Source organism: Desulfobacterales bacterium (assembly GCA_028704555.1).
In the GTDB taxonomy this organism is placed as follows: Bacteria; Desulfobacterota; Desulfobacteria; order Desulfobacterales; family JAQWFD01; genus JAQWFD01.
In genome coordinates this window covers 1-44,737 of record JAQWFD010000034.1, presented here as the reverse complement: position 1 = coordinate 44,737, position 44,737 = coordinate 1, and the positions used below count along the sequence as shown (strand labels likewise).

General features: G+C 49.7%; 36 protein-coding genes. 3 read left to right on the top strand and 33 right to left on the bottom strand.

The features are described 5' to 3' along the window. A partial coding sequence (locus tag PHQ97_12345) for a transposase (protein MDD4393523.1) occupies positions 1-989 on the top strand: 989 nt, incomplete at its 5' end. Positions 990-1,595: 606 nt separating this feature from the next. Next, positions 1,596-1,754: a hypothetical protein gene (locus PHQ97_12340; protein ID MDD4393522.1), complete on the top strand. Its 159-nt coding sequence runs from the start codon at positions 1,596-1,598 to the stop codon at positions 1,752-1,754. 47 nt (positions 1,755-1,801) lie between these two features. Here PHQ97_12340 and PHQ97_12335 read toward each other — a convergent pair whose 3' ends face one another. The 29 genes from PHQ97_12335 to PHQ97_12195 form a co-directional block, all read right to left on the bottom strand. Then, positions 1,802-2,026, bottom strand: a complete 225-nt coding sequence (locus tag PHQ97_12335) for a hypothetical protein (GenBank protein MDD4393521.1) — start codon at positions 2,024-2,026, stop codon at positions 1,802-1,804. Beyond that, positions 2,010-2,288 (bottom strand): BrnT family toxin, encoded by a 279-nt coding sequence (locus tag PHQ97_12330; protein MDD4393520.1) that lies wholly within the window; start codon positions 2,286-2,288, stop codon positions 2,010-2,012. Before PHQ97_12330 ends, PHQ97_12335 begins: the two co-directional genes overlap by 17 nt. 161 nt (positions 2,289-2,449) lie before the next feature. Continuing rightward, positions 2,450-3,025 (bottom strand): hypothetical protein, encoded by a 576-nt coding sequence (locus tag PHQ97_12325; GenBank protein ID MDD4393519.1) that lies wholly within the window; start codon positions 3,023-3,025, stop codon positions 2,450-2,452. Between the two features lie 84 nt (positions 3,026-3,109). Further along, the gene (locus PHQ97_12320; protein MDD4393518.1) at positions 3,110-3,766 is read right to left on the bottom strand and encodes a hypothetical protein; all 657 of its coding nucleotides are present in this window, start codon (positions 3,764-3,766) and stop codon (positions 3,110-3,112) included. Between the two features lie 319 nt (positions 3,767-4,085). Further along, a complete protein-coding gene (locus PHQ97_12315; GenBank protein MDD4393517.1) occupies positions 4,086-6,854 on the bottom strand; it encodes a calcium-binding protein in 2,769 nt (922 codons plus the stop codon). A gap of 149 nt (positions 6,855-7,003) precedes the next feature. Then, complete coding sequence (locus PHQ97_12310; protein ID MDD4393516.1) at positions 7,004-8,323, bottom strand: hypothetical protein; 1,320 nt, start codon at positions 8,321-8,323, stop codon at positions 7,004-7,006. A 189-nt stretch (positions 8,324-8,512) separates the two neighbouring features. Beyond that, positions 8,513-10,537 (bottom strand): TonB-dependent receptor plug domain-containing protein, encoded by a 2,025-nt coding sequence (locus PHQ97_12305; protein MDD4393515.1) that lies wholly within the window; start codon positions 10,535-10,537, stop codon positions 8,513-8,515. Between the two features lie 97 nt (positions 10,538-10,634). Beyond that, the gene (locus tag PHQ97_12300) at positions 10,635-12,017 is read right to left on the bottom strand and encodes a sigma-54 dependent transcriptional regulator (GenBank protein ID MDD4393514.1); all 1,383 of its coding nucleotides are present in this window, start codon (positions 12,015-12,017) and stop codon (positions 10,635-10,637) included. An 8-nt stretch (positions 12,018-12,025) separates the two neighbouring features. Beyond that, positions 12,026-13,444: an ATP-binding protein gene (locus PHQ97_12295; GenBank protein ID MDD4393513.1), complete on the bottom strand. Its 1,419-nt coding sequence runs from the start codon at positions 13,442-13,444 to the stop codon at positions 12,026-12,028. Further along, positions 13,441-14,379, bottom strand: a complete 939-nt coding sequence (locus PHQ97_12290; protein ID MDD4393512.1) for an ABC transporter substrate binding protein — start codon at positions 14,377-14,379, stop codon at positions 13,441-13,443. The genes PHQ97_12295 and PHQ97_12290 overlap by 4 nt, the downstream gene beginning before the upstream one ends. A gap of 49 nt (positions 14,380-14,428) precedes the next feature. Beyond that, positions 14,429-15,706 carry a TolC family protein gene (locus PHQ97_12285; GenBank protein ID MDD4393511.1) on the bottom strand — a complete coding sequence of 426 codons (1,278 nt, stop codon included), beginning with the start codon at positions 15,704-15,706 and terminating at the stop codon, positions 14,429-14,431. 65 nt (positions 15,707-15,771) lie between these two features. After that, complete coding sequence (locus tag PHQ97_12280) at positions 15,772-17,034, bottom strand: HlyD family type I secretion periplasmic adaptor subunit (GenBank protein MDD4393510.1); 1,263 nt, start codon at positions 17,032-17,034, stop codon at positions 15,772-15,774. A gap of 246 nt (positions 17,035-17,280) precedes the next feature. Then, positions 17,281-18,948, bottom strand: a complete 1,668-nt coding sequence (locus PHQ97_12275) for a type I secretion system permease/ATPase (GenBank protein ID MDD4393509.1) — start codon at positions 18,946-18,948, stop codon at positions 17,281-17,283. Positions 18,949-19,074: 126 nt separating this feature from the next. Beyond that, a complete protein-coding gene (locus PHQ97_12270; protein ID MDD4393508.1) occupies positions 19,075-20,208 on the bottom strand; it encodes an acyltransferase in 1,134 nt (377 codons plus the stop codon). Then, complete coding sequence (locus tag PHQ97_12265) at positions 20,205-22,061, bottom strand: glycosyltransferase family 2 protein (protein MDD4393507.1); 1,857 nt, start codon at positions 22,059-22,061, stop codon at positions 20,205-20,207. Before PHQ97_12265 ends, PHQ97_12270 begins: the two co-directional genes overlap by 4 nt. Continuing rightward, positions 22,007-25,522 (bottom strand): glycosyltransferase, encoded by a 3,516-nt coding sequence (locus PHQ97_12260; GenBank protein ID MDD4393506.1) that lies wholly within the window; start codon positions 25,520-25,522, stop codon positions 22,007-22,009. The genes PHQ97_12265 and PHQ97_12260 overlap by 55 nt, the downstream gene beginning before the upstream one ends. Before the next feature lie 72 nt (positions 25,523-25,594). After that, a complete protein-coding gene (locus PHQ97_12255) occupies positions 25,595-26,923 on the bottom strand; it encodes an ABC transporter ATP-binding protein (protein MDD4393505.1) in 1,329 nt (442 codons plus the stop codon). Next, positions 26,923-27,732 carry an ABC transporter permease gene (locus PHQ97_12250; GenBank protein MDD4393504.1) on the bottom strand — a complete coding sequence of 270 codons (810 nt, stop codon included), beginning with the start codon at positions 27,730-27,732 and terminating at the stop codon, positions 26,923-26,925. Before PHQ97_12250 ends, PHQ97_12255 begins: the two co-directional genes overlap by 1 nt. Positions 27,733-27,839: 107 nt before the next feature. Continuing rightward, positions 27,840-28,415, bottom strand: a complete 576-nt coding sequence (locus tag PHQ97_12245) for a helix-hairpin-helix domain-containing protein (GenBank protein ID MDD4393503.1) — start codon at positions 28,413-28,415, stop codon at positions 27,840-27,842. 49 nt (positions 28,416-28,464) lie between these two features. Then, positions 28,465-29,049, bottom strand: coding sequence for a winged helix-turn-helix transcriptional regulator (locus PHQ97_12240; GenBank protein ID MDD4393502.1), 585 nt, complete (start codon positions 29,047-29,049; stop codon positions 28,465-28,467). Positions 29,050-29,582: 533 nt separating this feature from the next. Beyond that, a complete protein-coding gene (locus PHQ97_12235; protein ID MDD4393501.1) occupies positions 29,583-29,861 on the bottom strand; it encodes a hypothetical protein in 279 nt (92 codons plus the stop codon). Further along, complete coding sequence (locus PHQ97_12230; GenBank protein MDD4393500.1) at positions 29,851-30,081, bottom strand: hypothetical protein; 231 nt, start codon at positions 30,079-30,081, stop codon at positions 29,851-29,853. Before PHQ97_12230 ends, PHQ97_12235 begins: the two co-directional genes overlap by 11 nt. Positions 30,082-30,265: 184 nt before the next feature. After that, complete coding sequence (gene aroC, locus PHQ97_12225; protein MDD4393499.1) at positions 30,266-31,321, bottom strand: chorismate synthase; 1,056 nt, start codon at positions 31,319-31,321, stop codon at positions 30,266-30,268. A 140-nt stretch (positions 31,322-31,461) separates the two neighbouring features. Beyond that, on the bottom strand, positions 31,462-31,986 hold the full coding sequence (locus PHQ97_12220) for a shikimate kinase (GenBank protein MDD4393498.1): 525 nt from the start codon (positions 31,984-31,986) through the stop codon (positions 31,462-31,464). Between the two features lie 12 nt (positions 31,987-31,998). Beyond that, a complete protein-coding gene (gene aroA / locus PHQ97_12215) occupies positions 31,999-33,255 on the bottom strand; it encodes a 3-phosphoshikimate 1-carboxyvinyltransferase (protein ID MDD4393497.1) in 1,257 nt (418 codons plus the stop codon). Continuing rightward, a complete protein-coding gene (locus PHQ97_12210; protein MDD4393496.1) occupies positions 33,252-34,064 on the bottom strand; it encodes a shikimate dehydrogenase in 813 nt (270 codons plus the stop codon). Before PHQ97_12210 ends, aroA begins: the two co-directional genes overlap by 4 nt. A 272-nt stretch (positions 34,065-34,336) precedes the next feature. Then, a complete protein-coding gene (gene pheA / locus PHQ97_12205) occupies positions 34,337-35,452 on the bottom strand; it encodes a prephenate dehydratase (GenBank protein ID MDD4393495.1) in 1,116 nt (371 codons plus the stop codon). Next, positions 35,449-36,444 carry a 3-dehydroquinate synthase II gene (locus tag PHQ97_12200; protein MDD4393494.1) on the bottom strand — a complete coding sequence of 332 codons (996 nt, stop codon included), beginning with the start codon at positions 36,442-36,444 and terminating at the stop codon, positions 35,449-35,451. The genes pheA and PHQ97_12200 overlap by 4 nt, the downstream gene beginning before the upstream one ends. Positions 36,445-36,693: 249 nt before the next feature. Further along, complete coding sequence (locus PHQ97_12195; GenBank protein ID MDD4393493.1) at positions 36,694-37,491, bottom strand: 2-amino-3,7-dideoxy-D-threo-hept-6-ulosonate synthase; 798 nt, start codon at positions 37,489-37,491, stop codon at positions 36,694-36,696. Between the two features lie 639 nt (positions 37,492-38,130). On the opposite strand from PHQ97_12195, the gene PHQ97_12190 reads away from it, so the two are divergent. Beyond that, on the top strand, positions 38,131-39,123 hold the full coding sequence (locus PHQ97_12190) for a serine/threonine protein kinase (GenBank protein ID MDD4393492.1): 993 nt from the start codon (positions 38,131-38,133) through the stop codon (positions 39,121-39,123). 5 nt (positions 39,124-39,128) lie between these two features. On the opposite strand, the gene PHQ97_12185 is transcribed toward PHQ97_12190, so the two are convergent. From PHQ97_12185 to PHQ97_12170, 4 genes are all read right to left on the bottom strand, one after another. Next, positions 39,129-41,615 (bottom strand): PocR ligand-binding domain-containing protein, encoded by a 2,487-nt coding sequence (locus tag PHQ97_12185; protein MDD4393491.1) that lies wholly within the window; start codon positions 41,613-41,615, stop codon positions 39,129-39,131. 405 nt (positions 41,616-42,020) lie between these two features. Next, positions 42,021-43,166, bottom strand: a complete 1,146-nt coding sequence (locus tag PHQ97_12180) for a histidine kinase (GenBank protein ID MDD4393490.1) — start codon at positions 43,164-43,166, stop codon at positions 42,021-42,023. Positions 43,167-43,698: 532 nt separating this feature from the next. After that, positions 43,699-44,109, bottom strand: a complete 411-nt coding sequence (locus PHQ97_12175) for a hypothetical protein (GenBank protein MDD4393489.1) — start codon at positions 44,107-44,109, stop codon at positions 43,699-43,701. Beyond that, complete coding sequence (locus tag PHQ97_12170) at positions 44,093-44,620, bottom strand: PaaI family thioesterase (protein MDD4393488.1); 528 nt, start codon at positions 44,618-44,620, stop codon at positions 44,093-44,095. The genes PHQ97_12175 and PHQ97_12170 overlap by 17 nt, the downstream gene beginning before the upstream one ends. Positions 44,621-44,737 lie beyond the last annotated feature (117 nt).

Below are 44,737 nucleotides of genomic sequence, written 5' to 3'. Positions count from 1 at the left end.
TGATCCAGAAAGGATACATGGTGGTGCTGGTATCAGGAAAAGCAGTCAGTAACAACCGGGATCTGTTAAATGGCCGATGGGATAAAAACGACACCAAGGACAGCGCCAACGTTGCCGACCTCGTGAGTCGGGGCAAGTGCCAGTTCTATGATGACCCAGGACCTGAAATCATGGCGCTTCGAAATCTGCTTTCATTTCGCAAAAGACTTAAGAAAGAAGAACACAGTATGCGAATGCGTATACGCAACAGTCTATTGGCCAAGTTTTTTCCGGAGATGGATCGCCACTGGGGCAGTGGGCTGGAAGAGAATTTGGCGATCATAAAATGGTATCTGGATCCCAAAAAAATAGCCGCCACTGAATTTGATACATTTGTCAACCATGTCACCACAACCGACAGGGGGTTACGGCAAACCCGTCGCTTGAGGACTATTTATGATGCCGCGGCAAACTCTGTGGGAATGCCGGTTACCGCCTCGGATCAGTTTGAGGCAAAAATGCTTGTGGAGAAACTTGTGAATGTCAGACTTCGAATCAGCAACACCATGGAGCAGATCAAAAAAATCAGCAGCTGTATGCCGGAAGAAAAACCGCTGCAAAGCATACCTGGTTTTGGCCCTTATATTTCCGCTCTGGTTATGGCTGTGATCGGCAATCCATTTCGTTTTAGTAACCGGAAGCAGGTCATCCGCTTGGCCGGGTTGGATTTAAATGCCAACCGTAGCGGGAAAACAAGTAACAGCGCTGTGCCGGTCATTTCAAAGCGGGGAGACGGGGATTTGAGGTATGGTCTTTATCAGGCCGCCCTGATAGCCTCTTACCATAACGAGCACTTTCAACGAATTTATCATCGGATGCTTAAATGTCGCGAGGCTGAGCGAGGTATCAAGACCAAAATGAGAGTAAAACTGGCCGCTAAAATGCTGATCATTGCCTGGACATTAATGAAGAAAAACGACGTATTTGATCCATCATATTTAAGCAGTTGAAGCTGTGTTCTGGACAAGAGCGCTTTCAAGACCGTTAAGATTTATATAATTTCGGGAGGGACAATCCGCGCCTTGTCCATACTTTTATGTCCGGTGAAACAGAGGCAAGCTCTGCTGGGGAGCAACTTGCCAAGGGATAGCCGGATGTGGGGAGCATTGAATAATGCACCTGGGGAAGCTGCTGTCGCGGCTTCCCGCTCCTCATATATTATTCAAGGTTTCCCACCCATGCCTTAAAAAAACCCATAAAATCAGAAAGAGCAAAGCGATACAATTTAATTAGTTTCGGCTTGAGAGCCCGATTAAGGACGTTGAGGCAAAAGACCTCGGGAGGGACAATAATGGGCCTCTCTTCTGAACCCTTGATGCTGGATAAGGAATGATGGGTGGTCATGCACCTGCATGAGATACCGGATAAACGTAACGATCAGCAACGGTGTTCGCCGAGAAGAGAAACTGCCGAAATACTTCTGCTATCTGCAGTCGGTGAGGTACGTCCTAAATTTGAAATGAAATGTAACTATCTGTTTATAAAGAAAATAAAAAAATCTTGACATAAGGGATATAGAATGTCCCTTTGTTCACCATATCGGCGATAACGCAGCAATGACCGCGGCAAGTGACATTGATGTTGTTGTTGAGCTTGGAAAAACGGATTTGTTCTATCTTATCGGGATAAAGCAGGAATTAAAGGAACAGTTACACAGAAAGGTGGATTTTATAAGATACAGGGATGGAATGAATGCCTTTTTGAAAAAAGGATAGATAATCACAAATCAAGGTTTGATCCAAGCTCCTGCTTCCGGCCCATCTCAATGCCCTTGTTCGGCAATTCTTTTTTCTCTTTTCTTAATTATAGGAATCAATGATCGCAAGGCGTCATTTACCGAGTTCTCATCCGGAAAAAATTCAGCTACTTCCGGAGCGATGAATACAACATTTGTTCCTTTTTTATATTCCTTAGCGTATTTACCCCTTACGCCCTTGCTGAAATCATATTCTTCAAGCATATCCGGATCATTAGACATCGTTTTCATAATATTTCCTTTCTTTTTTTGTTGCTTTTCTGGCACTGATAATCCTTATATTGTCTCCTCTTTCAGTATGAACGACAATCAACAGACAATTATCATAGGACATTCCAATAAGAATCAGTCTTTTTTCATCGCTTGAATGTAAAGGGTCATCTATGGTTAAGGATAAAGTATCTTTAAAAGCAGTGCTCGCCTCTTCAAATGACACACCATGTTTTTCCAGATTAGTTTTTGCCTTTTTAAAATCCCATTCAAAGATTAACATTTATTGATTCCCATTCCAATTGAGTGTCACCTTTTTGCGTATAAGTAGAAATTTCAATATTGTTTTATTATAGTCATACCCTTTCGAGATAACAACAGCAAAAAAAATGAACCTGCCCCCTTTTGCACTTGCTTGATCAGCCATTTAATGGGTGACACCAATTACAGAAAATCATCCTTATTGTCTGTCTGAATATGGTATCCAAGCGAACACCACCGGTATTGTTCCGGACGCTTAACAATGCCCGCCCGCAAAGGATTAAGATCGATGTATGCAAGGCAGTTTACCAGGGTCTCCCCTTTATCCACGATAACGCTTTTAAACCGGTCTCCCCAGAAATAGCCCCTGCGGTTATGCCGCTTATTATAAAAACGCGCAAATCCCACCTTGACCTCCCGGATAAATTCCGAAAGGCTGGAATATTTTGCCCGAAAAGCCGGAAGCTGCCCCGTGGCAAACACCCGATCATCTCCGTAAAACGCTTCATACCGCTTCTGAATCTGCTCATCTGAATACTTTGTTTCCGGTATCATCTTCGTCAGCAGGTGAAAATAATGATTGGACATAACGCAAAACCCAAGCACATCCAAAAAATAAAAGCTGCTCAGTTTGCGTATTGAATCCAGAAGATAGTCCTTTTCCGGAACTTCAAGAGGGAATCCGGGCAAGGCTGTACGGGAAATTACGTGGTAGATGGACGGGATATCAGTGCGAATAAATCGGGCTATACGAGGCATGGGGCGGACCTCCAAACAAGAGGATAAAGGACGGAATGGATACGTTGGGGGTGAATAAGGCGAAAATCAAACGGGTGGATTCGCTTAAAAAAACGAATAGCTAAATCGACAAAACATGTCAAGAACAGAGAACCTGTCCCTTAGTTCTCCTTTCATGCCAAAATCAGTAGACAGAAAAGCATCCTTATTATCAGTCTGGATGTGGTAACCCAGCGAGCACCACCGGTATTGCTCCGGTCGTTTTACCATGCCCGCCCGCAGAGGATTCAAATCGATATACGCCAGACAGTTCACCAGCGTCTCCCCCTTATCCACGATCACGCTTTTAAACCGGTCTCCCCAGAAATAGCCCCTGCGGTTATAACGCTTATTGTAATACCGTGCAAATCCAACCTTGATCTCCCGAACAAATTCCGAAAGGCTGCCGTATTTTGCCCGGAAAGCCGGTAGCAGCCCCCTGGCAAACACCCGCTCATCCCCATAAAATGCTTCATACCGCTTCTGGATCTGCTCATCCGAAAACTTGGTTTCCGGTATCATTTTTGTTAGGATATGAAAATGGTTGTCTAAGAGACAAAACCCAATAATTTCGGTAAAATAAAGTTTTGAAAACCGTTTGATCAGTCCCAGCAGAAAATCCTTTTCGACATCCCCTATCGGAAAACCGTCCAGGGCTGTCCGGGACATGACATGATACACGGCGGTTTCGTTGGAAACGATCATTCGTGATGTTCTCGGCATTTCTTATTCCCCTCTTTTATATCGTTTCTTTGAAATCATCTCCCTTTAGACCTAACAAGCGTATCCTTTTATGTCTATCATAATTTACCTGTCCCAGTTTTTCTTTATTTTCCCCCTCTCGATGAGTAAAATCTGTAACGCCTTGATATTAAATATAATAATTTTTTATTAAAAATAATTTGACAGGAGGATTATAGAATGTCCCCATTTTTCCCTTAACAAAAAAAAGACCCCCAACTCCGAAGAGAGTCAGGGGTCTTGAGGCTTTCACCTACATCCCGCACCGAGGCGCGATGGATGTCTTCTCCGGGAAGGGAGATTAGGCGATGTCAGCGTACAGGATGGCGTTCGCAGTAGCGGTGGTAGCAGCACCAACTTCAACCAGCGAACCAGCACCGGTGACACCAATCAGCTGAATCATAACGTCATCAGTGCCGTTCTGGGCATACACATAGGTGTCGCCGTCGAACTCAAAGGCCAGAATCTCGCCGTCAGTAGCAGCAACAGCAGCGGCTTCCGCCACCCACTCAGCCAGCGTATCGACTGCAGCCACGCCAGCACCGGACAGGGTCAGGATACCGTCGTCTACCGTGTAGGTCACACCCGCAGCCACACCAGCACCGGTGGCGTCCACTTCAGCAGCGATAGCTTGGTCAGCGCCAATACCATCAGCCTCCAGATCAAGGCGGAGTACGCTGACATTGTCGCCACCAGCCGTCGCCGACTGGAAATGGCCATCATCCGTCGTCAGGTCGGTTGCCGTCGTGATAGCGGCAGACAGACCAAAGTTAGTGACTGCATCGAATGCGGTCGTGGTGGATTCGCTCAGAGCGGCAGTATCGTAAGAAGTAATCGTCACGATGTCACGACCCGTGCCAACATTGATCAAGTCAGCCTCACCAGCGCCGACGATGACGTCGTTACCAGCGCCGCCGTTGATTTCATCAGCGAAGGCGTTGCCGGTGAAGAAGTCATCACCCGAACCGCCGGTAATCTGAACACCTTGAGTGGCGTTGGTCACGTCGATGGTCACGCCAGCAGTCGAGTCGCTTGCATTAACGATGTTCAGGGCGGTGAAGTTGGTCGTGTCTTCAACGATGGAGGTCGCCACATCAGCATTGACTGTGATGGTATCGATACGGTCGCCGTCTTCTATGGAGATCACGACGTTCTCGCCACCACCGGAGGTGTCGGTATCCGGATCTGTAACGATAATGTTGACCGTTTCAACGAAATCAACCGAAACGTCAGCAGTGAACACGTCAGCAGCCAAGCCATCGAAATCAGCATTCACTTCGATGTTCACCACATCGTCATTTGAGCCAGCAGTCGAGGCACCATCGACAGCGGCAATGATCGCGCCACTTGTGACGTTTGCAGTTACCAGCGCTGCCTGATCGTAAGCGATGGTGTTACCACTTTCGATGTCCACGGTACCGGCAGAAGCAGCACCCACTTCCAGGCTCAGGCGGGTTGCGCCGCCAAAATCAGATAGGGTGAAGTTATTGGCCAAGGCGTTGGTGATTGCCAAAGTCTCAATACCGGACAGGATTGCGTCGGCATCCAGAGCGCCTGCCACAGCAGTTGCGACATTCAGGGTGTCGGTGCCATCACCACCAGCGATGGTTACGCTGTCGATCAGGTCGTCAACCGTGATGCTGTCATCACCCGCACCGCCATCAATGCTGGCTGCATCGCCATTAATCAGACCGATCACGGAGATGGTGTCATCGCCGCCACCCAGAGTGATTGTCGCAGTAGCGGTCGCGTTGAGAGTGACAGCCGTCAGTTCGTCGTCAGCGTCACCCAGTGTCACAGCGCCGTCTTCGTTCAGAGTCAGGGCATTAATCACAACACCACCGGTAGCGGTACTGGTCAGGATATCTAGAGCCAGGCTAGAGGCGGTAATTTCCAGGCTGCCGGTACCGGAGATGACAACATCCGTCAGATCAGTCGACGTGATGTCGTCCAGAGTGTTCTCCCCAGTAGCCACAACATTGATGGCTTCGAAACCGTCAGTCACACCATCGCCAGCTTCAACCGTACCAGCATCGGCGCTGGACAGGTTAAGGGTCACGGCGTCAGCAGCACCGGACACCACGCCGTTGGCGAAATCAACGGTAAAGTCGATGCCAGTGCCAGAGCCTTGATTCACAGCAAGAGCAGTCAAAGCCGCAACGTTGTTCACCGTGACATTACCAACCGGACGCAAGGCAGTAATGGTGGTCACACCAGTCCAGCCAGATGCATCAAGCACAAGCCCGGCAGGCGTTGCGTCAGCATTGCGCAGGGAAACGTTTTCGATGTCGGTCAGGTCGACAACCGGGGTAACACCGTCATTGCCGAAAATAGCGTTCAGGGTGTCAGTACCCGCGCCGCCGTTCAGGTTGTCACCGGTGGTGAAGGTCGTGTCGGTAGCAACGTAAGTGTCGTTACCGGACGTACCGGTGAAGGCAGGGGCGGTATCAAGATCAGCAGTGAGCGTAAAGGTCTCACCCTCAACCGCGGTCGTCGTATCACTCGAGGCTACCTGCTCACTTGCCGGAACTGCCGTTACCGCGATGGCTTCATCTTCGCCGTATGCGATATAATGACCCAGAGCGGTCAAACCGGCAGCTGCAAACGCAGCCTGAACGTCGGCAGCGGTCTTGGCGGCCCATTCGGTCGCGGTCGCCGTATCGGCCTGAAGGGCCGCCAGCTTGGATGCAAGGTAGCTGGATTCATCAAACGCATTGGAAGGGTTGACCCCTTCGGCGGAACCGTACTGCAGGTAATGCTGATACGCATCTCCGGTCCAGGCAGCTTCGAAAGCGGCCTGAGCAGCTTCAACGGTCATGTAATTTCCCGCATCGAACATGGCGGTTGCTTTGGCCAGTTTGTACTCGGCCGCATTAAAATAGGCATTGGGAGCCAGGTTTTCGGCATACCCGTACTGGCTGTAATGCTCTTCAGCGGTAAGCCCGTAGACGTTCTGCAGAACCGTCTCAAGAAAAGCAGCGTCCTTGCCGACCCATTCGGACTCGGTCGCCTGCAGCGCCGTCAGTTTCTCACCAAGGTAATACGCCTTATCAAATCCTTGTAATGCCATCTAAATTCCTCCTGATTATTCATGTTAAAAGCTTTGCGGCCCTGTGCCGCGACCTAATGTGTATAACTTTATAAAATGACAAACAAAATTACAAACAAAATATTTTCAACCGGCAGCAAAACGCCGGCCCGCATCAATTTCATGGTGCCTCATGGCGCGCAGATCAACTTGACAAACTGGTCCGCGCAGACAAAGACTTCCCCGGCCGCGGAAACGGTTTCTGCTTCGGCCCTGAAAATATAATTTCGATTGGTTTCCAGGGTTACCGAAAAATGACCGGCATTATCGGTAGCCGTACTTTTTACAAGGTTCAGGGCCTCGTCATAAACCTGAACCCGTTGATTGGCCATCCCCTCTTCCGGGGAATAAACGGCATTTCCATCCAGATCCTTAAAAAATATCCCGTAGATTCTTGAAACGCCGGTATCCGCCGGCGGATCTGTCCCTGCATCCAGGCAGGCAACGCCGGTATCAAAATCCGTCCCCGAAACAAAGGAGATACCGACCCCTGCCGCCTGATACTCACCGCCAAAGACTATGGCACCTTCCGGATAGCCGGCCAGTTCGTCAAGGATCAGCGATGAGACAAACCGGTTGACGGCAAAAACGGCATCGCCTTTGGGAAGGACCGTGATCTGCATGGATTCAGCTGTATTGGGCCACTCATATCCGTAATATGCCATCCGCTCCACGGGTGTCATCGTAAAAGCCAGCGGTTGGGGGTAATCGCCGTGGAGCATGAAAAACGCGCCGGCCCGGGCCGAAGCGTTGAGATCGGAATTAAAGAAAATCGGCGGGTAATCATTGGCGAACACATCCAGCAGCCCCCAGTTTTCTTCCATGAGCGGTAAAAGGTCCGTTTCAATATAATGCCCTGCGGCCCGGGGTTCTGCCCGGACCTGGTTGATCATGTTCAGCACCTGAACCTCGGAGGTCAGGATCGATGAGCCCAGGCAGATTGTTACAAACCATCCGTTCTGCCCGTTTTCAGTCACCCCGCCCCGGATGGAGATACCGGCGAAGGCATAATCTTGAGAAAGAAGGTGGGCCGGGTTGTTTTCTTCGATCTCTTTTTTCAAAAGGTTGTCAATAATGATCGTGCATGCCGCCCTGACCGGCATGTAATTGAAAAAAGAGAGCACCCCGCCGGTTTGCGCCGTGCGGGCAAAGTCATGGGCCGGTTCCGGAACAGGGAGCTCCTGCGCCGAATTGTTTTCCGCAACCGCCAGGGCGTTGAGATATTCATCCGCCTGCCATGGCGTAAAAGCGGTTTCCGCGAAAATCGATCTTTGTTTCAAAAACTCGCTGTCATACCCCAGATCCTGCGCGCAGGAAAAAGGAGCGGTTCTGATATAGTTGATCCGCTCGAGAAGCCAGGCCTCATCCTCCGAGGTATCGGCCAATACCGGGCTGCAGATCAATGCGGTCAGGCACAGCAGGGTTAAAAATATTTTAAGGGGCTTTGGCATATGAATCACGTCAGGGTTAAGGGTTAATGTTTAAAAGACTTAAAGAAGCAAAAGGTGTGCCAGACGGGCAGGATTGAGTAATTTAAACCGGGAAGGTTGGGTTTAAAGGCTTTCGGGTCACCCGGAGTCAAAACGAAAGTCAAACGCGCTGGTTATTTCCGACCAGTTTTTGTCCGATTGAGCCGACAGCTACCATTTCATTTTTATTGCCACACCCGCATTGAACGCGTTGCCGCTGATCACGGAGTACAGCCCCGGTGTTTCATACCGGGTATCGGCAAGATTTTTTACAAACACATCCACCTCAAACGGAAAGAGGTTTCTGATCCGGGCGTTCAGATCCATGGTCCAGGCCCCGGAACATTTTGTGTGGACATCTTCCACCGGGTTGTAAAAGGCCCTTTCGGAAAAATAGTGAACCTCGGGGATGAGCCGGATATTTCCGGTCACATCCCATTCGGCCCGGGCGTTGAACAGAACATCGGAGCCCGTATTATACCCGTAATCAAGCTGCTGATAATGATCAAAGCGGGATCCGTCCGAATCCACATAGGAGTAGTCATTGTATAAATAGGTTTCATCAGGGCCGGTATTGTCCAGCACCGTCAGGTTGCCGGAAAGGGACAAACCATCCAACAGCTTAAAATCGCATTCCAGTTCGGCACCGTAAATGGTCTGGCGGTTTGCAATGGAAAGGCCGGCGCCGGCGTAGCGGTCTTCGATCACATGATTTTCAATCCGGTTTTGAAAAAGGGTCAGCCCGATATTGCGCTTTTTATCCGGTTTCCACGCGACCTGGAAATTAAGGCTGTCTATCTTTTCAAGCAGGATATCTTCCTGTTCGGCCACCTGCGCGGCAAACGGCGTCCGGTAGGCCGTTCCATATGCGGACTTGACCACCCAGTCGGAATAAAGATCCCAGAGCCCGCCAAAATTGTAACTTATTTTATCTTCAAAGCGGTCGTGCCGGTCGTTTCTCACGCCGGCCCACAGTTCAACATTTTTAAATTTATGCCGGTACTGGCCAAATACGGAAGAAAGGTCATTTTCATAATCCACGGTCTCAACTTCCGGCGTAAAGTAAAGATTATCTTCATCCAGGTAGTCGGGGAAAAATCCCTTCCATACCGGGATATCGGAAAATTTTGTTTTTCTCTGTGAAATGCCGGCGGTTAAAAGCCCGTTTGAGGTAAACATGGACCGGTCATAGATCAATTCGGCATAAACGGAATTTTCCGCCGGGTCAAATTCACGGTCAATGATCTCATGGTGCAGCCGGGTTTGGGTGTAATAGCCGGTCAGGCGTATCTTTGAAGCCAGGTCCACGTCTTTTGAAAGTTCCAGTTTAAACGTTTCCGTGGGGGCGGACAGGCGCTCTTCCCACACAAATTCATCTGCCCCGTCCGAAACGGAAAAATGTTTTGTATTATCCGAAAGCCGTGCAGACAGGGTCAGCCATTGCTTGAATGAAACGCTGGAATAAAGCTCAACATACCGGGAATCTGCCGGCATTTCCTGCCCGAATCTGTCTTCGGGCGCAGCAGGCCCGCCGCCTTCATCCCAGAAGCTGACGACATTATATGCGGTGTCATCCTCCCGGGAAACTCTTCCGGATAAGGAGAAAAACAAATCCCATGGACCCTGATCACAGCCATAATTCAGGTAAGCATCCCGTGCTTCATCATCCGATGAAACCCTGGCGCCGGTCTCAAATCCCTGCAGATCCTTTCCGGTCAGGGGCACGGCATTGACAACCCCGGCAAAGGCATCCGGCCCCCAGAGAACGGAACCGGCCCCCCGGACAATCTCGATTCTTTTAACCGGCGCAAGGGAGGTTTCATGGTCAATCAGGTGAAATGATTTATAGGCGCCGGAGCCCATGGGAACCGTATCGTACAGAAACAGCGCCGAATCCTGAATTCCGCGAAGATACGGCACGCTGCCCTTTTCCGTCTGTTCGACAGAAAAGCCCGCCGATTCGGCAAGCGCCTCGGCAATGGTCGTGACCTGTGTCTGATCCATAGTTTCCCGGGTCATCACGCGCACAATGGCAGGCGCTTTGCTTGCAGCTTCTTCCTTCCTGGAAGCAATGGAAATCACTTCAAGGTCCTCCCCCACAAACATCAACATGGTATCAGAAGCCTGGATAACTGATACGGCAAATATCAGCAGAAACAAAACAGCGCCACACATATGTCTGCAAAATATCTTCATCGTTATATCATAACCATTCCGGGTTTCGGTTCACCCATCAACCTTGAACCTTTGCGGTATTGTTCCTTGAATCTCATTCATCTGACCTTTGGTCCGGTCATTCAGCAGGTCTTTCATCAGGTCCGTCATCAGATTTTTCCTCAAGATTTTTCAAAAACACCCTGAACTTCGCCCGGCTCATTCCCAGCAGTTTTGCCGCCGATGTCTGGTTGTTTCCGGCCACCTCCAGCGCCTGTTTGACAAGGCTCTCCTGCACCTGCTGCAAACTGACGCCCTGAGGCGGAAGCTTTACAATTCTGAAGGTCTGACTGGCCGGTTGCGCCACCTTTAAAAACGAGAACGTATCCGATGTCATCCTGCCGGTCTTCCGGGTCAGGATCACCCCCCGCTCAATGACGTTGGCCAGCTCACGGACATTGCCGGGCCAGGGATATTCCATGAGCTTTTGAACTGCGTCCTGCGTAATTTCATAATCTCGTTCATGGGCGAACTTTTTCAGGAAATGTATTGTCAGAGGCACAATATCCTCTTTTCTCTGGCGCAACGGGGAAAGTTCAATCGGAAACACGTTGATCCTGAAAAAAAGATCCTGACGGAATTTGCCCTGGTTCACCATGGTCTCGAGGTTCCGGTTGGTAGCGCATAAGACCCGGACATCAACCGGAATTTCCCGGTTTCCACCCACCCGGTGAAACTGCCTTTCCTGAAGCGCTCTCAGCAGCTTGCCCTGGGATTCCAGAGGAAAATCTCCAATCTCATCCAGAAACAGGGTGCCTCCGGTGGCAAACTCGAACTTGCCCTTTCTCCTTTCGGAAGCACCGGTAAAGGCGCCCTTTTCATAGCCGAAAAGCTCCGATTCAACCAGATTGGGCGAGATCGCGGCACAGTTGACAGGAACAAACCTGCACCCGTTTCGATGGCTCTTTCTGTGAATATACCTGGCAATCAGCTCTTTGCCGGTGCCGGATTCACCGGTGATGAGAACCGGCGTATTCACCGAAGCCACAGTCTCTGCCAGGTCGAGCGCCTCCTTCATTTTCCGGGATCGCAGGATAATATCATGATCGTTATCCGCTTTTTTAAGCGCCTCTTTCATCTCCTGGTTTTCAGAGATCAGGCGTGAAAGCTTCAGCGTTCTTTCTACAGCGGTAAGAATCTGCTCTTCACTGAAGGGTTTTGTAATATAATCGGCACCCCCGTTCCGCATCATTTCCACTGCTGAATCAATGGTTGCAAAGGCGGTGATAAAAATCACGGGGGTAAGGATATTCTCTTCTTTCATCCGGGCAATCAGCTCTCGTCCATCCATTTCAGGCATTTTTATGTCTGAAATTACCATGTCATAGGTATTGGCATACAGCTTTTCCAGCGCCTGGTTTCCATCTCCTGCCTTATCCGTCGAAAATCCCTTTCTCTCAAGCATCATGGAGAGAAGGTTTCTCATTTTTTCTTCATCATCAACTATGAGTAAGTGCGCCATTTATCTTATCAACCTTCAACTTTGAGCTGATCCACCGGACTGTATAATGGTATCATTATACGAAAACTTGCACCGCCGGCCTCCGAGTTCTTTACGCAAATGCTTCCTTCATGGGCTTTTACCACCTGATCCGCAAAGGCAAGTCCCAGACCCGTACCTTTTGCCTTTCGGGTATAAAACGGCTCAAAAATTCTGCCGGCGCTCTCGCTGTCAATACCGGGGCCCTGGTCCCTGACCGCAACCTCCCAGTGCGTTTTACTGATGTGCACGCAAATAAAAACCTTTCCCGTGTTGGGGCCTGCTTCCAGGGCATTTCTGACCACATTGCTCAATGCCCGGGAAAGACGGTCGGAATCCGCCTCTGCAAAACAAGGTTCGGCAGGGATTGAGGTAATAATTTTTTGTTCATCTGAAGCATATTGAATCTCAAATCCGGTGACCACCTGTTCCACCAGTCGGTTAAGATCCGTTAACGCCAATCGGGGTTTATCCGGCCGGGCATAGATCAAAAAACTCTCGATCAAATCATTGAGCCGGGTCACTTCCTCTTCGGCATACGACATAAACAGGTTATCATCCGGAATCATTAAATCTTTTTTAAGCATCTCCATGGAGCTTTTAATAATTGCCAACGGATTTTTTACTTCATGGGCAATCATCATGGAAAACTTGCCGAGTTCAGCCAGGGCCTCCTGCTTAGCCATTTTTTCATGCGCCCGGATCAGGGCGTTGCGGCCTTCCTCAATGGAATCGAGCATTTCATTAAAGGCACGTGCAAGCTTTCCCGTTTCAGGAATGGAGCCGGGGACCGCCCGCACAGAGTTGTCCCCGCCGGAAACTTTTTTTGCAACGGCGGCCAGGGATATGACCGGAGAGACAAGAGAGCGGGATATAAAAAAAAAGATTACACAGAAGACTGCCGCCAGTACCAGCGCCGTCAGAACGAATCTGAGCTGCATGGCCTTCAGTAGAGAATTAATTCCCTCCCGGGTATATTTAAGCCTCACAAGGCCGATCATCTCTTTTTTTGCAGATGAGCCGACCCCCGGGTTCAGCTCATTGATCTGGCTTAAGACAACCGGTCTTTCCACTGTTTCAAAAGGAGGAGAGAAATTCACCGCCTCCTTTACAAGTGTTTCCCCTGCGCCGTTTTCAATCTCAACCGCTGCAATATCCTTTTCGTTCAGGAGACCTAATGCCAGGCCCTTAAGCAGATCCTTTTCGTCTATGAGAATGCCAAGCTCCGCATTAATGGCAAGATTGGCAGCCATATAATCCATACGCTGCTCAAAGCGTAATGTCACAAACCGGTTGATCATCCCGAGACCAAAATATCCCAGCGCAAACGTAGAGGCGCTGATGAGAAACACCGCAGCCATCAGCAGCCGTTGATGAATCCCCGCATTTTTCAAAAGATTCATATTCATAACGGTTCCGGGTTGATTTCCGAATCCTCCGGGCTTTGAACCCGGATACCCAGTTTTTTTGTTATCTTAAAATTAATCTCTTTACGGAATACGGGCGGCGCATCGATGCAGGAACCTGTCTCTAAATAGGCGGTGACCATTTCAGCCGTCTGGATTCCAATGGTTCTGTAATCAAATTCAAAGGAAAAAAAAGCCCCGGAGTTGATAAAAAAACGATTGTACCCGCTCACCCCTTTATTGTGGTACAAGCCCTGCTTTATAATGTACTGAACAATTTTTTCGGAAATCACGGTCTCATCCGGAATCAGCCAGATACAGTCAATCCGGTCCCAGTTTTTCTGCAGCACCCCGGGAATCATTTGCTTTGAATCAACCCTCATGGGAACAATTTGCTTACCCTGGTGAGTGGCGGCTTCAACCGCCTTTTCATAAAAATCTGCGTTATACCTGCTGTCAAAAAGAAGCCCGATATGTTCAAGTTCGGGAAAAGTCCGGACAATTTCATTGATCTGAACAGGCACCGGTATTCTGAGTGAAACGCCGCACCCGACAGAGTTATCGTTCATAAACTCTTCCGGATTCAGAACAGCCGTGTATATCTTTTCGCCCGCGTACCGGTCCATTGCCCAGACAAGCGCGCCTGCCTCAGGCCCGATGGCCACACACAGGGAATAGCCTTTTTCAAGCAGTTCATTTTTTATATCTTCCGAATTACTCCCGGAATCCGACAAGAAATAAACCGCTGCGATGGCTGTTCCATTCTGCTCAATCCCTTTGACCATGCCTTCAAGGACTTCAACATACGGCCGGATTCTTTTGGACACCACCACGGCGAGCCGGTGCTCAGCGCAAAAAGCGTCATCGGCAACAATCACCAGGGGGCAGAACAGAATAAGCCCGTAACAAACCCAGTATTTGAAATAGTGTCGATTCATATCAGCGGCGCATCAGAAGCAAATGTTTATAACGGAATCGAGGCCTTCTTCAATTCCCGATGGAATAGTCAAGCAGCACCTTCGATAGCTGAAGGGCATGAAGGGTGTCGATCATGTTGATCTCGGCGCGGGAGAGGCGCAGTTCGGCATCGAGCAGGTCATTGAGTGAACTCACGCCCAGTTCCGCCGAACGGCTGGCCAGCTGATAGGCTTCGCGGGCCTCTATAAGACTGTCGTCGGCGTTGGTCAGGCGGGCCTGAGACTCCTTCAGCTGTTGATAGCGGGTCTTTACCTCGGTGCCGATGGCGTGGCGCTGATTGATCTGCTGATTCTCCAGGCGCTGAACCGCCAGGCGCTGACGCCGCCAGGCAAACAGGGTCCGTCCGCCCTGAAAGGGCCTGATGCTGACATTAAACGAAACGCTGTAGTAGTCGCGCTCATCATCGCTATAGCGGGCATCATCATAATCGCGCTGGTAATCGGTCCAGGCGGCATCAAGCTCCACACGGGGCAGATTCCGGGCGGCGATGGTGCGTAAATCCTGACGGGCCATCTCGATGTTCAGCAGCGCCATATTCAGTTCAGGACGCTGGTCAAGGGCTGATTGCACACAGGCATCGATCGGCATGCAGGGCTCGGTGATCTGCTGTTGCAGGCTGCCGGTGATATCGAAGGGTTCGTCGCTGTCCAGAGCGAGCCATTCTTTCAGACGGGCCCGGGCAATGGCCAGACGGGATTCGGCGCTGATAAACTGCTGCCGGGCGTTGGAGAGTTCAACCTCGACCTCGAGCAGGCGCAGGCGCGGCGCCAGTTCCTGCCGGCACCAGGCGGCGGCGATATCCCGCTGAGTTTCCAGGCGCCGGATAGATCCGTCCCATTTTTCGACCTGAGCCGTGGCCTGCAGAATATCGTAAAAGCTGGTCTGGATCTCCCGCACCAGCTGCTTCTGCATGAATTTTAATTCGGATTGTCGATATTGCCTGGACTGGCGCGCTCTTTTTAACCCGGCCACGCCGGAAAGACCGGCAAAAACCGGCTGGGACAGCCGGTAGCTGTAGCTGTTGCTGTCCTGATCCAGATAATCGGAATCGCGCTCATCGCTGCTGCCGTTGCTGAGCTGATTGAAGCCGTAGCTCATGCTGAATGTGGGAAGAAAAGCGCCCCAGGCTTCTTTAATCCCCTCACCCGCTTCATCGACTGCGAGGCGGTAGGCTTTTATTTCCGGATTATCCGAAAGCCCCCGATCGATGCATTCCTGCAGGGTTAACGGGGACGCGAACGCCGGGGCACAAAAAAAGAGCAGAATAATTGTCAGAAATAATCTCATAACATTTCGTTTCACCTTAACACCGATTTTCACAGATTGGATTGATTGCCAAAGAATTCGGGATGTTAATTTTCCCGAAGCGCCCGGTCAAAATTTTCTTTTAACGGTTCCAGTGCGTAATCCAGCACCGTACGCGGTTTGGTACGTATATACACCGCCGCGGGCATGCCGGCGGTCAGGTAAAGGTCGTTGGCTGCCAGTTCTTCTTTATCCAGCTGGATATGCGCCACATACGTGGGTTGCTCACCGTAGGGGGTGCGCTGCATGATTCTGTCCGCGGAGATGTAGACCACGGTTCCGACCACCTTGGGCGTGGTGCGCTGACTGAATGCCAGCAGTTGAACGTCGGCCGGCTGTCCTTTAAAGACATGGGTGATATCCTTGACCATGATCCGGCACTCGATGATCAGCGGGCTGTCTTTGGGAACGATATCGAGCAGGGGTTGTCCCGGACTGACCACCCCCCCGGCGGAGTGGACCTGAAGGGCGACCACTTCACCGCTGACAGGCGCCGTAACGGTCAGCCGCTGACGGGCATCGTCCAGAGGAAGCAGCTGCTGCTGCAGATCGTAGATGCGCTGGGCCACTTCAGACTGACGGGTCACCGCCTGCTGGCGGTAATCATTGTCAAGCGCGTTGATGCGCAGCTCAAACTCGGCGATCCGCTCCTTGAGTTCTGCCCGTGATCCGTGTATCTGGGCCTTGATACCGCGATGCTCGGCCAGCGCCCGGCGCAATTCCAGAATGCGGGTTTTATCGATATAATGATCCTTGTACAGGACCAGCTTGGCATCGAGTTCCTCCTGCAGGGCGTCGATAATCTGCTGCTCGGCGACAAGACGGCCATCGAGGCTGATTTCCTGCTCACGCAGCTGATCGATCTGCTTTTCGAGAAGGGCCGTCTGATTTTTTAGCGCTCTGCGACCCGATGTAAACACCTTGTTGGCCGATTTGACCAATTCGTCAAATTTGACTTGAGCCACAACGATCGATCGCTCCGGCCATTGCGGGGCTGCGGCCAGTTCCTTTTCCGCATCAAGTCGGGCATTTTCGATCAGCGTTGCCGTCAGCTGCAGATTCAGTTGGTCGATGGCGGCCATGACACGGGCATTTTCGAGCAATATCAGCGGCTGCCCGACTTCAACCTTGTCTCCGTTACGAACCAGAATCTGCCGGACGATACCGCCTTCAAGATGCTGTACGGTTTTACGCTCGGTATCCACCCTCACCTCCCCGGATGCGATAACGGCGCCGGTAATCTGGGCCAGCGTCATCCACAGCCCGCCGATACCGAAAAACACGCCGACAATAATAAGACCGGCGGCAATAATGCGGCGGCTGTCGGCAAAACCAATGTTCAGGTTGTGCGGCGGGATGGTTTCATCCTGAATCTACTCATAGTCTTCTCTGGTGATACGGTTGCGCCCCAGCAAGCGGCGGAACGGATTGAATTGGAATCGGTTCTGTTTCATATATCCCGTTTAATAATTATTTGGTTATGGATCAGCTGCCGGAATGGCTATTACTTAAACTGCCGGGGTTTTATGCTTCCGGCTTCAGCTTTCAGCCTTTTTTTACGAGGCAGCCCGTTGCTGACTCTGCACTTCTATCAGCTTCTGGAACACGGCATCGCGGGGTCCGAACATAGCCAGTTGCCCGGCCCTGAGCATGAGAATTTTATCGACACCAGACAGCAGGGCGGGTTTATGAGAAACTACCACTAAAGTGGACCCCTGTGCTTTCAATTGAGCCCAGGAGTTCAATAACGCCTTCTCTCCCTCGTCATCCAGATTGGAATTCGGCTCATCCAGCACCACCAGCCTGGGGCCGCCATACAGCGCCCGGGCCAGGCCGATTCGTTGGCGCTGCCCCCCGGACAGGACAACGCCCCCTTCGCCGATACGGGTATCATATCCCTGGGGAAAATTGAGAACCAACTCGTGAACGCCGGCCTGACGGGCGGCGGCAATCACCTTTTCGGAATCCACCTCACCCAGGCGGGCGATATTGTCGGCGACGGTGCCGGTGAACAGCTCCACATCCTGAGGCAGATAACCGATATGCGGCCCGAGTTTTTCCTGATCCCATGTGTAGATATCCGCGCCATCCAGGCGGACCTTGCCGCCGCTGGAGGGCCAGATTCCCAGAAGAAGACGGCAGAGTGTGGATTTTCCCGCGCCCGAAGGCCCGATCAGACCCAGAGATTCACCGGGCTGCAGGGCAAAATTAATATCACGCAGGATGTATGTCCCCTGCAGGACAAATGTGACATGTTCGGCCGTCAACTGACCGTGAGGATCGGGCAGATCCATGCCTGCCGCAGTGCCGGGCCTTTCAAACAGCGCCTCCAGCCGTTTCCATGCCCCGCGGGCTTCGACCATCATCTTCCAGGATCCGATACCGCTTTGTACCGGCGCCAGTGCTTTGCCCATAATGATGGAAGCGGCAATCATACAGCCGGCGGTCGCTTCCCCTTTGAGAGTCAGCCAGGCGCCGACACCGTAGATAAACACCTGCATGGACTGACGCAGCCAGCCGGACAGGGACTGAACCAGACCGGCCTTTCGGCTGGCATGGGTCTGGAGTTTTATGACGGTATCGTTAAAGCCCTGCCAGCGGGCCGTGACGCCCCCCAGCATTCCCATGCTGCGGACGGGGCCAGCATTCCGGCGGGCGGTTTCGACAAATCTCGAGGAAAACCCGCTCACGACATTCGCGGCATCGAGGGGCTTTCGCGTCACTTTTTCGTTAATTAAGGCAAAAATAATGAGCAGCACTGCACCCCCCGTGGCCACAAGCCCCAGCAGCGGATGCAATATATAAATAACCGCCAGAAACAGCGGCGTCCACGGGATATCGAACAGGGTAAAGATGGCATTGCCGGCAAAAAAATTACGCAGGGTGTTCACATCGCGCAATGTGGCCTGATTGGGCTGCATCCCGGCCAGGGCCGCCTGCTTTAAAATGTTGTCCAGGACATCACGGCTCAGGGCGATATCGATAGCCACACCGCACCGGACCAGCAGACGCGAACGGACAAACTCCAGCAACGACATGACGATCAGCGACAACACCGCAGCGACGGTGATGGCATACAGGGTCGGCATGCTGTAGCTGGACAGAACGCGGTCGTAGATCTGCAGCATATAGATTGGAAAGGTCAGTTGCAGGATGTTGATAAAAAGGCTGAAAAAACCACCATATACCAGGTAGCCCCGCCACTGCTTAAGATACTTTTTCATTCAGTCAGTTCCCGTCGTTTTTTTGTAACATAACAAATTTTCAGATATTCTGTCCGGGGTCAAGAAAAATATTCCCGGACACCCGTTTCCGATGCATGAATCCTGATACATTGCATACATCTTCTGTCATATGAAGCTTTTTTTCATCCGAAGCAGCGGCTGCTCGAGAAAATACCAGGAAAGGCTTACGCAAATGAGCGTAAGCAGAGCGGCAATGACGATACGTTGCCCGTGTGACAGACTTGTGCACCCTGAATTCAGAAAATAGATAATAGGATAGTGCCATAAATAAAGGCCGTAAGAAACGCGCCCTGTCCAAATGAGCGACGGACGGCATAACAGCTTGCCCATGAAGGCTTGCGGGTGGTTGACCAGTTCAAGAATCACGATGGAAGCAGCAAAAGCGACAATGCCGTACTGCCACCGGTAAAGTTCCGGCGTCTGCCAGTTGGCGGTTACGATAAGCGCCCCGAGCGCCAGAGCGGCAACCCAGTGGCCGCCAAGTGCCACAAAACGGAACCGCCGCTGCCAGCCGCTCAGATAACCGGCGTTCCAGAGAGAGGCCAGCAGACAGCCGGCCAGCAGCATATCCGCACGGCACCCGAAACCGTTGTACACCCGATCCCAGCTTGCCCCCTGATTCAGGAGGCAGAGCCTCCATCCCCAGGAAATAAACAACAGGGCGGCTATCGCCAGAATGCGCCGGAAAACATGCAGGCGCAGCATCAGAATCAGCATCAGCGGCCATAGCGCGTAAAATTGTTCTTCGATCGATAGCGACCAGCCGTGCCCCAGAATAGCCGGGCGGTGAAGGTCGAAAGCACGGGTCCAGTTGGCTGCGTAAAACAAAACCATAAAGGCATCCTGCAAATGGCGCAGCTGGTCTATGGGATTGGGAAAATACCAGTAGCAAAACGCCACAAACACGACCAGCATCAGAAGCAAAGCGGGCATTAAGCGTAACAGGCGACGCATATAAAAATGTCTGAGGCTAATTTTGCCGTAATTCTGGTGCTCCTGCAACAACAGGACTGTAATCAGAAAACCGCTGAGAACAAAAAAAATATCTACCCCGATAAAGGCCCCGGAGAAACCCGGCATGTCGGCATGAAACAGGAAAACCAGCAAAACGGCAATACCCCGCAACGCATCCAATGCAGGGAGGTGACCGGTCAATCTGGGGCCGGGATGGCCATCAACTTCTGCAAGATGAGGATGGGAGGCCATGACCCCATATTCAGCGCTTTGAATCCGACTCATTGTGCCACGCAGAATCCGTCACCGCGGGAAGCATTGTTCATAACATATTCGATAAACATCTTTGAATAATAAGGATCACCAGCAGCAAAAAGCTTTGCGTGACGCTGCATCATATAGCCGGCTTCAGATTCAGCCCTGGCGCGGTGTTTCTGCAGAGAATCACACCCCCTGGATATTGATTCATAATGGTATGCTTCACAGTATGGCGTAAGTACATTTATAAAGCCAGACTCATAAAGGCGAAGACAGAGGTCAACATCATTATACGAGATTGGCAGATGTAGCTCATCCAATCCGCCAAGCTGAGCATAAAGATTTTTTTTAATCATCAAACAGGCCCCGGTAACGGCACTGATATTTTGTAACAAAAATGGAAATCCTTTTTTGCCGGCAAAATCCCCGGGGCATCCATTGTAAAGGTGACCGGCCAATCCATTCAAGCCAAGCATGGTTCCTGCGTGTTGAATTGTGCCATTCGGATAATAGAGCATCGCCCCTACGGCACCGACTTCAGGCCGGCAGGAATGTTCCAGCAGGGATTGCAACCAGTCGGGTGTAATGATTTTAATATCATTATTCAACAGGACAAGATGTTCACCCCCAGCATGACTCACGGCGTAATTGTTGATTTTGGAATAATTAAACGGGATATTATATTCTATAAAGCGTACCCTCGAATCACGCTGTTCAAAATGGCACATAGCTTTATACACATCCGGGTCGGTGCTGTTATTGCTGATTCCTATAATCTCGTAGTTGGAATAAGTTGATCGGCTTAAAATGGTGTTAAGACACATCTTCAGAAGATCGGGTCTGTCTTTAAAGGGAATCAGTACTGAAACCAGGGGCTGCCCCGGAAAACGACGTTTAACATAAAAGGTTTCCGGCGCAATGCTTGGGATGACAACCGCATCAATCCTGCGACGGTCTACAGCCGCTTCAAGAACTTGTTTCGCTTCTGAAGCCCGGGCCGGCCGATACCTATAGAAAGTCACCAGCGGAAAATGGTAAATTCTGTCGGTCTGCTCTGTGATATGGAGCAAAAGGTCGTAGGGCAGGCTCTTAAGACTTAAAGATTTATTCACAATAGAGACTTGAGCCAGGACCCCGGTACGGCAAAAAAAGGTAGACCCAATGTAGTTAACGGAAAGTAATAAATCGGGTGACCAATGAGGCTTACGCCGAATATTTAAAGATTTGGTACCAGGGCCGGCAGCCTCTTCTTCATCGGAGTATATAAGATCAGCATCCGGATGCTGATTTAAAAATTCGGCAACGGAAAAAAGTGCTGTTGTATTTAACCGCTCAGAGCCATCCAGCAGTAGCACGTAATCTCCCCTTACATGCTTTAATATATCCTCCAGTGTATTCGTACAAAGAGTTGTCTCTGAAATCCGGTGCAGCTTTATTCGTTTGTCTGCAGACAGAGGCAGTTTTTTTTCAACCTCACAATATTGTTCTTCAGCGTAGACAACGATAAATTCCCATAGGGGATAAGTCTGTTTAATCAATGACTTAACTGTAAGTTTGAATCCGGGAGAACTTGATTCATAAACAATGATAATAGAGAAAAGCGGTTGGTACGACAGGCGTTTCAGGGATTGCATTGTCGGAGCTGCGGCCTTTAATACAACAGCGCTGACCTGCTCCCGGATGTGATAGAATCGATCGATAAATTTGCAAGCCAGATATTCGCCTAAAACGGTAACAAGCATTTTTCTTGCACTGTGGCGAAGCCGCATTAATATAATTTGTTCTAAATGATGGTGCATCCGATACTTCTTATTCTTTATGCTGTTTAACGATGTGCAATCACCTGCCCCATTACGCTGGCAAAGTTCTGCTGACTGCAATCCCGCTTTATAGCCTCAGTAGCCGCATCCGACAGCTTCTGCCACAACGACTCTGAATTGTACAGAGCGGTCAACTGTTCTGCAAAATCTTCAGGGGTTTCAGCCGAAAGGAGTTCTTCACCATGCATCCAGCCGAGCTGTTCGACAAGAAGCCTGGTAGCCACAACGGGAAGACCGTGAGCGGCTGCCTCATGAACTTTGTGGGGAATACCGGCCGCAAAACGGGTGGGTGCGATAAACACTCTGGCCTGGCTATACCGTGCTGACAAGTCTCCAACGCAACCGAGAATACGGATATCCCTTGAGGCAAGGGCCATCACCCGTTTCGAGGTACAGTTGCCGGCCAGGTAGAGAACGACATCGGGAAGTGTGGCCTGGACAAGTGGCCACACAGATTCCACAAACCAGACGATTCCATCAACATTTGGCGAATCTTCATCTGTAAGCGCGCCAACAAACAGTATCCCATTACGGCTGCTGAACGGATCTATACACTTGCTTGGCATTAATGCATGGGGCAGAACCTGAACGTTAGAGCAAACCTGTTTAAAGTACTCCGCTTCAGATTGCGAAACCGTGACGACCGAATCGACCTCTTCCGCTAATTTCAGCTCGGCGCGAAGTTGCTTTTGCTCCTGCTCCGCGGTCATGGGCTTTCCAAGCACCTTATGCTTTTTTATTTCCCGCAGAGCAGATACTGCTTCCGCATCATAAACCAGCTGTGCGCCGCCGAGCAGTCCCCAGTCATTTCCCAACTTCGACCTGACAATTTCCATATTATGAGGACGGCTGATCCAGACCGTGTTGTAGTAACCATAACGGCTTTTCAAAAATTTCTTTAATTTTTCCTCTCCGTAATCGAGCATAATTTCAACGGTATCTGGTAAAGTCTGATAACACTGTTTCCAGTCATCTCGCGGAATGATCAGGGGATAATAAGTAACCGACCAGCCTTGACGAACCATCTCTTTGACAATGGATGCCGCTCTGGGATAACCGGTTCCCAGGAAGGAATGAGGAACTCGGTCATCAATGACGAGAATGCGTATCGGATCTTCATCATGTGAACGCGCAAGCAAAGCATGCTGAGCGGATGCGGGAAACCTGCCGTCGAGAAACGAGCGGTGACGATTGACAAAAATTTTCCGATTGCGTTGCTGCAATTTCAACGCCCTTTCCCGCGAGGCAGAACTGCCGAACTCATAATGGACAATACGCGCCGCTGGTTCATAGACAACGCTCAAACGCTGTTCCCAGATTCGGGCACAGAGATCTGTTTCCTCATAGTATGCAGGAGCAAAAATTTCATCAAAACCACCGAGTTTTTCAAACAAATCCCGCCGGATCAACAAAAACGCGCCGGAACAATAATCAACCGGACGCACAAACCGGTATTGCGGCTGATCTGGGTTATCCCCCCGTCCATAGCCAAGGCAGGTGCCGTCCCGCCAAATTATGCTTCCCGCTTCCTGGAGGGTGCCGTCCGGCAGGACAATCGGACCGCCAACAGCTCCGATTTTATCGTTTTGATAAATTCTGTCAACGGCTGCTTTCAAGGAACCTGATAACATTTGGGTATCATTGTTAAGAAAAAGGAGGTAACTGCCCCCGGCATTTTGAGCGGCCTGATTGACGGCTTTGAGAAAGCCCGGATTGTCCTGATTGACAATATAGTCTGCCCCGGAGATCAACTCCATCATCTGAGCGGTTTGATCAGTAGAGCCATTATCGACAATAATCGTTTCAAACGCAACCTGACTCTCAGAGGCCAGGGACGTCAAACAGCGCAAGGTCAATTCAGCCTGATTATAGAGTACTATAATAATTGATACGACAGGTTGATCGCTTAACGGGATGGACAGGGTTCTTTTTTTTGCCAGAAACATGTCTAATCCCTGGCATGCTTCCCGCCGAAATTTTTCCCGGTGATGCTCAAGAGAATCGACACTTAGCTGTTTGATTGAGGATTTGTCAGACGAACCAGGCTTCCCGGCAGAAATCTGGTCAAAAACAAAACTCCGACAACAGCGTAACCAGAAGCGTAAAACCGGATGATTGGCAACAAAAGAGCGTAAACCACTGGAGCAGAAACGCAGAGGTGCAGTCAATTGCCAGGAGGTTGATGACTTCAAAGCGCTAAGCTCAGAGGACAGCAAAGAGCAATGCAATTTTAAATTATTTCGTTCCTGCTCCAGGTTGTTTCGTTCCTGCTCCAATCTCTGCACATTCTTCAAAGTATCGGCGATCCGCTCATCGTAAGCCTGTTTCAACGCCGTAACCTGTTTCGTCAGCAACTGAAAATCACTTGACACCGGCCAGGAAATTTCTACATTGAATACCCCTCCGTCTGAAAGCCCGGCTAAAATATCGGGGGCTATCGGCAACTCCCAGGACGGATCGTTGCCACAGGACAATATCAGAGTACGAGTCGACTTATTCTCCCAGGCAGGAAGAATCTGCTGCATGTGTGTTTCATCCCACTCACCCTGCCGGCCCTCCCATTGCCATATCGTGTTTCCCTCAGAGTTTCGTAACATCATGCGGTGCAGGGAAATGATCCCCTGTCGATCTGCAGGATCAAATCTCAAAGCAGTAATGGCCGATTGAGGTGGGATCAAAAATTGGATGTGTTGCCGCCCAACACCGATTTCTCCTAAAGCAAGGGTACTGTTTTCCTGGCTGAAAAGCTCGTTCTCACATCGCCAGAACAACTGTAGCGAAAAAGCCCATCGACTTTCCGGCCAGATTGCGTTCTCGGCAGCAGCATTCTGTGTGACGACATCAGCTTCAATGACATATTGATAAGTCAAGGCATCCGGCGATAATAAAAGCTGCTTTCGACAAGGACCTGACAATTGTTCAAGAAACACCTTAAACTCGGACTGACACGGATCAAGATCAACCCGATCAAAAAAAGACGGCTTAAACCCTGATTCGCGTAACAGTTTTTCCAAGGAATCACGCGTAAAAAAACGTACATGGGTTTCGTCCAACAGACCCACCTTGCGATATTCAAAGTGTCCGGCCATCAACTCCGCAATCAGCCCGGAATAAGCCACATTGGGTACTGAAATCAGGATATGACCTTCCGGTGCCAACAGATCCGGTAATTGACTGAGTAATGCTGCCGGATTATTCAGATGCTCGAGAATATCAGCACAGACAATGTAATCGTACGTTTGAACCGGAAATAATTCGCTTAAATGTATTGTCTGCAGATCTGCGATTTGACAACAGCGATAGCTGCTGGCAGCCCGTATCGAAAAATACGGATCGATATCTACGCCATCCAATATGCATTGTTTATCCTTGACCAGATAGCGCCCCAATGCGCAAGCACCGGCCCCCAGATCAAGGACAGTACTACCGTGAGCAATACGCAAAGCAATTTTTGCTGGCGAATTGTTCGCTTCAGGGTCAAAAATCTGTTCATATTTATAGCTGTTATGTGTATCAGACATAAAAATAACTTCCGTTTTCAATTCAGGCCAAATCACACCCGGAAGCCCTGTAAAAACTCGTAATCTAAAGGTCTAATCACAGGAAATGCTTCGGAGTTCAATTTTCGTCATGGGAATACCAATCAATCCTGTGGTAACAGAGGAGGAATGCGACTGAAAGATCAAAGCATCATGAACCCAATGGTGCTGAACATGGTCCTGCTGTGAACCTTCTGCAAGTGCTGCACAAATTGAATATTCCCCTGCCGGAAGTATCGGCATACAAAAAACGAATCGGGCTTCGAAACGATCTGAGGTGATGCTTTGATGCAGCGTGGTTAAATAGGTATTATCCCCGAACAATGTCTGTCCAAGTCGATCTTTGATATAAAAACCAATAATCGGCTGTTTTAAAGGAATCCGAGACGCAGTACGAATGGATAATACCACCGTCTCCCCCCCTACCACCCAGGAAAGGGAGATCCCTTCTTCATCCTGAAGATCAACGTGGGTAATCCGTCCAATTCCAATACCAAACGAGGGGGCATTCGGATCAAACTCAAAGATTTCAATATCATTTCGCAGATGACTGCCATTAATCATATTTTGACGTTGATCCCGACGTTTTTTCACCCGCTCAGAATCATCACTGGATGCAATAACAGGCTCAATAAGTCCCTGACCCTGCTGTTGCTCATAGACTGCAGCAAGATAATTTTCACATACGCTCTTTGCGTCACCCTGCATTCGCATCTGCCCATTATCAATCCAGAGTGCATGGTTGCAAAGGTTTTTCACCGCAGCTGTATCGTGACTTACAAACACAATGGTGCCATGTTCTCGAAACCGTCGCAAAAAGCGCATACATTTCTGAACAAAAAAAGCGTCCCCAACGGCCAATGCTTCATCAATAATCAGGATATCGGCGTCCATGTTTGCAATGACAGCAAACGCCAACCGCACATACATGCCGCTGGAATATGTTTTCATGGGCTGACAGGCAAAATCTCCGATATCCGCAAATTCAAGAATATCCGAGAGGCGCTGTTTCATATCATTCTTACTCGATCCAAGCAATGTGCCATAAAAATAAACATTCTCGATCCCGGAAAGTTCAGGGTTAAAACCGGCACCGAGTTCCAGCAATGCCAGGATTTTACCATCGGTAAACACCGAACCCTCAGTCGAAGTCAGGATGCCGGCTATCAACTTCAATAGGGTTGATTTGCCAGAACCATTTCTACCTATAATCCCGTAAGTCGATCCCTTTTCAACATCAAAAGTAACATTTTTCAGAGCATGAAAGGGGTGATGATAACACCGACGTAAAGGATCCAGGGCTTCTTTAAAACGATCGATGCTGTTAGCATAAACCGGATAGCATTTGCTTAAGTTACGGACGGATATGGCAATGGCAGTCATCAGAGAACATCCGCAAAATGGGGGCGCAATCGACTGAAAATCAAGGCACCTATAATAAAAGTACAGAGCGCTACAGACCAGAAATAAAGGGCATAAGCAGCATGCTCCCAAAACCACTGTTTGTAAATAAAGGTTTCTCTATATCCATTTACGATATAATACGCCGGGTTCATTTTGATCAGAAAATGATATTTTTCAGGAATCATATCGATAGACCAGAAAATGGGGGTTAACCAGAAACCAAATTGTAAACATATGGCGACCATTTGACCAACATCTTTTAAAAAAACGACCATGGAAGATGTTATGCAGGAGATTCCCAGCAGCAACAGCACGGTAGCCGGCAAGTAATATATAATCTGAAGGTTATAAAGTGAAACTTCATAACCGTACAAATAAGACATGACAAACAAGACTAAAATAAAAAACAGATGAATAATCAATGCCGAGAGTAATTTCACGACAGGCAGAATACTAACACGGAACACTATTTTTTTTACAAGAAAGGCATACTCTGTTATGGCACCGGTAGCCCCGGATAACGCCTCCGAAATAAAAAGCCATGGAACTATCCCGACAACCAGCCAGAGGACAAAAGGACAATCCGCTACAGGAACGGATTTAAATCCGATTTGAAACACAAACCAGATAACCATCACCGTTGCTGTCGGATGAATGAATGGCCACAAAATGCCTAAATAAGATCCAAAATAACGCGCGGAGAAATCCTTGAGTGTCAGTTGTGCAATCAGGCTGCGATTGCGATACAAATCAAATAGAAAATATTTAAATTGACTGAATAAAGACATAGCAAAGTTATTGTTCGTTTTAATATAAACCCCAGCGTTGCATAACTAATTTATCATTTTATTTATGCAACGCTGGGGTAAAGCCCTGCCCTCCGGGCAGGTATTTTTTATTCCACACGGATATAATGCGCAATCGCATTAAACGTCCTTTTGCCGATCCCCTTAACTTTCTGGATATCTTCGGTGGTTTTAAACACTCCTTTTTTATCCCGGTAATCTGTAATGCCCACGGCCAGCACCGGGCCGATACTCGGAATGTTTACCAGTTCGGTCAGGGAAGCGGTATTGATATTTATGGGCGATTTGAGCTCACCTTTTTTCGTTCCGTTGTTAACCTTGGAATAATGCTTTTCAAGGTGTTTGGCGCAGACTTCTTTCTGGGTAACATCAGACCATTGTTCCTGATTCAACGTACCGAGTACATAAATTAACTGCTCGGTGTCCAGTTTGCCGTTTACATCATGATGCGGGCAGTGGCGTACTTTTTGTCCGCCTTCAAGGGCCTCGATCCCCGCAAAACTGGAATCCGGCAGCATCCGAACCGTAACATCGCTCCATCCGGCAGCATCTGCCGGTTTTCCCGGACAGAGTACACACATCATCACACTTGCAAAGATCCCGATAAAAACAAAGAACTGCCTTGGAACGATCGAACTCCGAAGAACTTTCACCGCTGTTTTCATTTGGTTTTCTCCTTTTTGTCAGGGCCGGAGCCCTCAACAGGGTTAAGTGCTAATCGAGCAAAACGATCTTCTCACGCAAAATTCCTTTATCGATAAGGCTCTGAAGGACTGCCTCTCTTTGTTCTGCAACCGGGACAACAATCCGGTCATACGTTACCGATGCGGCCAGCTGACTGGAATCCAGAATGGCATTTCCCAGAAACATGCGGCCTGTTTTATCGTCATCGACAACGGCCTTCAAATTCAGTTTTGTTTCCTGCAACGTGATACAGGCGATTTCGGCATAATCATTGGCACCGTAGAGCACAATATCGGATACGCCCATATCCGTGAGATCCTGAAAAAGTTTGCGGAACTGCTGGCGGGCTCTTTGATAGAATTCAAAAGAAAAATGGATGTATTCGCAGGACAGCCGGGTTTTTTCGGCAAGCCCCCCGGGGGTCAGGATGTATTTTATCCGGTTCCCGGGAATCGTGGTTATTTTGAAGTAACCTTTGCGGGCAAGCCGTTTTATGAAGGAATTCACCAGCCCCAGAGACACATTTAACTTTCCGGCCAGATCCCGCTGGCTCTGGCCTTGATTTTCATCAATTGCCTCGAGGATTTTCAGTGTACGAATGTCTTGATGATCCATAACTATATTTAGTTATTAATTCAGTATATTATATATGCAAAGGCAGCCCGCGGCAAACAGCTCCGCCCGGTGCGTTACAACGGATGCGTTAGAAAATGTATTGGCTGAAACTGCATAGTGCGCACGATGAGGAAATTCCTGACATGTTCAATTTTTGAACACTGATTCCGAGAGTTGTAAATACTCATTTAGAGCAGTTGTTGTCAACAGAAACTTTTTCACTTCGAAGGCGGCAATGTTCAGCAGAGATCAACGGCAGGATAAGAGCGACGGGCGGATTCAACAAAAAACATATCCCGATAGCGGGGGCAAGATGATTGTCCCATTCCAGAGATTATAAAAAAGACCTGCCCTTGTAGGGGGAGGGATTCTTTACTTTAAGGGGGGGGGCATTCTAATTTATCAGTTTTTGAGCCAGGTATCGTGCTTCCACAATTACATTGAGCATCGAGGGGTCTTCAGCATCAACAACCTTATCTTTATAGTGTTTGTGATGGGGAAAGGTCTTAAGCTTTGGAAAATGAGGTGTGTTGTCATATCGAAAAACAAGGTCGTTTTGTCGGTCCTGGAAGGTCGTTTTGTCGGTCCTGGAAATGATAGCGACAGCCGAGATGCTTTATGGAATCTGCTTCAACAATAACCGACTCATTCAATTCTAAAAGGAATCCGGTTAAAAAGCGAACTCGAATACGCAAATTTATTCGATCCTTTGCCAAGATTTCTTCTTCATATCGTTCGACATATGCCTCTCGTAAATCCCGAATCGCAGCTTCAACATCGGCAAGGTATCTCGAAACCAGATCAAGCAACATCTTGCAGGTGCCTTTCTATTTCAATCTTGATCGCCATATAATGTTGATAGTCGTTCGACCATTCGACAAAATCAACAGAGTCATCCACCTGGCCTTTGCAATATTTATCAAAAAAATCCTCTGACGCCATATTATGTCGACTCTCGTAAACACTCAACCGCTTAGCTACAGCCACAAGGGCATCCACTGGCGAGTCATATTGACTTCTTTGTTTTCGCATTTTTCCTCCTTGCTTCCGACTACCCTGCACCCCTGGACCAGATCCCGACGTGCGCTATTTGTGCAAATCTGACTTACACATTTCAAGCCTATTTTTTAAATAACATAATTGCCAATTTTGCCGATACAACAGTTCTTGTCAGCAGAAACTTTTTCACTTCGAAGGCGGCAATGTTCGGTATCTTTTATCTTCCGATGGCCTTCTGCCGGAGCAGATGATCGGCAATGACAAGGCAGGTCATCGCTTCGCATACCACGTTGATCCGCGGGATGGCCGATACATCGTGACGCCCCTTGATACGGATTTGTCTGGACGTTCCGGATTCATCGATCGTCTGCTGGTTGACGGATATGGAGGGTATCGGTTTTACTGCCACCCGGGCAATCATGTCTTCTCCATTTGAAATACCGGCAAGAATCCCGCCGGCATGATTGGTCTCAAATCCGATTGGCGTTATCGGGTCATTATGTTCAGCACCCGTCATGCCGGCTGCCTGAAATCCTGATCCGATCTCGACCCCTTTGACCGCCCCGATGCTCATCAGCGCCTTTGCCAGATCCGCATCGAGCTTGTCAAATACCGGCTCCCCCAATCCGGCAGGTACGTTCCGGGCAACGATTTCAACAATGCCGCCCAGAGAATCTCCCTGCTGCCTGACCGCTGCGACCCGTTTTTCCATGCGTCCGGCGGCATCCTGATCCGGGCAGAAAAACATGTTCCGGCAAATCGAATCCGGATTCCGCTTGATCGCCCGGATGCCGCCAAGCTCGATGGTGTACGCCTGGACCGTGACACGCTCCCGGTCGAGCAGCGCTCTGGCTACCGCGCCAGCCGCCACCCGCGCTGCGGTTTCACGGGCGGAGGCGCGCCCTCCCCCCCGCCAGTCCCGGATCCCGTATTTTTTGATGTAGGTAAAATCCCCGTGTCCCGGACGGTAAAGATCCGACAGCGGTTCATATGCCGAGGAATCTGCGTCTTTGTTGGCGATCAGGATCATGATCGGGGTGCCGGTGGTCATGCGGTTGAACACACCGGACATGATCACCGGATGATCCGGCTCTTTCCGGCTGGTGCTGGCCGCAGAAATCCCCGGCCGTCTCCGGTCGAGCATCTGCTGAATGATGTCCTCATCCAGAAAAATCCCCGGGGGGCAGCCGTCGATGACCACCCCGACGCCCTTGCCATGAGACTCTCCCCAGGTGGTAATTTTAAATAATTGTCCGAATGTGTTTCCCGCCATAAAAGTATCCTTTGTGAAAGAATAAAAGCAGCTGGTAGCTGTTGGCTGTTTGATTATTGGTTTTCAATATTTCGTATTTATTCGAAGAGCCCTTCGGGCTCTTTTAAAGAGGCTGGAAGCCTCTTCTACTATTTTTACTCTCAGTCCTCAGCACTCAGCACTTTTTCTAAAATCCGTTGGCAAATGTTCAAAATATCCCGGCTGTCCGTGCAGACCGATACATCCATGGCGGCCTCATAAACCGGTCGTCGCCGGGCCAGCACCTGTTCGGTTTCATCCAGCGTGCCCATCGACGATAAGGCCGGTCTGAATGCATCCGTACCCGGATCTTTCAGCAGCCGTTTTCTGATGGTATCGGCGGAGGCGGTCAGCCAGACGAGCAGCCCGTTTTTTTTCATGCAGGCCACATTTTCCGGATCAAGGACAGCGCCGCCGCCTGTCGCGATGACATGCCGGTCCAGGCAGGAGACGGAACGGATAATCTCGCTTTCTTTTTTCCGGAACGCATCCCACCCGGATGCAGCCACCATATCGGCGATGGACATGCCGGTTTCTTTCACCAGCATGGCATCCGTATCAATAAAGGGCCATTTTAAAAGGGTTGAAAGCTTCTGGCCCACGGCCGTTTTACCACAGCCGCGGTATCCGATCAAAAAAATATTCATGAGGCCTTGAGCTCATTCATAAAGCGTATTGAATACGTTCCAGAATTCCGGAAATGACTTTTTCACGCAACCGGTATCGGCTATGACAACGCCCGGAACCCTGAGGCCGGCCAATGCAAAGCTCATGGCAATACGGTGATCATTGTAGGTTTCGATTTGTGCGCCATGAGGGGTTCCGCCGGTGATGATCAGATCGTCAGCAGATATCTGAGCCCGGATTCCCATTTTTGACAATTCGGTAGCCACGGCCGCCAGCCGATCACTTTCCTTTGCCCTCAGGTGGGCAATATGCCGCATGACGGTGGCGCCTTCGGCAAAGGCGGCAACGAGCGCCAGGGTCGGAACCATATCCGGCATATCGGCCATGTCCACATCAACGCCGCTAAGCCGATTGCCGCAAACCGTAATGCCGTCCGCGTCTTCTGTCACCCGGCAGCCCATTTTCTCAAAAACATCCGTCAGATGAACATCGCCCTGGAGGGACTGCCGGCTGGTACCTTTCACGGTTACAGCAACACCGGTAATGGCGGCAGCCGCCCAGAAATATCCGGCCTGTGAGCAGTCAGGCTCCACTTCATACGTGCCGTGCCGGTAGGTTTGCCCCCCATCGACCTTAAAATGCCGGTAGCCCTCTCGAAATACCTTTATACCAAACCGGTTCATGATGTCTATGGTCATATCGATATAGGGCCTGGACACCGGGCCTCTGGTAATCGTGATGTCAATACCGTTTTGTGTACAGGGAGCAATCATCAGGAGCGCTGACAGAAACTGGCTGCTGATGCTGCAATCCAGTGACATGCTGCCGCCCCTGACATTTTCGCCCGCAACTTCAATCGGCGGGCATCCATCGTGATGGATCGACTGCGCCCTTACCCCGATCTGCCTTAAGCCGTCAACAAGATCGCCGATCGGACGTTTCTGCATCCGGGCCGAGCCGTCCAGCGTGTATGTGCCATGCCCGAGGGACGCCAGGGCCGTGACAAACCGCATGGAGGTGCCTGAATTTCCAAGATATAATGATCTGTTTCCGGCGTCAAATCTGCCGCCCGTCCCGTGTACGATGAGCCTGCCATTTTGTTTTTCAAAAACGATGCCCAGCTGTGCCAGAGCGCCCTGAGTCAATGCGGTGTCTTCACTTTCCAGCACATTGCCGATATCGCAGATGCCGTCTGACAAAGAGGCGGCGACCAGCATCCGGTGGGTATAGCTTTTGGAGCCGGGTACCATTATTGTCGATTTTTTGATTGGATGTGTTTTGATAATCATGATGTCAATTCCTGTAGCACTGCCTTTCTCATGACCTCGACCGGGGCTTTTTTTCCCGTCCACAGCTCAAATTGAAAGGCGCCCTGATAGACGAACATGGACAGCCCGTCAATCGTGATGCAGCCCCGGCGCTGGGCCTCCCTCAGCAACCGGGTTTTCAGCGGATGGTACACAATATCCATCACGATCATGTCCTTTTCCAGCCATTGCGCCCTGATGGGCATCGCCTCTGTTTCCGGAATCATGCCCACCGGTGTGGTATTGATCAGAACCTGGCAATTCAACCGGCGGTTGTCAGAAAGCGGACAAAAGTCCGCACCCAGATCGGCGGCCAGCTTCTTTCCGGCTTCGGCCGTCCGGTTGAAGAGGGTCACATGCCCGCCTTCTGCCATCACCGCATGGCCGATGGCCCGGGCCGCACCACCGGCGCCCAGGATGGCGACGGTTTTTCCCCGGAGAGAGGTGTGTTCCTCCAGTGCCCGAACCGCACCCAGACCGTCCGAATTATATCCGATCAGCATCTGGTCCCGGTTGATGATGGTATTGACAGCTCCGATTGCGCGGGCTGCGCAATCCACATCATCCAGATATTTCATGACCGAAACCTTATGGGGAATGGTGACGCTCACCCCCCTGATCCCGAGCGCTCTGATCCCGGTGACGGCCGATTCAATGTCCGTAACGGTAAATGCGGTATATACCCCGTCATATCCAACGTATTGAAAAGCGCTGTTATGCATGACCGGGCTCATACTGTGAAAAACAGGATTTCCGATCACCGCATACAAAGATGTATTAGAATTAATCATAATGGTTAATGGTTATTGGTTATTGGTTACCCGATGGACGGACACGGGGGGTCCGCCCCTACGAATGGCCTGTCCCCTGCCTTCTGACCTCTGATTTCTGCCTTCTGCCTTCTGACCTCTGTCCTCTGTCCTCTGCCTTCTGCCTTCTGACCTCTGTCCTCTGTCCTCTGTCCTCTGACTTCTGCCTTCTGCCTTCTGCCTTCTGCCTTCTGCCTTCTGCCTTCTGCCTTCTGCCTTCTGCCTTCTGATCTCTGATCTCTGACCTCTGACCTCTATCTCTTCATCCCTTTCGGATAAGATCCCAGCCATTTCAGATACATGCACTGTTTTTCCATTTGTCTGATCGTATCCTTTATATGCGGATCATCCATGTGTCCGTCAAGATCGACAAAGAAAAAGTAGTTCCAGGACTGGTGTTTCACCGGTCTTGATTCGAGTTTGAGCATGTTGACGCCCGCTGCCGCCAGAGGGGATAATGCGTTGTATAATGCTCCCGGAACATGGCCCGTTACAAAGAGCAGGGTGGTCTTGTCGTTTCCGGTTTCCGGATTTTCTTTATTCCCGATGACCAGAAACCGCGTGACATTATTGGGAATGTCCTCGATGCCGGAGGCCAGGACGCCGAGTTTATATAATCCGGCGGCTTCTTTTCCGGCAACCGCTGCCGATGCCGGTTGATTCGATGCCAGCCTGGCGGCATCCGCCGTGCTGTTGCAGTGTTCAAGTGCGGCATGAGGCAGATGATGCCTCAACCATTCCCGGCACTGCGCGAATGCCTGCGGGTGTGAGTACACTACTTTTATTCGGTTCAGCGCCCCTTCATTCGACATCAATAAATGAGATACGGGCAGATATAATTCAGCACAGATCTTCAATTCGGATTCGAAAAACAGATCCAGTGTATAATTGACCGCGCCTTCAATTGAATTTTCAACCGGGACCACCCCGAACCGGCTGTTGCCTTTTTCCGTTTCGAAAAAAATATCCCGAATCGCAGGCTGGGGCATCAATCGGGGAGAATGGCCGAAATGTTTGATAGCCGCCATATGCGTAAATGTCGCTTCGGGCCCTAAGTAGCTGACCACCGCGGGAAGCTGAATGTCACGGCAGGCGCTGTAAATTTCCGTAAATACATGCCGGATGACATCAGGCGTCAACAGGCCCTGATTGATCTGCGCCAGCCGTTCAATTGCCGCATGATGGGTGATCTCATCCATATCATGATGACGGTTTTGATCATCTGACTTACCTATTCGTTCGGAAATCAACAGCCTCCGATTGATCAGACTCAACAGGGTTTCATCAATTTCATTAATCTCGGTGATGAACTTCCGAATTCCGTCTGTACCGGAACCGCCGGTTATGTCGTTATTATCCTTTGATTTCATCTTTCGGTGATGGTCTCTTCTATTTTATAGCCGAAATGCCGGGCGCATGTTTCAACCGCCACCCGCACCTTGTCTCCCGGTGCCAGCCGAACAACAGATACGGGATGTCCCTCGGGATCTGTCAGGCGGATGGTTTCCGCATTCTGGACTATGGTGGAAATCATCCGTTCCCCTGCCCTGGCCTGAATCAGCATCATGGGCCTTTTTTCGATCTTGATCCGTCCCACCGTGGCAACGGTCGTTTTTCCCTGAAAATCCACGATCAGCACCGGATCACCGGCCGTCAATTCGGAAAGGTAGCGGGTTTTTCCCTCCGGAACCCGGATATAGGCATGAACCGCTCCGGCATTTACCCTGAAGGGTCTGGGCGCAACATACGGATTTGAAACGCTTTCCGAATGAATCAGAAACAAGGCGCTGCTGCTGTTTCCGACAAGCATGCCCTGCCCCGGCATCATGGAGGTGCAGGTGTCGATGCAGACCCTGTCTCCCATTCCGACGGCGCGGATATCCGTGATTTCCGCGGTTTCAAGCGGCGTGGAACCTTGATCACTTCCGAGCAGGGATAAAATTTTCTTGAGTTCCGCCACACTGTCCGTATGAACCATCAGGTGGCGAACCCCTTTTTCAAGAATACCAAAAGCGGTCTGCGCCTCTTCAAAGGATGAAACCTGTGCGATGACCTCAGCGCCCCTGGCAATCAGGTTTTCAAGGGGAATGACCGTCCAGTCGCTGCATGTCACAATGACCTGCTTCTGCCGGCTCAGCTTCACGATGGTTTCTTCATCTTCACCGCTTTGAATGGTAAAGCAGACGACATCTTCACCCGGCTTCAGATCCCCGTCTTCAGACAGGGTCCGGATCAGACCGAGCTGTTTGACCTTTTCCGAAAATCCCTCAGGAACCCTCACCGCATCCGCACCGCCTTCAATGGCGGCCGTCACCAGCGCTTTATTCCATGGATCGACATTTACCCAGATTTTTCGCATCATTATCTCCCGAATCCTGCGACAAAAATTTCAAACCATCGCACGTGTCAATTTAACAGTATAGGAATTTCCATATTTTTGATCAATGTAATCAACTATCTAAAGGCTGAGAGCTGCTGCGCTTAAGGGGTGGTAGCTTTGCTCCCTTGAAGATGTGACAAGATAAAAGCCTCCTGCTTCTTATCTTTTGCCTCAAACGAAGTGCTCCTCAAGCGATAGCGCTCCTCAATCCGCCCGCAGGGCGCTGTGTTTTTACACAAGCAGTTGCAACGCGTTTTCCACGCTCAAGCCATCATGAACAATCGCTGAAATGGCCTGAACCATAGCCCGGGGATTTTTATGCTGGAAAACATTTCGCCCGATGGATACCCCTGCCCCGCCGGCATCTATAGAACCTTTGACCATGTCAAGTATTTCCCGGTCGGAATTCATTTTAGCCCCACCGGCAATCACCACGGGAATGGAACATCCTTCAACCACTTCGGCAAATGATTCCGCCGAACCGGTATACGACACTTTTACAATGTCCGCGCCCATTTCATTTCCGACCCGGGCCGCGTGCTTGATCACATTGACATCATATTCATCCCTGATCTTCTCCCCTCTCGGATAAATCATTGCCAGCAGCGGAAGTCCCCATGTTCTGGCCTCGTAGCTGACCCTGCCGAAATCCTTCAGCATTTCTCTTTCCTGGCCATTTCCCAGATTGACATGAATGGAGACCGCGTCAGCCCCGAGTTTGATGGCTTCCTCAACCGAACATACCAGCGTTTTGGCATTCGGGTAAACCGAAAGCGATGTCGATGCGGACAGGTGGATGATCAAACCGATGTCCTGGCCACGTCCGCGATGCCCTTCGGCTATAAGCCCCTTATGTTCCACGATGGCGTTAGCGCCGCCTTCGGCCACCTGCTGAATGGCGCTTTTCATGTCTTTTAACCCGTCGATCGGCCCGACCGATATGCCGTGGTCCATCGGAACAATGACGGTTCTGCCTGTATTCCGGTTAATAATTCGTTCCATTCGAATCTGTTTTCCCAGAATTGTCATGATGCACTTTCTCCTTAAACAAAAAAGGCTGTGAAGTTTTTCTCCACAGCCTTTGATAAAAAAAAAGGCCGCGGGCTTTGTCTGCCCACGGCCTGGTCGCTTGATTATTTTCAGTTCATAATGTCAGCGCACCCCGAGCAGACAGGCATTAAAATAATACCAAAAATAATAATCGTTAAATCTGCTGGTTTGGGTGATGGTCACTGAACTTTTCCTTTTTAGATAAAAATTATCTTTCATAAATATACAAGCGATCGCTCGATGTCAAGCCTTTTTTGCCAGAGGGAAATGAATACATTTTTCGGGCTTGATCATCACTGCGGCCATATTTTGCCGTGCGCAGCCTCTGAGTCCCGCCCGTTGCCGGCATCCCCCGGATCGTGCTGGAGAAGACGGCAATGGGCGGGACGGACTCCGTGACATGGTAGCCGCAGTGATGATCAAGCCCCATTTTCCAATGGAAAAAACCCGGGGTCCCGTTCCGCAAAATTTGAGACTGCCCTGCGAAATAATGACGATAATGTGTTTTACAAAGCACCCTGTCTGGTATATATTTGTGGTTCTGTACAGATTCCGTCTGTTTACCCCATCATCGCATAAACAATTTACCTTTCAAGTACCTTTTATCGAACAGGATTTATGAATTTTACCGAACTTACACCGGAAATTATCTTTAATTCCGCTGAAATGGCTACCGGAAAGTCCATGTCCGGGCTGATTTACCCGCTTCCCAGTTACATCAACCGGGTGTATGAACTGCAGGATACCGATGGATGCCGCCTGATTGCCAAATTTTATCGTTCCGGCAGATGGACCTATGAAGCACTTGTGGACGAGCACCTTTTTATACAGGACTGTCTGGAAGATGAGTTGCCCGTCATAGCGGCCCGGACATTAACCAACGGTTCAACCCTTTTTCAGCTCAACGGACTGTACTTTTCCATCTTTCCCAAACGCTTTGGCCGTCAGTTTGAAGTAAAATCAGATGAAGACTGGAAGCGAATCGGAAGACTGGTCGCCAGGATTCATATTGCCGGGTGCCGGAGATCAGCCGATTCCCGGGTAAAATTAAATCCGCGGATATCCACGGCGCAGGACATCGACCACCTGATTGACGGCGGGTTTATCCCCCCCTCGCATCGAGACGCGTTCAAGGACATTACGCAAAAAATTCTCGATGAAATATCCAGCCGTTTTGATGATATCGAAACCATCCGTTTGCATGGGGACTGCCACCCGGGAAATCTGCTGGAACATCCGGATGAAGGTATCCGGATCATCGACTTTGACGACATGATGATCGGGCCGCCGGTTCATGATATATGGTTACTTCTTCCGGGCCGGCAGAATCAATGCGATCAGGAAATACGGTTGATTCTCCAGGGCTATGAGCAATTCAGAGAATTTGACAGAAAAACGCTGGGTCTTATTGAACCGCTCAGGGCCATGAGAATAATCTATTTTCTGGCCTGGTGCAGCCGTCAGAAGGAAGATTTTAAATTTAAGGATACCTTCCCTGACTGGGGCAGCCCGAATTTCTGGCAAAGAGAAACCTCGGATTTAATCCGTCAATATCATGCCATTATCGAGCACAACAGCAATTTGGGAGGCAATCGGATCGTGATACCGTGAATCAATCACAGGGGGTCGGTTTTTTTCAATGCTTTGTAAACCATCCCGGAAAGGCTGCTCAAGGTAAACGGTTTTACGAGAAATTTTTTTATGCCCGTCCTCCGGACCGTTTCATCCCTGAGTTTTTCAGCATATCCGGAACACAGGATGATGGGGATTTCCGGACGTATTTGATGGATTTTTTCAGAAAGTGTAATTCCCGTTAAACCGGGCATGGTCAAATCCGTTATAATCAAATCAAACGCAAAAGGGTCCGACTTGAACAAATCCAGCGCCTCAACCGGATCTGTCCGGCTTTCGACCCGATACCCCAGCTTTTCAAGCATCTGCCGAACCAGATCGACTAAAAATGCTTCATCGTCAACAAATAAAATTCGTTCACTGCCCGTATAAATTGTTTGAGCCGGTTCCGGTTCAAAGGTAACGTTCTGTTTTTCAACCGGAAAACATATGTGAAAATCGCTTCCGATGCCCGGCTGGCTGTACACCTTTATGGCCCCCCCATGATGCTTGACAATTCCATGAACGACGGCCAGCCCGAGCCCGGTCCCCCTGCCGGGTTCTTTCGTCGTAAAGTACGGATCAAATAATCGATTCACTGTTTCCCGATCCATGCCATGACCGGTATCCCTGATCAACAGTTTTACGTAACGGCCTGGAGCCAGCCCCGTATATCCGGCAGCCTCTTTTGAATCCAATTCAACTTCTTTCAGATGAATTTCCATAATACCGCCGTGCGCTTCCATGGCATGGGCCGCATTCGTACACAGGTTGATCACCACCTGATGCAGTTGTGTGGGGTCTGCCGACACAGCAGGTATATGGGTTTCGATAAACTGGTGAATCTGTATGGTGCTGGGCAACGTGGCTTTTAAGAGCTTGAGCGAATCCTTGATGATATAGGAGATGTTGATCGGCTTTTTTTCCATGATACTTTGTTTGCTGAACATCAGGATCTGATTGATCAGATCCCTGGCTCGATCTCCGGCCTTGAGTACCTGTTGCAATGCATCTTTTACCTTACCGGTATCTGCACTGTCGATCATGGCAATTTCACTGTATCCGATGATCGCACTGAGAATATTGTTAAAATCATGGGCAATACCGCCGGCAAGGGTCCCGATGGCTTCCATTTTATGAACCTGCTGCAACTGATCCTCCATCCGTTTGCGTTCGGAAATATCGAGAACGACGGATCTGCTTTCGATGATACGGCCCTGTTCATCAATTACCGGCTCGACCGACAAGCTGACCCACAGGGGTGCGCCGTTTTGATGTTTCATCTGAATTTCAAAATCATGAACCGGTTTTCCGGATACAAACTGGTTGAAAATCTGTTTTGCTTTAGGAATTCCATTCGGTGTGTCGGCGTACAGGTCAAACACCATCATGTTTGACAGCGTATCCGGATCATAACCCAATAATTTTGTCGCAGCTGTATTGAATTTTAATATGGCGCCATCTTCCGGCCTGATGGAAAAATAGGGGGTAGGCGCATTTTCATACAGATCCCGATACCGTGTTTCGCTCTCTTTCAGGCGTTCTTCGGCAATGTTCTTTTCGGTCATATCCGAAAAAACACCCACAATACCGGACACCTTACCCGCTTCGTCCGTATAGGTGGCTTTGTTTATTATAAAATCCCGTCGGTTACCGTATTGATCGGGATATCGGACCTCGCAGGTTTGCGTACCGGGATGTTGAATCAATTCCTTATCTTTCATACGGTAGAAATCGGCAACATTCCCGGGGAGCCTTTCAATCAGCTCAATGAGCGAGTGGCCGATGATTTTCTCCCGGGGCATGTTGAAGATCGAATCGGAAAATGTTTGATTGCAGCCAAGGTAAATGCCGTCCGTATTTTTGTAATACACCGGGTTCGGAATCGTATCGATCAGGGTCTCCATAAAGTTCAGATTATTCTTCAACTGTTTTTCGATAATTTCCCGATGGGAAATATCATCTGCCAGCGCAAGGTTTTTAAGCCCCAGAGCGGATAAAAAATTTACAAAGCCGACGTAAAACTCCATGATGGCCCGAACCTTTTCCCGGGAAAAAATCGGAACCCGTTTCAGGGCATCCAGATACGATTGAACTTCAAATCCAAAAGCGTCGGCCTGCTTCCGGAAAAAATCAATATCCGGCTGTTCATCCTCATAAAAAAACTGCCCGAGAAACAGGGTTGCCAGATGGCTGCCGGAAACAGTTATCGGCACGCCCAGATCCCAGAGACCATTTTTGCATCGATATTCAATATATTTCCCGGGTTCCAAATGCGATTTAATATAATCATCACTTTCCCTGCAGCGCCTGCACGTGTCAGGATGAAGCCGGTGAAATTTGAGACAGATATCCTGCCATCCGGTAGCAACCAGAATATCTCCATCAATATCGATAATGCCGACAGGAATGCCGGTCGCCTTATAAAACAGATCCATCATCTGCTGAATCTGATCAATATCCAGCAGATCAGAAAATGAATATTGGTTCATGAACGCATATCCCTTAACGTCATGTTCAAATTATGTTCAAAAATTCTGCGTCTGCCATATCTTGTTTCAGTTCTCTCTCCGATCCGGTATTTTTTCGGGCTCTATCATAACTGCGGCCATATTTTGCTGTGCGTAGCCTCGGAGTCCCGTCCGTTGCCGGCGTACGACATGGCGCGATCCGGGGAAAAGATGTCGGGGCCATGAAGCGTTAAAAAGCGCAAACTGTTTGAGGCGTGCCGAGTTTTTGCGCTTTAGCTTCATGGGCCCGGCATCCCCCGGATCGTGCTGGAGAAGCCGGCAATGGGCGGGACAGACTCCGTGACATGGTGGCCGCAGTTATGATCAAGCCCTTTTTTTCATTTCCGACGTGGAGCAGACGCAGGCATCCATAGGGTCCTGCCGGGTTCACCGAAACATTTTGATCTGCTCCATTGCACCGTGGCGAATCGGATGCGCCAGACACTGTTCCGAATGAACTTTCTCGTTATACGGCACTTCCATAAAAATTCTATTGCCTTTGGCACGGCATGAATTAAATTTTATCGTTCCATTCAACAGCCGGATCCGCTCCGACAGGCTGTGCCCCCGCATTTGTTTTCCATTGCGCTCATCTGTTGGCGATTCGTTCACGTTGATCATGTTCCCATCATCCTCAATCCGAATCAAGACGTTGGGATAGGATGCCACTATTTTGATGATTGCCTGGGTTGCCTTTGACTGAGTTCTGATGAGGTCAAGTGCTTCCTGAACCATGCGGTACAGATGTATGTTCATCTCAAAATCCAATGTGATCCCTTCAAAGCCCGCCGAAAAAAAATTCAGATGAATTCCGGTTTTATCCGAAAAATTCATGCACAGCTGCTGAATTCCAGGTACCAGGCCCAGATTATCTAAAATTGACGGGTGAAGGTTATACGACAGGTCCCGTACCTCCTGGATGGTTTGTTGCAACCTGGATGAAATGGCGGCTATCTTCTGCCGGATATCCGCCGGTATTTGAGTGTGTTCGCCATGCATCAGATCCATCCCGATTTTCAACGTCGAAAGATCCTGAGCCAGGCTGTCGTGCAGATATAATGAAATATTCTGCCGTTCTGTTTCCTGAACCTTGAAAAGCCTTCGGGTTACATTATAAAATTGCGCTTCGGAACGTTTACCTTCGGATATATCCTGATATTGAACCAGGTATCCCTGAGGCAACCGGGAGCCATCCTTATTCAGGGGCATCATCCATATATCCAGATGAACAATGCCGGTCTTTGAGGTTGGAAACAGATGCCGGTTCCTGTTTTTTTCAAAATCATAGATATGCTCGAATCGAATGGACTTGCCGAATTGCAACGGCCTGAGTTGTTCCTTCCGGATACCCATTTTTTCGGACAGGGAAACACGGGCCATGGCTGCCGCATCCGTAATGCCAAACAACTGTAACGCAGCAGGATTGGCATCCATCAGCCTGCATTCAGCATCATAAATCTCAATTCCGACCGGAGAGGCATGAAAAATTGCAGCTACCGGCAGAGAATTAATGATATGAGCCATATCGTTCATCTGTATCCCCCTCTTTTGAGTATTGAGCGAGATCTTCCATAAATAATTCCGGTGCTTGTCAATGGCTTGTATATTGTAAAATCGAGTTGAAGATTTTCAGATACCTGTCTTTATCTTTGTTTCTCTGTTTCCATCGCTGATATCTCCGGCTATCGGGCGGAGAACGATCTTCTCGCTGAAAGGACATGTCTGAAAAAAAGTACATCCAGAAACGGATAAACCCGCTGTAGCGGCAAGGATAAACAGTTTAAAGAATACAAAAGGATAATTCCAGAACTTGTGGATACTATTTTATCAATGGATGGGTACTGCGCTGAGATTCTTTTTAAATCAGGTAAGAATATGAGTACTTATTTTTTTCTCACATTTAACTTAATAAATGTTTATACACTAACAACAAAATAACCTTAAAATCAATATGTTTTTTTTAAATAACGAGAGAAAAACCATGATGCCGAAAATATCCATCACCAACACATCGATTTTAAATCCATGAGTCCCCCGATTAAGTGGCATGCCGATCCGGCAACCGTCACTTCCCGGCGGTCCAGCGCAGCCAGATGGATGCGGAAAGGCCCCATACGGCATTAACGGCTATTACCCATACCGGCGTCAGCAGGCCGAGATCAAGTCCCAGCCAGCCCTTATGGGCTTTTAACGGAAAAATGACAAACAGCTGCACTATCGTCGGACCCAGACTCAGCACAAACCCCCGCAGAACACATCGGTACCGGCTGATCGGTAAAAGGAACAGGGCGCCAAAGATACCCCCCCAGACAATCCGTGGATACAACCACGAAGCGGAAAGATGGGGGGCCAGCATCACCCCTGTTTTTGCGGTCAGTCCCGCGTCACCGGCATACCAGAGGGCCAGGCTGTTGATTACAGCGCCAAGGCAGCCGGCGGCAAATACCATGGACAAATTTTCAGCAAATCGTTTCACTGGAGTGATCCTGTCTGTCTGGCCTGCTTTGACCGGGTCGGGCCGGAGGTTTCCGGGCATCCCAGTAAGGTTTTTCTTCTTTCCATCGGTCCGTGACCTCTTTGGGAGGGCTGACGAGCACCGCCGTGCACGTTGCGGTAACGGTGCCGTCCGCAAGGCACAGTTCCCCGACTGCCTGCGCACGGTTTTTGCCCTGGCGGAGTATGCGCCCGAAGACTCTCAGCGGTGTATTGGTAGGCGTAATTTTCCGATACTTGACTTCAAGTTTTAACGTAACAAACAGATTGTCAAAGTTGCCGTCGAGCATGAGCGATCGTCCGGCGGTTTCGTCGAGAATCGCCGCCACAACACCGCCATGAGCCACCCCCGGATACGAATTGTATTGATCCGGAATCACCAGATCCGCCTCAACCCGGTTGGCTTCCGGATTATTAAACCATTGCAGCCTTAAACTGTAGGGATTTTCCCGGCCGCAGACAAAACAGGTCCGCGAAGTTGGCTGTGGTATCATGATAAGCCTCTCTTTCTTACAGGGCCCCGGCCATCAGGCGATCGGTTTCACATTGGTACTGAGGGGTGTCCAGACGCGGCCGTCGGGTATCGCCGTGCTTCAAAGCGGTTTGCTTCC

Bases quoted from the DNA above. Each gene is read 5' to 3' on its own strand.
- PHQ97_12300 (MDD4393514.1), bottom strand. From the start codon at position 12,017: ATGGCGCACTTACTCATAGTTGATGATGAAGAAAAAATGAGAAACCTT.
- pheA (MDD4393495.1), bottom strand. From the start codon at position 35,452: ATGAAATCAAAGGATAATAACGACATAACCGGCGGTTCCGGTACAGAC.
- PHQ97_12325 (MDD4393519.1), bottom strand. From the start codon at position 3,025: ATGCCTCGTATAGCCCGATTTATTCGCACTGATATCCCGTCCATCTAC.
- PHQ97_12305 (MDD4393515.1), bottom strand. From the start codon at position 10,537: ATGAAGATATTTTGCAGACATATGTGTGGCGCTGTTTTGTTTCTGCTG.
- PHQ97_12180 (MDD4393490.1), bottom strand. From the start codon at position 43,166: ATGAACGATATGGCTCATATCATTAATTCTCTGCCGGTAGCTGCAATT.
- PHQ97_12170 (MDD4393488.1), bottom strand. From the start codon at position 44,620: ATGATACCACAGCCAACTTCGCGGACCTGTTTTGTCTGCGGCCGGGAA.
- PHQ97_12200 (MDD4393494.1), bottom strand. From the start codon at position 36,444: ATGATGCGAAAAATCTGGGTAAATGTCGATCCATGGAATAAAGCGCTG.
- aroA (MDD4393497.1), bottom strand. From the start codon at position 33,255: ATGATTATCAAAACACATCCAATCAAAAAATCGACAATAATGGTACCC.
- PHQ97_12220 (MDD4393498.1), bottom strand. From the start codon at position 31,986: ATGAATATTTTTTTGATCGGATACCGCGGCTGTGGTAAAACGGCCGTG.
- PHQ97_12240 (MDD4393502.1), bottom strand. From the start codon at position 29,049: ATGGATCATCAAGACATTCGTACACTGAAAATCCTCGAGGCAATTGAT.
- PHQ97_12270 (MDD4393508.1), bottom strand. From the start codon at position 20,208: ATGAGTCGGATTCAAAGCGCTGAATATGGGGTCATGGCCTCCCATCCT.
- PHQ97_12195 (MDD4393493.1), bottom strand. From the start codon at position 37,491: ATGACAATTCTGGGAAAACAGATTCGAATGGAACGAATTATTAACCGG.
- PHQ97_12315 (MDD4393517.1), bottom strand. From the start codon at position 6,854: ATGGCATTACAAGGATTTGATAAGGCGTATTACCTTGGTGAGAAACTG.
- PHQ97_12235 (MDD4393501.1), bottom strand. From the start codon at position 29,861: ATGTTGCTTGATCTGGTTTCGAGATACCTTGCCGATGTTGAAGCTGCG.
- PHQ97_12330 (MDD4393520.1), bottom strand. From the start codon at position 2,288: ATGTTAATCTTTGAATGGGATTTTAAAAAGGCAAAAACTAATCTGGAA.
- PHQ97_12290 (MDD4393512.1), bottom strand. From the start codon at position 14,379: ATGAATCGACACTATTTCAAATACTGGGTTTGTTACGGGCTTATTCTG.
- PHQ97_12190 (MDD4393492.1), top strand. From the start codon at position 38,131: ATGAATTTTACCGAACTTACACCGGAAATTATCTTTAATTCCGCTGAA.
- PHQ97_12250 (MDD4393504.1), bottom strand. From the start codon at position 27,732: ATGTCTTTATTCAGTCAATTTAAATATTTTCTATTTGATTTGTATCGC.
- PHQ97_12285 (MDD4393511.1), bottom strand. From the start codon at position 15,706: ATGAGATTATTTCTGACAATTATTCTGCTCTTTTTTTGTGCCCCGGCG.
- PHQ97_12275 (MDD4393509.1), bottom strand. From the start codon at position 18,948: ATGAAAAAGTATCTTAAGCAGTGGCGGGGCTACCTGGTATATGGTGGT.
- PHQ97_12295 (MDD4393513.1), bottom strand. From the start codon at position 13,444: ATGAATATGAATCTTTTGAAAAATGCGGGGATTCATCAACGGCTGCTG.
- PHQ97_12255 (MDD4393505.1), bottom strand. From the start codon at position 26,923: ATGACTGCCATTGCCATATCCGTCCGTAACTTAAGCAAATGCTATCCG.
- PHQ97_12310 (MDD4393516.1), bottom strand. From the start codon at position 8,323: ATGCCAAAGCCCCTTAAAATATTTTTAACCCTGCTGTGCCTGACCGCA.
- PHQ97_12230 (MDD4393500.1), bottom strand. From the start codon at position 30,081: ATGCGAAAACAAAGAAGTCAATATGACTCGCCAGTGGATGCCCTTGTG.
- PHQ97_12340 (MDD4393522.1), top strand. From the start codon at position 1,596: ATGACCGCGGCAAGTGACATTGATGTTGTTGTTGAGCTTGGAAAAACG.
- PHQ97_12260 (MDD4393506.1), bottom strand. From the start codon at position 25,522: ATGTCTGATACACATAACAGCTATAAATATGAACAGATTTTTGACCCT.
- PHQ97_12335 (MDD4393521.1), bottom strand. From the start codon at position 2,026: ATGAAAACGATGTCTAATGATCCGGATATGCTTGAAGAATATGATTTC.
- PHQ97_12245 (MDD4393503.1), bottom strand. From the start codon at position 28,415: ATGAAAACAGCGGTGAAAGTTCTTCGGAGTTCGATCGTTCCAAGGCAG.
- PHQ97_12185 (MDD4393491.1), bottom strand. From the start codon at position 41,615: ATGAACCAATATTCATTTTCTGATCTGCTGGATATTGATCAGATTCAG.
- aroC (MDD4393499.1), bottom strand. From the start codon at position 31,321: ATGGCGGGAAACACATTCGGACAATTATTTAAAATTACCACCTGGGGA.
- PHQ97_12320 (MDD4393518.1), bottom strand. From the start codon at position 3,766: ATGCCGAGAACATCACGAATGATCGTTTCCAACGAAACCGCCGTGTAT.
- PHQ97_12210 (MDD4393496.1), bottom strand. From the start codon at position 34,064: ATGATTAATTCTAATACATCTTTGTATGCGGTGATCGGAAATCCTGTT.